Below are 57,671 nucleotides of genomic sequence, written 5' to 3'. Positions count from 1 at the left end.
GTGACATGGCTATGCTTATTTCAGGAGGAGAATTTTACATCAATGCTACTCAAAACGGACAACAATTAACACTCAATTGTAGTATGAACTTGAGAATTCCAGCTGATTTAACGGCAGCTGAACCAGACATGATATTATGGAATGGACAAATTGATGCAGACGGAAACTTAGAATGGAGAGAAGAAAATGACCCTGCTGGTGGTCAAGGTGGTGTATTTCTAGAACAAGGTGCCAATGGAGATGGTACTTATTATGCCTTCTTTAATAATTTTGGATGGACCAATGTGGATAAGTTTTACAATTTTACTGGCCCTAAAACACAAATTTTAGCCACTATCCCAACGGGCTATAATTTTGAAAATAGTGCCGTTTATTTACATTATGATGGAGAAGGAAATGCTTTAGCAAAATTAGATACTTATGATGCTGCAACAGGACAATTTTCTGAACACTATGGTCAAATTCCTGTTGGTTTAGCTTGTCATATTATTTTCGCCACCGAAGAAAACGGACAATGGAGATATGCTATTAAACCCGTTACTATTACAACTAACGCTATCTATAATTTCACTCTTGGAGAAACGGTTGTAGGAACAGAAGCACAATTAGTTGCTGCAATTAACGCTCTACCATAATTAGTTTAGTTTGTTTAGAAAAAGTGATGACTTGTTCGTCACTTTTTCTTATATTTAAACCTAAAAATTTAAAAATCATGTTAAAAAAAATAGTCCTTTTTCTTTTTCTTCTTGTTTTTGGTTTTGGACTTTCTCAAACTAAAATTCAAGATACTACTTCAAGGAAAGCTACTATTTTACCTAATCAAAATGGCAATACTTTTATTTTTGATTCTGAGAAACCAGTATTGAACCAAATTGCCGGTGCTCCTAAAGCATTTTATAGTTATTTTTGGGAACTTGGTGATGGAAATTTTAGCACAAAAGAAAAACCAAAACATACCTATAAAGAACCTGGTGAATATGAAGTAAGACTTTGGGCAACTAATAACTATGACACTGGAAAAACACCCACAACACGTCCTTCTAAAGTAAAAACCAATGAAACTGCTAGTATTTCTGACAATGAAATTCAACTGCTAAAAGACAATATTGAGCTAAGAAAAAATAGAGAACCATTACCTGATGAAGATTTCGTTATTGTTTTGAGTTATAAAAACGAAAAAGAATATGTGACCAATGGTACTATTTATTTTTATTATAATGAAAAAGAATTTAAAAACGATAATTTCGAATTACTTGAAATTAGAAATTATAATAATGAAAACATTATAGCATTAGGAAAAGATTTGGTGTATACCAATGATTATGATGATAATATTTCTTCTTATGCTTCAACAGAAAACATAATTTACAATTCTTATAAATTTCAAGATACTACAGAACGAAAAAACTTACCCTTATCTATTGAAGAAGCCAAACAGACTTTTAAAAATGGAAAAAAAATCACTTTTAAAAACCTCAATCCTAACGAACAACGTAATATCTTTTTCAGTTTGAAAACGACTCCTGAAATGATTAAAGACACTAGTGCGATTCTTAAAGTAAGAAGCATTTATGTGCCTGATGACAATTATGAAAATCATAAAATAAAAGACATGGAAATGGAAATTGTAACATCACATGATCCCAATAAAATGTCAACTAGCGGTTTGTTTATCAATTATCGATTGGTTCGTTTCAAACGCATAAAATTCAAAACGCGTTTTCAAAATGATGGAGAAGGACCAGCAAGAACTATTCGATTAGAAACAGATATTCCTGATATGTTTGACAAATCGACGCTTCAAATAGAAAGCATGTATCCAGAATGTCCCATTTGTCCTAAGAACGAAGAAGTACGTTACAGCTGTTTAGATACTTTAATCAAACAAAAACAAATCCTATTTACTTTTAAAAATATTTATTTGCCTGGAACCCAACAAAAAAATGTTACTGAAAAAGATTCTACTAAAGGATTTGTCAAATACAGTTTGAAATTTGGAGAAGACTTTCATAAAGTAGGTACTAAAAGCAGAACCAAAATTATTTTTGACAAAAACGAACCTATTATAACCAATTATTCTAGAACCCGATTTAATCCTGGAATTTCAATAGGTGTAAAAGCAGGATACAATTATTTTCCAAAATTGAATAATTCTAGAAGTTATTTCACCGGTTTCACTATTTCGCCTTTTAAATCCTATCGTTTTTATTGGCAAAGTGAATTTTATGCCAATAAACATGATTTTGAGAGTGAAAATACTAAAACGATTTCTGCAGAACCAGAGATAGTTGGCCCATTTGATACCGCAACTGGTACGGTTATAGATGCGGCTTTTGTAGGAAGAGAAAACAGTGTGGAAAAATCAAGAAAAATTATTGAAACCGTTCCTATTTCATTGCGTTATAACATCAATAATTACATAGGAGTTGGCTTTGGTCCGCAAATAACTACAATAATTGCATCAGAATCGACAAGAAATTCGACCATTCGTTATTATGAAATCACACAAGATCCTACTAGTCCTAATTCCTTGGTTTCTGGAAATGAATACAAGGAATTAGCAGAAAATAGTAGTCAAACCACTAATGAAAAAACACAAGTTCAGACCCAATTTTTCATAGACACTACTTTCGGATTTGCAAGAATTGGACCTAGCGTAGGTATTCGTTATTATAAAAATTTTAAAAACGATTTTGATTCGTGGCAATTTTATGCAATTTGGAAATTTTAAATTCTTCTGTTTCTTTTTTTTATTCACTATCGCTACATTTTCACAAAATTTAGAAGATACCATTTACGATGCTATAGATTCTTTTGTTGACAATCCAACTAAAAACGCATTATCAGAATTAAATCAAAAAGAAGCCGAATTTTCAAAATTAGCTACCTCTAAAGACGAACAACTTGCATTAGTCATTTTATACTGTAATAAAGGTTCGTTTGAAATGAAAAATAATTTTCAGAAAAATGCTATTGCTTCATACGAAAAAGCTTGGTTGTTGTTTTCAAATAATAATTTATCTAATTATGATATTACTGAATATTGTCTTAAACCTTTAGGTACTTTGTATACTAAGACTGGCAATTTTACTTTGGCAGAAAACATCATAAAAAAGTATATTTTTATGGCTGAAAAAGAGCACAATCAACCTACAATAATTTCTGGTTACATTAATTTATCGATTATTTACAAGACCATTGGCAATTATAAAACTGCCATTGAACTCCTTCAAAAAGTAGAAAAATATAAAAATAGCAGTATTCTTCAAAAAAAACGAATTCAAGAAGAATTGACATTGAATACAATTGGTTTACAAAAGAATAATAATTCTGTTGATATATTACAAAATGAAGTTGTCACCAATGCTATCCAGTCTTTGAAAACTAATGCTTTTTTGGCATTAAAGAATAATAATCCTGATGTAGCACTAAACTATTTCGAAAAAGCAAAAGTTGAATTTCTAAAAGGCAAATCCTTTGAAGCAAGAGAACTTGCTAAATTATATGCTGAAGAAGCTACTATTTATATTCATCTTAATGATACTGAAAAAGCTAAAAATTGTTTTACAAAAGCTCTAAAAACCTTGTTGCCTTTTGAGAAAAATTGGGTTGATCCAAAAAAAGCCAATTTATATCCAGAAAATACTTTTTTAATGATATTTGATGGCTTAGCATATCTTGAAAATGATACTACAAAAAAATTAAAATGGTATGACCTGAGTTTTTATGTGAGTGACTTAATAAGTGACCAACTTGTTTCACAAGAAGCTGAAATCCGGCATCAGATTGAAAACAGAAAACGAACTGAAAAATGTATGGATTTGTTATGGAACACCTATCAAAAAAATAAGGATTCCAATTACCTTGAGCTTGCTTTTCAATATGCTGAAAAAACAAAAAACACGGTTTTAAAAGAGCGAAACAATCAAAAAACATTGCTGGAACAATTTCCAAACAACAAAGACTTACAATTACAAAATCAATTATTAAGCAAGCAAGAATCGTTAATTAATGAATACATTCGATTACAAATCACTCAGGAAAATGGAACTCAATTGATCGAATTAAACAACGAATTGGCTTCACTTAGCATACAATTAAAAAATGCAAACAACAAAGTAAATCTTCAATTTGAAAACAAAACTGAAACTTCATTTTCATTAACTAGTTTGAAACAAAAATTAGAACAAGACAAAGCGCAATTGGTGTATTACTTTTGGACAAAAGAGAAGTGCTATTATTTTTATTTGAACACCAATCAAGTGACTTGGAATAAAATCGATTTAAACGAGAAAAATACATTTTTACTACAAAAATTCATTCACTTTTTTGATAATGCTAACAACATTAATGCTGATATTTTAGCATTCACTTCAACAGCAAACACTTTATACCAATTATTAGGCTTTGACCAATTCAAGAAAAATAAAAATCTAATCATCATTCCAGACGGATTACTTCATTTTGTAGCTTTTGATGCTTTGGTTACTCAAAAATCGACTTCTAAAAATTATAGTACTATTCCATTTTTGGTATACCAAAATAAAATTGCTTACCAAACCAATGCATCCTTTTATCTAAAAGGATTTAGACTTAAAAAAAATGATAAAATTGTTGGATTTTTTCCTGTTTTTAAAAACACCAATGCTTTTCTTGAATATTCTATTGCAGAATCTAAAGCTCTTGAGAAATACGAAGCCACTTTATTTATGAATGAAGCTGCTAATAGAACTAACTTCAAACAGAATGTGAGTCAATATGCTATAATACATTTATCTACTCATGGCACAAGTGGTTCTTTTAGTTCACCAGCAACTTTAGTTTTTTATGACGATGTGATGTTGGTAAACGAATTATATGGTTTGAAAAATTGCACACCCGATTTAGTAGTTTTAAGTGCCTGCGAGACTGGAATTGGTAAACTACAAAAAGGAGAAGGAGCTATTAGTATTGCTAGAGCTTTTCAATATGCAGGAGCCAAAAATGTATTGTTTAGTCTTTGGAAAATTAATGACTATGCTACTTCAGAAATTATGACTAATTTCTATGACAATTACACCTCTACACATTCGTTTTTTGAATCGAATTATCTTTCTAAAATAAATTATTTAGAGAATAAATCGATTACAAATGCTAAAAAATCGCCTTATTATTGGAGCGCATTTGTTTATTATGGGGCAATTGACGCTAATAAAACTGACTTTTTTTATTACTATGTATTTGGAATGCTTCTACTAATTATGCTATTTTTGACTTATGGAAGAATTGCAAGATTTCTTAAAAGAAAAAAAGTATAAAAAGATAAAATTCAGTGTTTTAAAAACGCAACATTTATTAATCAAAGCCACTTTAAATGATGTAAAAGGCACGTTTATTTTAGACACTGGAGCAAGTAATAGTTGTGTAGGCATTGAGGGAATTGAAAAATTTCAATTATTTGCAGAAATTTCAGAAACCAAAGCAGCTGGAGCTGGAGCTACTGGAATGGATACTCAATTATCTAAAAACAATCAATTAAAATTAAGCCATTGGAAAACTACCCATTTCAATGTCATCATTTTTGATATGAGTCATGTAAATGAAGCTTTAACTAGTTATAAAACCAAACCAGTTGATGGAATTATTGGTGCTGACATACTACTAAGTGGAAAAGCTATTATTGATTACTCGAATCATTATTTGTATTTGAAGTAGTATTTTGTTTTGAAAAAGCTATAAATTGTAAATAAAAGAAAACCCCAAACTCTTATACAAATTTTGGGGTTTTTATCTGAAATTTTTTATTTACTAAAGTTCCAAAGCTTTCTTAGGATTGTTGTCCATTAATAATTCTGCTGGATTTTCTAATGCTTCTTTAACAGCTACTAAGAATCCTACAGACTCACGACCATCAATAATTCTATGATCATAAGATAAAGCTACGAACATTACTGGAGCAATAACGATTTGTCCGTTTTTAACCACTGGTCTTTCCACGATGTTGTGCATTCCTAGAATACCAGATTGAGGAGGATTGATAATTGGTGTTGATAACATACTTCCAAAAACACCACCATTTGTAATAGTAAATGTTCCCCCTGTCATTTCGTCTACTGTAATTTGCCCATCACGAGCTCTAAGCGCTAATCTTTTTATTTCTGCTTCAACACCTCTAAAAGTAAGGTTTTCCGCATTACGCACTACAGGAACCATTAATCCTTTTGGTCCAGAAACTGCGATAGAAATATCAGCAAAATCGTACCCCACTTTATAATCACCATCCATCATTGAATTTACGTCTGGATATAATTCTAAAGCTCTTGTAACCGCTTTTGTAAAGAAAGACATGAATCCTAAACCAACACCATGTTTGTTTTTAAATTCATCTTTATATTGATTACGTAAATCATAAATAGCAGTCATGTCTACTTCATTAAAAGTAGTTAACATGGCTGTCTCATTTTTAGCAGCTACTAAACGCTCTGCTACTTTTCTACGCAACATAGATAGTTTTGTTCTTTCAGAACCTCTGTTTCCTCCTGTTGGAGTTCCCATAGAAGGCACAGCATTAGCAGCGTCCTCAGTAGTTATTCTTCCAGCTTTCCCTGTTCCTACAACATCAGATGGTTGTATGTTTTTTTCTTCTAATATTTTTCTAGCTGCTGGAGATGGAGTTCCTGAAGCATACGTTTTTTGAGTTTCAGCTGGAGCTTTAGGTGCAGAAGTTCCGGTATCTTGTTTCTTCTCTTCCACTTTAGCTTCAGTTTTAGGAGCATCTCCTTCTGGTTTTGCTGCACTAGTGTCGATTAAACAAACAACAGCTCCTACAGCCACTGCATCACCTTCTTCTGCTTTTAATGTAATTATTCCACTAGCTTCAGCTGGTAATTCTAAAGTAGCTTTATCTGAATCTACTTCAGCTATAGCTTGATCTTTTTCAACATAATCACCATCTTGTACTAACCAAGTTGCAATTTCTACTTCTGTAATTGATTCCCCTGGAGAAGGGACTTTCATTTCTAAAATCATATTCTTTTAGTTTAAAAGTTTACCCTTAGTCATTCCGAAAATTTGGAAAAGGGTTGACATTTGAATTTTTTTTATTGAACTATTGTTTTATCAAAAACCATTGCGATAGCTTTTGCTTGACGTTTTTTGGAACGTGCATAACTTCCTGCTGCTGGGGCACTATATGCTTTTGGCGAAGCCAATCTTAATTTTACTAAATCAAAATTCATTAACATATAACTATAAGCTCCCATATTTTTAGGCTCTTCTTGCGCCCAAACATAATCATCTACATTAGGATAGCTTGCTATAATTTCTTTGATTTGATTTACTGCTAATGGAAATAATTGTTCTAAACGAACAACAGCAACATCATTTCTTTCTAATTCTTCTCTTTCAGCAGTAATATCATAATAGACTTTTCCAGTACAGAAAACCAAAGATTTTATGGCTTTCTTATCCGTTATATTTGGATCATCTAAAATTTCTTGGAATTGACCGTTTGCCAATTCTTCTACTGTTGAAACTGCTAACGGATGACGCAATAAACTCTTTGGTGTAAACACAATTAATGGTTTACGGAATTTACTTTTCATCTGTCTTCTTAACAAATGGAAGAAACTGGCTGGTGTAGTACAATCTGCAACGTACATATTGTGTTTGGCACACATTTGTAAATAACGTTCCATTCTTGCAGAAGAGTGTTCTGCTCCTTGGTTTTCATAACCATGAGGTAATAACATTACCAATCCGTTTTGATTGTTCCATTTATCTTCACCTGCAGAAATATATTGATCAATCATAATTTGGGCTCCATTTGAAAAATCTCCAAATTGCGCTTCCCAAATGGTTAAAGTATTAGGAGAAGCTAAGGCATATCCATATTCAAAACCAACCACTCCATATTCTGAAAGCAGTGAGTTGTAAATATAAAAATCTCCTTTTCTGTCCTTAATATCATTTAATAAAACTACTTCTTCTTCTGAATCTTCTACTTTTATAACTGCATGACGATGGGAAAAAGTTCCTCTTTCTACATCTTGTCCAGAAATACGAACATCATAGCCTTCTTTTAATAAAGAACCATACGCTAATAATTCACCCATTGCCCAATCTAACTCATCTTTTACGAAATACATATTATTTCTATCCTTGATGATTTTTGTGATTTTGTTAATGAATTTCTTATCCGAAGGTAATTCACATATTGTTTTTGCAATTTCCGTTAAGCTATTTTTATCGAAAGAAGTATCTTGTTTTTTAAGCATCCCTTCATCAGAAACCTGCTCAAAACCAGTCCATACATTTTGCATGAAAGGCGTTATAACTGTTAAATCTTTCTTACGAGATTCTTCTAAATTTTCATCTAACTTCGCTTTGTATTTTTCTTCTAATTCTTTAACGTAATTAGCATCAATAATACCTTCACTTCTCAATTTTTCAGCATAAATATCTCTAGGATTTTTATGTTTAGAAATGGCTTTATATAAAATTGGTTGTGTAAACTTAGGTTCATCACCTTCATTATGTCCATATTTTCTATATCCTAGCAAATCAATAAAAACATCTCCACCAAATTCCATTCTATAATCTAAAGCAAATAACATTGCATGTACCACTGCTTCAGCATCATCTGCATTTACATGTAAAACTGGAGAAAGAGTAACTTTAGCCACATCCGTACAATAAGTTGATGATCTCGCGTCTAAATAATTGGTTGTAAAACCTACTTGATTATTAATCACAAGATGAATGGTTCCTCCAGTTTTATAGCCGTCTAGTTTTGCCATTTGAACAATCTCATACACTATTCCTTGACCAGCAACAGCTGCATCACCATGAAGCGCTATAGGCAACACTTTAGACGCATCATTAGGGTGATTTCTATCTTGTTTTGCTCTGGCTATACCTTCAATAACAGCTCCAACTGTTTCTAAGTGAGAAGGATTTGGTGCTAAGTTCAAATTTATTTTTTTTCCCGAATTCGTTTTTCTGTCTGATGTTAATCCCAAATGATATTTTACATCACCATCGAAATACATATCATCATCATAATCTTTTCCGTCAAATTCAGAGAAAATATTTTGTGTGTTTTTACCAAAAATATTAGCTAACACATTCAATCTTCCTCTATGAGCCATTCCCATTACAAATTGCTCCACTCCTTTTTCTGCTGCTGCTTCAATTAAAGCATCTAGAGCAGGAATTGCAGCTTCACAACCTTCTAAAGAAAAACGCTTTTGACCTACATATTTAGCATGCAAAAAAGTTTCAAAAGAAATAGCTTCATTTAATTTTCCCAAAATATTTTTCTTTTGATCTGCAGAAAAATTAGGTTGATTGTCATTAATGTCTAATCTGTTTTTAATCCATTCTTGCACTTTAGGATCTCGAATATACATGTACTCAACACCTATAGAAGAGCAATAAACACTTTCTAGGTGCTTAATTATATTTGCTAAAGTACTTGGCTGCATATTGACTATCTTGGCTGCATCGAAAACAGTATTTAAGTCTGATTGCGATAATCCAAAATTTTCAATAGCTAAAGTAGGTGAATATGTTCTTCTGTCTCTTACAGGATTTGTCTTAGTGAACAAATGTCCGCGAGTTCTATATCCTTCAATTAACTTTAGAACGTTGAACTCTTTAAGTATTTTCTCAGCATTTTCAGTAACTCCAACATTTCCATTTGCCATTGCTGACAGTTGTTCCACTGGATTTGCAAACTCATTTGCAAAATCAAACCCTTGGAAAAAACTCCTCCAGCTAGGTTCAACAGTATCTGGGTTTTGTAAATATTGATCGTATAAATCTGCGAAAAAAGCTGTATGAGCAGCATTTAAAAAGGAAAACCTATCCATATATCTTGTCTAATGACGATTTGGTTAAAAAATATTATGCAAAAGTAAAACATTTGCTATAATCTTTTAAAGAAAATTGTACTTTTATAACATAATTTTTTTAGAATCGATACTATGAAAAAGAAAAAACAAGTCTTTTTAACATTTTCTTTTATTTTAATGCTTTTTATAACCTCTTTAAGCAAAGTTAATGCGCAAGAAAACGAAACAGTTAAATCAAAAAGTATATTCTGGGAACGAGTGCAATTTGGAGGTGGTTTAGGACTTGGTTTTGGCAATGGTTATACTAACATAACTGTTGCTCCTAGTGCTATTTATAATTTTAATGAATATGTTGCTGCAGGAATAGGCACTCAGTATAGTTATGTCAACCAAAAGGGTTTTTATCAATCCAATATTTATGGAGGAAGTATTATAGCTTTATTTAATCCTATTGAAGTAATTCAGCTTTCTACTGAAATTGAACAATTACGAGTAAATACTTCTTATGACCCTTTTTATGGAGGAGATACAGATAATTTTTGGAATACTGCCTTATTTGTAGGAGCTGGATATAGAACTCAGAATGTAACACTTGGTATTCGTTATAATGTTTTATATAAAGAAAACCAAGGTGTTTATGCTGATGCTTTTATTCCTTTTATTCGAGTTTATTTTTAAAAAATGTTAAAACAATTATAGTTTTTCTGTAACACATTTAACTATGATTAACTTTTTTTTTCTACACCTAAGTCTATATTTGATACAAATAAATTTAAAACTTTAGATATGAAAAAATTAATTTTAGCTTTGACCCTATCGTTAATAGTTAACGGTCTTTATGCAGAAAATAAAAAAAAGGAAATCAAGAAAAAAGAAGTTGCTTCAGATTGCTGTACTGCAACATTAACTTACAATGGACAGTATGTTGACCATGAAACAGTATGTGGTTTTATAACTACTGGAGACAATTGTCAAGTTGCAAAAGACAAACTTCTTAAAAGACATCCAGAAGCAACATTAACTAAAGCTGAATAAAAGACTTTTATGTTAAAAATAAACCACTACAAAATAATTGTAGTGGTTTTTAATATTGTAAAAATGAAAAAAACACTTTTTTCCATACTCATATTATTAAGTTTAAAAACATTCTCTCAAACTTACGAAGTTGAATATAGTCTAGAGCAAACTGCTAAAAATATAAATCTTATTACTAATATTAAAGCCTACCTAAAAGGTAATGGCAAGTATTCTATATATGAAGAAGATTTTGAAAGGAGCAGAACAAATTCGGGAACTGATTCAGAAATCATTTCACTCAATAGAAATCCAATACTTTACAAAGAAATTTTAGAAAAAAAAATTTTCTTTAAAGACCAAATAAGATTTAATTTTTTTGATATTTTGGACTCTACTTCAGTTTTCAAGTGGGAAATTCAAAAAGATACCAAAACTATTTTAAACTACAAGTGTCAAAAAGCAGTTTGTGAATTCAGATCAAGAAAATATGAAGTATATTTCACAACTGAATTAACGTTTTCTGATGGACCATGGAAATTTTATGGCTTACCAGGATTAATACTAGAAGTTTACTCAAATGACAATGTCGCTACCTTTCATTTTATTGCGGAAAAAATAAAAATCAAGAATGAAACAGAAAATATTAAAAATCCATATATAAATAAAGAACTAATAACCTTTGATGATTATGTTAATATTTATCGAAAAAAATACGATGAATCTTTATACAGAGTAGTTAATGAAAATGGAGAAACAAGACCAATGAGTAAAGGATTTAGAGAATATTTTATACATGAATAAATATATATTTATAATATTATTTATAAATAGCATTTCATTTTCCCAAACCTTAAAAGGAACCGTAACTGACTCAGTAGGTGTTGTACCTTTCGTAAGTATACTTATTAAAGAAAAAAACAACTTAATTACTCAGTTTACTACAACTGATAATAATGGTAAATATCAAATACTATTAAAAAACAATAAAGACTCTTTATTTGTTGAAGTTTCTAATTTGTCTTATGAACCAAACATCATTTATTTAAAAGATTACACTGCTAATAATAATCAAATAACTGTAAATTTCAAACTAAATGCCAGAACAACTAAATTAAAAGAAGTTATTGTTGAAAAAAAAATACCAATTACTATTAAAAAGGATACTTTAACTTATAATCCAGAAAATTTTAAAGATGGTAGTGAAAAAGTGGTTGAAGATTTATTAAAAAAATTACCTGGTATAAAGGTAGAAGATAATGGAGAAATAAAATACAGAGGCAAAGCTATTAAAAAAATGCTTTTAGATGGTGATGATTTATTTGACTCTCAATACACTATAGGTAGCAAAAATATTAATGTTGAAATGATTGACAAAGTACAAGGAATAGAAAACTATGAAGAAAATTCTTTGTTAAAAGGAATTTCTAACTCAGACGATGTAGCTTTAAATCTTGTACTTAAAAAAGGGAAAACTGATTTTTCAGGCAATGCAAATTTAGGTTATGGTTATAAAAACATGTATAATTCCAACATTAATGGTTTAGCTATAAATAGCAAGATTAAAGGATTTGGTGTAAGCTCATTTAATAACGTAGGACAAAATAGTACCCCTTATAATTTTGATTCAGATATAATTTCAGTTGAAAACCAAAAAAATAAGAATTTAATTGCTAAAGAACTAATTAATCAAGGTAATTTCTACTCCTTTTTAGATGATAGTTTTCATAGATTAAACAACAATTTCTTCACTAGTTTAAATATACTTACAAAAGCTTATAGAAAATCTAATCTTAAAATAAATACTAGTTTCTACAGTGATAAACTGAAAAGAGTTAATGAAAATAATTCATCAATTACAACTAATAATGATGTTTTTTCAATAATTGAAAATAATAGTATTAAAAAAAAACCAACATTGTTTGATTTTAATTTTGCTTATTTAAACAATGAGAAAGAAATGTTTCATTGGAATTATATTGGTAAATTTTTCTATCAAAAAACAAATTATAATGATATTAGTTCAAACAATTCTTTTGTTCAAGAAAACACCGTCAACACAAAATCATTTTTAGTTAATCAAAATTTCAGCAGTACTTATAAAATTTCAGATAGTATAGCGTTAACATCAAATTTTACATATACAAGAAGTAAAGCTCCTCAAGATTTATATCTTACTCCAGGAACTATAATTGATTTAAACAACTCAATTATTAGTAAATTCCAAAACAGTACTTTCGATAAAGAAAATATAAATCTAAATTCATCTTTATTTTTAACTAATAAGAAAATAAAATTTGGGCTACATACATCTTTTTTTAAAACATCAACTTCCCTAATTTCTTCATTAAATGATGAATTTAACAACAGCATTGATAAAAATTATAAAAATGACAATAAATATGATTTATTACATTTTAAAATGAATCCAGTTTTTATTTTTAATAATAAGAAGTATTCATTTAAAATTGGACTTAATACTTTTTATAATAATATTTCTTTTAATAACTATATCAAAAAAACAAAAATTAACGAAGATGATCTATTAGTTTCACCTAGTTTAACTTTTATATATAGATTTAATAAAAAAAACAACACTTCTTTTAAATATTCATTCAATCAAATTTTGCCAGAGGAAGACAAACTTTTTGATGGGATTATCCAAAGAAATTATAGAAACTTTGCCTCTAACGATTTTTCACTTCAATATTTAAAAACTCATTCCTATCTAATAAATTATAATTTTAATGATTATTTTAATCTAAAACAATTCTCAATAAATTTAACTCATGATTACAGAGAAAATAATTATTTTTACAAAAGCATAATAAATCAAAACATTAGTATTTCGAATGCTTATTTTGCCAATATTGGAAATAAGGATTATGGAATAAATCTATCTGGAGAAACTTATCTCCATCCTTTAAGAACAACCATTCAAATGAGTAGCAACTATTCTTTATCTTTTGACAAGAATATCATTAATAATTCTGAATTAAGAGATATTCTTGGAAAAACATTTTATTCACAACTAACTGCAAGAACAGGTTTTAATTCAAAAATAAATTTTTCAAATAAAATTTCTTTTATAAATAACTCATTTGAAGTTAAAAAAACTGCAATAAAAAATAATTTCAATAGCTTAACCGATCAATTTAAGATAATGTATAGAAATAATGCTAAAAACTTTAAAGTGGATTTTATAAGTAATTTTATTTCTCCTGATTTAAATCAAAATAATAATTATGTCTTTCTTGAAACTGAAATAAGTCACACTCCAAAGAATAAAAAAATTAGTTACTCCTTAATTGGAAAAAATTTAACTAATAATAAAACATTTGAAACAAAAAGCGTTTCTGATTATTCAAGCTCTATCAGTTCACACAATTTAATATCGAGGTATTTAATGTTAAAAGTTACATTCGGTTTCTAAACCAAACCTTTTGCCATTCCCTTTTTAGAATAAGAAAGGTAACTTGTTCTGCAAGTTCAACTAAATCAGAACCGTCTAGTTTCATAATTTCGCTTTCAGAAACATCAATTATATAGAGTAAATTAAGATATTCGGCAAATTTATATTGAATCAGTTTGTATATTTTTTCATGAACCAATTCTTTAAACTGGAATGGAAAAATATCCAAAGGAATATCAACAGGTTCATTTGCCAAAGCAAAATCCTTGTTCGTTTGTTCAATCAGTTTAAAATACAAGTGATTTTCTTCTGACTGATTAATTAAGTCATCAATATTAACTGGTGGTTGGTACATACATTTTCTAGTTCAATTTCAATAACAATTTCACAAACCAAATTCAAAACTAAAATTGACTTTTGAAACTAAATTTACTATTCTACACATTTCTTTTCATTAGTTTTTCTCCAAAAGCTCTCAAAATATTCTTTTTATCATTGGAAACATCCATTTTATCTAATGTTTCAAATGCTTTCATGGTATAATTCTTAATTGCTTCTTGAGTAGCATTAGCTGCACCTGAACTCATAAAAATATCTTTTACTGAATCAATTTTATTTATGTTATCGTTAGGTTGAATAGAAAACAAATGCAATAGCTGTTCTTTATCTTCTTCTTCGCTAAATTCTAATGCTTTTAAATACAAATACGTTTTCTTATTCTCTATAATATCTCCTCCAACTTGTTTACCAAAAGTCTCTGGATCTCCAAAAGCATCTAAATAATCATCTTGTAATTGAAAGGCAATTCCTAAGTTTAATCCAAAATCATATATTAGATTAGCATTTTCATTTGAAGTTTCCGAAACTATTGCTCCCATCTTCATTGCTGCACCTACTAGAACAGCCGTTTTATATTCAATCATTTTTAAATATTCAGGAATAGTAACATCATCTCTTGTTTCAAAATCAACATCATACTGTTGTCCTTCACAAACTTCTAAAGCTGTTTTACTGAATAATTTTGCTAATTTCTGAAAAACAGTTGGTTCATAGCTTTCAAAAAATTGGTATGCCAATATTAACATAGCATCACCAGAAAGAATACCCGTATTTAAATCCCATTTTTCATGAACCGTTTGATTCCCTCTTCTTAGTGGTGCATCATCCATAATATCGTCATGAATTAATGAAAAGTTATGAAAAACCTCAACTGCTGTTGCTGCATTAATTGCTTTTTCATAGGAAGCATTAAAAATTTCTGCAGTCATTAAAGTTAAAACAGGTCGCATTCTTTTTCCTCCTAACGAAAGAATATAATCTATAGGCTCATATAAATTTTTTGGGTCTTTAATCGTTTTTAAATGGTCAAAATGATTGTTTATAATTTCTTGATATTGGCTAATTGTGTGCATTGTAAATAATAAAGATTCTTCTACAAAAGTAAGTTTTTTATTTTGAGAATTAATCATATTAATTAATAAGAATACGCTTCTTAAGTTAATGTTAAATTTATGTAAAAACTTAGGAAACTTTTTTTGTATTAAAAGTTTCCGTTCTATATTTGCACAGAATTTAAAGCAACATATTTAAAATGAATTTAAAAAACCTATGAAAGATCAAATTTTAGATAAAGCAACAGACATGTTCCTTACACTTGGATTCAAGAGTGTAACCATGGATGATATTGCTTCTGAAATGGGAATTTCTAAAAAAACCATCTATCAGCATTTTTCAAACAAAGATAGTTTAGTGAAAGCCTCCACAAGTAACTTATTTGAAAAAATTTCATGTGGAATTGATGATATAATTTTAGCTGACAAAAATCCAATAGAAGAACTTTTTGCTATTAAAGATTTTGTAGTACAGAATTTAAAAGATGAAAACACTTCACCTATTTATCAATTACAAAAGTATTATCCAAGAATTCACAAATCTTTAACGATAAAACAGTTCGAAAAAATGGGAAGTTGTGTAGTCGAAAATCTAGAAAAAGGCATCTCTTTAGGATTATTTAGGAAGGATATCGACAAGGAATTGATTAGTCGCTTCTATTTTGCAGGAATGACTAGTATTAAAGATGTAGAAATTTTCAACCCAAAAAACTTTAGGCCAAGAGAAGTACAATTAAAATACTTAGAATACCATTTAAGAGGTATTTGCACGCCAAAAGGAATAGACGTTTTAACAAATATAATAACCAATAACTAAAAAATGAAACATAAGATTGTAATACTCATATTACTTTTTGTAAGTTTTGTAAATGCTCAAGAAGAGAAGAAAGAATATTCTTTTACACTTCAAGAAGCAATAAATTATGCTATACAAAACAATTACAAAGCAATTAATGCAGGTAGAGACATAGAAGCTGCAAAACAAAAAAAATGGGAAACAACCGCTAGTGGTTTACCTCAAATCAATGGAACTGTAGGGTATCAAAATAATATTGTTATTCAAAAATCAGTAGTACCTGCTGAATTTTTTGGTGGAAACCCAGGTGAGTTTGCGGAAGTAGAATTCGGAACCAAACACAATATGAATGCAAGTGCTTCTTTGAGTCAATTAATATTTGATGGTTCATACATTGTGGCATTACAAGCCTCAAAAACATACTTACAATATTATCAGAATTACAAGGTTAAGACTGACAATGACATTAGAGAAATGGTTACTAACTATTATGGGAATGTTTTGTTAGCTAAAGAAAACATTGCTATTTTAGAAAAAAACAAAGCAACTCTAGAAAAAAACTTGTTTGACGCTCAAGAAACATATAAAAATGGTTTGATTGAGGAAGAAAGTGTTGAACAGCTTCAAATTACATTAGCTTCAATTAGTAGTAGCTTAAGTAACACCACTCGTTTAATTGACATTTCTACTAAAATGTTAAAGATTACGCTTGGTTTAGATATTGAAGATCAATTAACACTAACTGAAAACTTAGATGATTTGACTGCCAAAAAAGTAGACTTAACTTTTGGAAGCGATTCTTTTAATGTTCAAAATAATATTGAATATCAAATTGCTGAGAATTTTAAAGAACAAAGAAGATTAGAATACAAATTACAAAGAGCTGCTTATTTACCAACTCTTTCAGCTACTGCAAATTTTGGTTATAATACCTTTTCTAACGAGTTCACCTTCTTACAACAAGATCAAAAATGGTTTAATTTTTCAACTATAGGAGTAAATTTAAATGTTCCTATTTTTAGTAGTTTTGGAAAAAGAGCCAAAAGTCAACAAGCAAAAATCGCTTTAGAACAAGCTGAGACTCAATTAACAGAAGCTGAACAAATGCTTAAACTTCAATTCGAATCTGCAAAAAGCGATTATGAATATAGTATTGAACAATATGCTACTTCAAAATCAAATTTAAAATTGGCAGAGCGTATAGAAAACAAACAACAAATTAAATTTAAAGAAGGACTTTCTACAAGTTTTGAGTTTACTGAAGCACAACGTCAACTTTATTCTGCGCAACAAAGTTATCTTCAATCCATGATTGATGTAATTAATAAAAAAACAACTTTAGATAAAATAACAAACCAACAATAATACTTTCTTAAAATGAAAAATATATATATTACTCTAATCGTTTCACTTGTACTACTTTCTTGTGGTGGTGATAAAAAGAACTCAACTGCTGCTGTAATTGAAAAAGGAAACTTAGAACAATTAAGAGCAAAAAGAGGAGAATTAGTAGCTCAATCAGATGCTATTGTTAAAGAATTAGCTTTATTAGATGATGCTATTGGTAAACTAGACGAAAACCATAAATTAGCATTAATTACTACAATACCTGTAAAAGACACTATTTTCAATCACTATCTTGAACTTCAAGCAACTGTTCAAACAAAAGAAAACATTGTATTAAATGCAGAATTTGCTGGTGTTTTACAACAAGTATATGTTAAGGAAGGACAAAAAGTATCAAAAGGTCAAACATTAGCTAAAATAGATGATGGTGGGTTAAGTTCGCAATTAGCTCAAATGGAAACTCAAGCTGCTTTAGCAAAAACAACTTTTGAAAGACAACAAAATCTTTGGAATCAAAAAATAGGTTCTGAAATTCAATATCTACAAGCTAAAACAAACTATGAAGCACAATTGAAAGCAGTTTCTCAAATGAAGTCTCAAGTTGGAAAAACAATTGTTAGAGCTCCTTTTTCTGGAACTATAGACGATATTATTACTGACAAAGGGAGTGTAGTTAGCCCAGGAAGTCCTATTATGAGAATCGTAAACTTAGGCAATATGTATCTTGAAGCTGAAGTTCCTGAAAAAAACATAGCTACTGTTAAAAAAGGAACAGATGTAATTGTAGATTTTCCAATTTTAGGCGAAACTATTAATGCTAAAGTTACTCAAGCAAGCAACTATATTAATCCGGAGAATAGATCTTTTAATATCCAAATAAATATTCCTAGTAAAAACGGACAAATAAAACCCAATTTAACTTCGAAAGTTCAAATTAAAGATTATTCAAATCCTAAAACAATCATTGTACCTATTAGTATTATTTCTGAAAATGCTGATGGAGAACAATATCTTTATGTAGCTGAAAATGTAACCAAAGATGGTCAGGCTGTAGCCAAAAAAGTAATTGTAAAAACAGGATTGTCTCAAGGTAATTATATTGAAATAACTGAAGGAATTAAAGACGGAAACTTAGTCATTAGTGAAGGAGCTCGTAGTGTTAAAGACGGACAAAAAGTATCCATAATAAAATAAGTAAAGAATGAGTACTACAAACACCAATAAAGAATTTAAACTATCATCATGGGCCATCGAAAATAAGATGACCATATATGTAGCGATGGTAATGTTCTTATTTTTAGGTCTTTCGGCTTATTATAGTATGCCAAGAGAGGATTTTCCTGAAATTAAAGAAACAAAAATATACATTAGCACGGTTTATCCTGGAAATACGGCTGAAGATATCGAACGTCTTATTATTGATCCATTAGAAGACGAAATAAGAAATGTTAGTAATGTCGTTAAAGTATTATCTACTTCTCAAGAAGATTATGGGATAATTACAGTAGAATTTGACGAGAAAATCACCGTTGAAGCAGCTAAACAAAAAGTTAAAGACAAGATAGATACAAAAATTGGAGGAGAAGACTGGCCAACCTTTAATGGTGCTAAAGTCGAACCTAATGTTTTTGATTTAAATCTTTCGGAAGAAGTTCCTATCTTAAATATTAACATTCAAGGAGATTATCCTGTAGATAAATTAAAAGTTTTTGGAGAATATCTTGAAGATGAGATTGAAGCTTTAGATGAAATCAAACAAGTTGATATTCGTGGAGCTCAAGAAAAAGAAGTTGAAGTAGCCGTTGACATTTACAAAATGATGGCTTCTAAAGTGAGTTTTGATGATGTAATCAATGCTATTAGAAATGGAAATGTTACCATGTCTGCTGGAAACTTAATTGCTAATGGTCAAAGAAGAACGATTAGAATTTTGGGAGAAGTGGAACAGCCTAATGATTTAGAAAACTTTGTAGTAAAAACTCAAGGTGGTGCCGTCTATCTAAAAGATATTGCAAAAGTTACCTTCAAAGATGTTGACAAAACCACTTACGCAAGAGAATTTGGTAAAAGTGTTGTGATGCTAGACGTTAAAAAACGTGCTGGTAAAAACATGATTGAAGCCACTGAAAAAATTAGAGAAATTGTTAAAAAGGCTGAAGAAAACTATTTCCCAAAAGACTTAAAATTAACATTAGCGAACGACCAATCATCTAGAACCTTAAATCAAGTAGATGACTTAGTAAACAATATTATTTTTGGTATCATACTAGTGGTTGGTGTCTTGATGTTCTTCTTAGGTTTTAGAAATGCACTTTTCGTAGGTTTTGCAATTCCTATGTCTATGTTCATGTCATTTATGATTCTTAATTTAATGGGATACACCATGAATACCATGATTCTATTCGGATTGATTATGGGACTTGGAATGCTCGTTGATAATGGAATTGTAGTTGTAGAAAATGTATACCGACTCATGGAAGATGAAGGCATGAGCAGGATTGAAGCAGCTAAAAAAGGAATTGGTGAAATTGCATTACCAATTATAATTTCTACTGCTACAACAGTTGCTGCCTTTGTACCACTAGGTTTATGGCCAGGAGTAATGGGTCAATTTATGAAATATTTCCCGATAACTTTATCAGTTGTATTAGGTTCCTCTCTTTTTGTAGCTATCTTTTTTAACTCAGTATTAGTATCCCAATTTATGGATATTAATGAAAAAATATTGTCTAGAAAAGCATTAATTAGATTGAGTATTATACTTATCGGAATAGGGGTTTTTATTGTAATATTTGGTGGAGCTGTGAGAGCATTAGGTTCTGTAATGATTTTTACAGCTATTATGTTCTGGTTGTATAAATATGTAGTTAAAGGTTGGACAACGTCCTTTCAAAATAAAGTTTTAACAAAATGGGAAAACTGGTATGAAAGTGGTTTAAAATTCTTTTTATCTGGCAGAAAACCTTTCGTTGTTGTAATAGGAATGTTTATTATGTTCTTACTAGTTCTTGGATTATATTTTGGATGGAGTGTAGGAAGTGGTCGAACAAAAGTAGAGTTCTTTCCAGATAACACTCCTAATCAAATTATTGTTTATATTGAATACCCTCAGGGAACAGATATTAATAAAACAAATGAAATTACCACATCGATAGAAAAAAGAGTATATGCCGTTTTGAACGAAAAAATAGGAGAAGATGAAATTATCAATCCAGAAGACAAAACCAACTATTTAGTTGAAAGTGCTGTTTCTCAAGTAGGTGAAGGAGCTGGAAATCCTCAAACGGATGGAGGATCAACTGCAGAAATGCCTCACAAGGGAAAGATTACTATTTCCATGAGAGAATTCAAATTCAGAAACGGTTTAAATTCGGAAGATTTACGTAAAAAAGTACAAGCTGCTTTAAAAGACATCTATCCTGGTGTTTCGATTTCGGTCGAAAAAGATGCAGTAGGTCCACCCGCAGGATATCCTATCAATATAGAAATTAAAGGAAACGATTATACTGAATTAATTACTACTGCTGAAAGAATGAAAGACTTCTTAACGACAAAAAACATTCCTGGTGTAGATGAGTTAAAAGTAGATGTAAATAAAGGAAAACCTGCTATGAAAGTAGTTGTAGATAGAGCTAAAGCAGGAGAAATGGGTGTTTCAGCTGGACAAGTTGGAAATCAATTACGTCGTTCTATTTTTGGAGAGAAAGCAGGTATCTATAAAAACGATGGTGAAGATTATGATATTTATGTGCGTTTTAATGAAGAAAATAGATATAACAAAAGTGCTATTTTTAATCAAAATATAACTTTTAGAGATATGGCTTCTGGCCAAATTAAAGAAATTCCAGTTTCTACGGTAGCCTCTCAGAAGAACACTTCTTCTTTCAGTGCTATCAAACACAAACAATACGAACGAGTTGTTATTTTATATTCGGCATTATCACCAGGTTTTACTGATGCAGGAGCTGTTGTAGCTCAAATTCAAGCAGAAATGGGTAATTTTGATGCTCCTAAAACAGTAGAATTTGATTATACAGGACAATTAGAGGAACAAGGAAAACAAATGGCTTTCTTAATGGGAGCATTAGTAACAGGATTATTCTTAATCTTTTTAATATTAATTATTCAATTTAACTCTGTCTCAAGACCAGGAATTATTATGGTGGCAGTATTTTTAAGTTTCATTGGTGTATTTTTAGGATTAATGATAACTGGGTGGCCTTTCGTAATTATGATGACAATGATGGGAATTATTTCTTTGGCAGGAATTGTGGTAAATAATGGTGTGGTTTTACTCGATTATACCGATTTATTAATTGCTAGAAGAAAAGAAGAACTAGATCTTCCAAAAGAAGCTCAGTTAAGCAAAGAGGATATTTTTAATGCCATTGTTACTGGTGGAAAAGCACGTTTACGTCCAGTTTTATTAACAGCTATTACAACTGTATTAGGATTAATTCCTCTAGCAATTGGTTTCAACATCGATTTCTTTAGCCTATTTGCAACTGGAAATCCTCATATTTATATGGGTGGAGATAATGTTATTTTCTGGGGACCATTAGCATGGACAGTAATCTTTGGGTTAATCTTTGCTACTTTCCTTACTTTAATTGTGGTTCCTGTTTTATTCTATTTGGTTAACCTTTTAAAAATTTGGTTTAGAAACAGAAAACAACAGATTGAAGAAGTAATGGAATAATTTCCAATTTTATATACAAACAAAAATGCTCCGAATTAATTGGAGCATTTTTTTTATTTTATAGCTTATTTCTCACTAAACATCATCAAAATCTACAAAAACAGTTGCAGTCGTTGGGACTGCTTGACAAGCCAAAACTAACCCTTCTTCAATTTCTCCATCAGTCAAAATCGCATTTTTCTTCATTACTGCTTTTCCTTCAGTAACTCTACAAATACAACTACTACAAACACCTCCTTGACAAGAGTAAGGGGCATCTATACCTTGTTTTAAAGTGGCTTCTAAAATAGTTTGCTTCTGACTCATTTCAAATGAAGTTTCCTCATCATCTACAACCACAGTAATTTTTGTATGACCTTCTAGTTGTACTACATTTTCAGTAGAAGTTGTGGTAAACAATTCAAATTTTACATCTTTTTCAGCAACATTATTTTCTTTTAGAACAGACGACACTAAATTTATCATCTCCTCAGGACCACATAAATAGTATTTATCAAAAGTTTTTTCGCTATGCTTGTTTTTTATAACAAAGTTAACAGCCGATTTATCAATACGTCCAAATAATTCTCCATCCACATTAATCTTACTGTATACATAATGCACAAAGAAACGACCTACATATTGCAAATGTAATTCTTGCAATTGATCATGAAAAATAGCTTCTTCAATAGTTTTATTTCCATACACTAAAACAAAAGTGCTTTTTGGCTCTCCCTCTAAAACCGATTTAATAATTGATAAAATAGGTGTAATTCCACTTCCTGCAGCAAAAGCCACATAGTTTTTTAGTTTCTCTGGATTGGGCTCATATGTAAACTTACCTTCTGGAAGGCCCACCTCAATAAGATTTCCTGCGCTTAATTTTTCATTAGCAAACGAAGAAAAGAAACCATTTTTTACAGCTTTTACTGCTACTCTTAATTCACCGCTTTTTGGAGATGAACAAATAGAATAAGCTCTTCTCACCTCTTGTCCATCTAAAGTTACTTTTAGCGTTACATATTGTCCTGCAATAAACTGATAAAACGATTGTAATTCTTCTGGCACATTAAAAAGAATAGACACACAAGATGGTGTTTCTCTTTTTATTTCTTTTATAACTAATTTATAGAATGTTGACATTTCTTTTATATTTTATACAAAAATAAGAAACCTAAATAAGAAAAGTAAAAAAATATATACATAAGATTGTTATACATAAGAGTATTATGTATATATTTGCTATCATAAAATTAGCACTATGAAAAATTCACAACTATACAAAGGTAGTTTAAACACTATCATAATGAAGCTATTAGAAGAAAACGGCAGAATGTATGGCTATGAAATTACTCAAAAAGCAAAAGAGATTACAAAAGGTGAATTAAATATTACAGAAGGAGCTTTATATCCAGCTTTGCATAAATTAGAAGCCGAAGATTTGTTAGATGTAGAAGTTGAAAGAGTAGATAATCGCTTAAGAAAATACTATAAACTTACCGAAAAAGGCACAAAAGAAACCGTAAATAGGCTCTCTGAATTAGAAGAGTTTATTAAAAATATGCAAACTATTGTTAATCCAAAGTTGAGTTACTAAGATGACATTTTAAAACATCTACATAAAAACAAAGAAATATATGCCGTTGAATAATGATCAAATTGAACTAATAAATAGTTTTCTAGTAAAAAACGAAGTAGTTTTTGACGGTGTAAGACATGAAGTTATCGACCACATAGCTTCTGATATTGAACATAATTATGAGAATGTTGCATTCCACGAAGCAATAAAAATAGTTCTCCAAAAATGGCAGTCTCAAATTAAGCTTTCCGAAAGTATATGGGTATCCACTTGGTCAAGTTTTCCCGTCCTAATCTTGAAAAAATTAAAGAATCTTTTACAACCTTTCGGAATTCTTTTTATAAGTCTTTTAATAATATTGAGTTTGCTTTTATCATATTATCCAGCAATTACAGCAAAAATCAATAAAAACATATCATACGAAATAGGGTATTTAACTTGGGTTGCCATTTCAACAGGATTTGGACTAAACCTATTTTTTTCAAAAGGACATACTACTTATAAATATGTTTTTAAAAGAATTTTATATGTTATATTCATGAATTCTATTATAGTTTTTTCAGATTCAGCAAATAAAGATAACGTTTTAACGAGCATTCTTATAATTAATACTATTAGTAGTATTTTTCTAGTCAAATGCTACAAAGCTCATTTTAAGTTTTTAAAAGATAATTTATTAAACGCTTAAAACATGAAACTTTCTAAACAACAAATAGAGCATTTATATCAATTCACACGTCAACATTTTGTAGAATATTATGATTTACAAACGGAATTAGTAGATCATTTAGCAAACGCAATTGAAGCAAAGTGGAACGAAAGTCCTAATCTAAGCTTTGAAGATGCTTTACAAATGGAATTTAAAAAATTTGGAGTTTTTGGCTTTATGGATGTCGTTGAAAAAAGGCAAAAAGCATTAAGCAAAAGATATAATAAAATCGTTTGGCATCATTTTAAGACTTTTTTTTCAGTTCCTAAAATCTTACTAACAGTTAGTCTTGTTTTTGGCTTATTCTTTTTTATAAAAACATTTAATCCAAATGAAGTAATCATTATATTATTTGGTTTAATCTTAATTATTATACTTTTAGAGCTCTTTCAAAAAAACAAAGCCATAAAAAAACGTAAACAAAAAACAGGAAAAGTTTGGCTTTTTGAACAGATTATCTTTGGCTATGGCTCTTTTTCAGGAATTCTAATGCTACCCTTTCACATATTAAATTCAATTAGTAATTCTTCTATACAACAAAATGACTACATTTTATTTGGAATTTCTTTGCTATCTATCTCAATGATATTAACAACGTATATTATAGTTAAAATCATCCCTTCAAAGGCTGAGGATTACCTAAAAGAAACCTATCCAGAATATAGTTTGGTAAATTAATCGTAACATTTTTACAATTATCACTACCAATAAGAAACCAATAAAACTAAAATATGGTAAAACAATTTCTCAAATTAGAATGGAAGTCCTTCCTAAGATCTTCCGCTTTTTCTTCCAATTTAGCCTTGAAAATTCTAATGATTTTTGGAGCAATTTATTTTATAATTGTCTTTATTGGACTTGGAATAGGCTCATATTTTATAATGGAAGATGCTGGTTTAGAGCCATTCTCTACTATCAATAAATTCATTATTTACTATTTAGTATTTGATTTAATCATTCGGTTTTTCTTTCAAAAAATGCCGTCATTAACCATTAGACCCTTTCTAAATCAGAATATTAAAAAAAACAGCATAGTACATTATACATTAAGCAAAACCATTGTTTCTTTTTTTAATTTTATTCATTGGTTTTTCTTTATCCCTTTCACAATTGTTTTAATTTCTAAAGGATTTACATTAGAAGCAATATTTTGGTGTTTGAGTATTCTATTCTTCATTTATATTAATAATTTCTTATCGATTTTAATAGACAAAAAAGATGCAATATTTTATATTGTTGTAGGGATTTTTGCTGTATTTGGAGCACTTCAATATTATGCCATTTTTGATATTACTCAATATACCAATGGTTTTTTTGAAGCTTTTTATCATCATTCCTATTTGATTGTTATTCCTGCTGCATTATTAATTTCAATGTATTATGTCAATTTCAAATTTTTCAAGTCCAACTTGTATTTAGATGCTGGATTATCTATCAAACAAGATTTAGCTACTACTGAAAACTTCACATGGTTGGATCAATTAGGAAGCTTAGGAACTTTCTTAAAGAACGACATTCGTCTTTTAAAAAGAAATAAACGAGCCAAAACTACATTAATGATGAGTTTCTTATTTCTTTTTTATGGTTTGTTGTTTTTTACCAATTCAATTGAAGCCTATAAAAACCCTGTTTGGAAAATTTTTGCAGGAATATTCGTCTCAGGTGGTTTTTTATTAAACTTTGGTCAATTTGTACCTAGCTGGGATAGCTCCTATTATCCCTTAATGATGACTCAAAACATCACTTACAAAGATTATTTATCTTCAAAATGGTGGTTGATGGTTATTGCAACTAGCATCACAACCTTATTAGCCAGTTTTTATTTATTCTTTGGAATAGAATCTTATTTAGCTATATTAACAGGAGCTATTTTTAATATTGGTGTCAATTCTCATATCGTATTATTAGGAGGTGCTTATATAAAAACCCCAATAGATTTAACTTCAAATAAAAATGCCTTTGGAGATAAAAAATCATTTAACATAAAAACACTTTTAATCTCTTTACCAAAATTAGCTTTACCAATGGCTATTTATGCAATAGGATATTATACTTTGGGCTGGCAATATGGTTATTTATTTGTTGCCTTAACAGGAATTCTAGGATTTGCATTTAAAAACAAGGTTTTCCAAATGATTGAATCTGTTTACAAAAAAGAAAAGTATGCTACACTTGAAGCTTACAAGCAAAAAAAATAATTGGAGTTCAAAACACAAAGCATTAATTAACCTTGAAATAAAAATATCATGATACAAGTTTCAAACTTATCAAAAACATACAACGGAACTACCGTTTTAAACATAGAAAATTTAGAAATACCTAAAGGACAAAGTTTTGGTCTAGTAGGAAATAATGGAGCAGGAAAAACTACTTTTTTTAGTCTTTTATTGGATCTAATTCAACCTTCAAGTGGTAAAATAACTACAAATACAATTCAAATAAATACTGATGAATCTTGGAAAACTTTCACCAACTCTTTCATTGACGAAACTTTCTTAATTGGTTACCTTACACCAGAAGAATATTTTTACTTTATAGGAGAACTTAGAGGTTGGAACAAAGCAGATGTAGACGCATTTCTCAAAAACTATGAAGACTTTTTTAATGGAGAAATTTTAAACAATAAAAAATACTTGAGAGATTTATCCAAAGGAAATGCAAAAAAAGCTGGAATTGTAGGAGCTTTAATAGGAAAACCTGAAGTCATTATTTTAGACGAGCCTTTTGCTAATCTTGATCCGACCACTCAAATTAGATTAAAGAAAATCATCAAATCATTAGCAGAAGATAAAAACACAACCGTTTTAGTTTCTAGCCATGATTTACAACATACTGTTGAAGTATCTGATCGAATTGTTGTCCTTGAAAAAGGAAACGTAGTAAAAGACTTAGTTCCTACAACTGAAACCTTGAAAGAGCTAGAAGAATTCTTTTCTGCTTAAAGAGCTTGAGCTTATAACAATTAAAAAAAAGTCCGACTGCAAGTTCAACAATCGGACTTTTATATTTATGAAAATAAGGCTTTCAATTCGGTGGCTTCGCTAGGTTTCATTTTACCCGCTAAAACCAAACTCAATTGTTTCCTTCTTAAAGCTGCCTCATAACGCTCTTTTTCTAATGCCGTTTGAGGTTCTATTGGTGCTACTTGAATTGGCCTTCCGGTTTCATCAACTGCTACAAAAGTATAGATTGCTTCATTAGCTTTATTTTTTATTCCAGATTCTCTATCCTCAATCCAAACATCAATAAATATTTCCATGGAGGTATTAAAAGTTCGGGACACTTTCGACTCAACTGTTACTACACTTCCCAAAGGAATTGCTCTATTAAAAGCAACATGATTTACAGAAGCCGTAACACAGACTCTTCTAGAATGCCTTCTAGCAGTTATACTAGCAGCTCTATCCATGCGAGCTAATAATTCTCCACCAAAAAGATTATTTAAAGGGTTTGTTTCTCCTGGTAATACTAAATCAGTTAAAGTAGTAAGTGACTCTGATGGATATTTTACTTGCATTGCTTTTTTTATGCAAAGATAATAAGCTGAGACAATACAAAGCATAAAAAAATCCCAAAAAGGGATTTTTTTTAATCTATTAGAATCCAAGATTCTATACTATCTTCTTTAAAAAGTTTGGTTTTTAACAATTCTGCTTCTTCGGCCATCTTAAAACTTCCATAAGCAACAGGAATCAAACCATACTTGTTTTTTTCTAAAATAGTAGCTTGATATCCTTGTTCTATTAATAGTTTTTGTGCTTTTTCAGCATTATCTTCACTCCTAAAAGCTCCTGCCACTAAATGATAAGGTCTTTTTTCTTCTTTTACAGCTAACTCTACCGTTGTAATAGGATTATCTATAAAAAAAGTAGCTTGTTGTATTCTATTTTGAACTTCTCTTTGAACCTCTTTTTTAACCATCAAAGTATCAGTAGCAACTTGCTGATCATAATGTATTTTATATGCAGATAAACCTGCACCTAAAAATAAAGTAACAGCGGCAGCATACTTCAAATACCCATAATTTCTTTTCTTATTTGAAATTAAAACAACTGGTTCTTTAGCTTCAAAAACCTGAACCTCTTTTAATAATTTTTCTCGTTTCATTTCAGGTGAAACAAAACTATTTAATCCAAACGAAGAAACTAAATAATTAATTTCTGTATAGGGCTGGAATACCCAATTGTATTCTCCATTAACATATATCTCTCCAATATTTTCTAAAGTAACTTTATTTTTATTCTCTAATGCAGAAATCCATGAATTAACAACTGAAGCAATTTTAACTACAACATTTTCATAACTACTATTTTCTGAAAGAGCAATATGGTTTGCCAACAAACCATCATTATTTTTAATATTACTATTAAATAAAATAACTTTTCTAGGTGGCATAAAAGTACTAGCACTACCACTAACATTGGCAGACTGAACTTCGGTAACAAAAGCACCAAAGCCAGGAACAGTTACACATTGGTAACGATATAATAATTCGGATATATATTTATCTAATAACATAATTGCAAAGTTACTTAAACAATGCTTTTTTCAAAATTTTATTAACAAATTTTATTAACAATTATAACTCGTTTAAAATTAATCAATAACCATCTTAAAGCCTACCCTAGGTATGTTCTCAATTTTCACACTTGCTTCCTCTTTAAGAATTTTTCGAAGCCTTGAAATAAATACATCCAAACTTCTTCCAGAAAAATAATCATCATTTCCCCATAATGAAGTTAAAATTTTTTCTCTCTTTAAAACTGTATTTACATTATCTAAAAACAATTTTAACAATGAAGCTTCTCTTTCTGTTAATGTAATTTGTTTTTTATCGTTTTTTAAAGAATAATTTTCAAACTCAAATTCAAATGAACCTAATATATAAGTCATTTTAGATTTTTCAATATTCTTTTGACTTCTATTTAAGAATATCTCAATTTTAAGAATTAATTCTTCAATAGAGTACGGTTTTACCAAATAATCATCAGCCCCAAGTTTCAATCCTTTAATCCTATCTTCTTTCATCGTTTTAGCTGATAAAAAAATAATAGGTATCTCTTTGTTTCGTTTTCTAATTTCTGTAGCTATTTCAAAACCATCCATATCAGGCAACATAATATCGAGAACACATAAATCAAATACTTCCTTACAAAATAATTCAAATGCAGCTGAACCGTTGCTACAATGAACCACATCAAAGTATTGCTCTAGATTATCTGCGGTTAAAAAAGCCAAGGTTTCGTCATCCTCAACATATAGAATTCTTTTCTTATTCATGAATATCTGATTTTGGTATTTCAATTGAAACTCTTAAACCTGGATTCGCATTTTCTGCTTTTATTTTCCAACCGTGCAGTTGTCCAATTTTTTTAACATAGGCCAACCCTATCCCGAATCCTTCAATTTCTTTACTATCTTTTCTTTCTACTCTATAAAACTTATCAAAAATAAAAGGCAAATCCTTTTTAGGCACACCATTACCATTATCTAAAATAATTATTGAAATTGTTTTTTCATTTTCACGCATTGAAATCTTTACAATTGGTTTTTTAGAACCATATTTTACTGCATTTTCAATTATGTTGTAAAAAATATTGTAAAAATGAAATTCATCAGCTTTTATAATAAGTTTTTTAGAAAAATGAAATTCAAATACAATATCTTCTGGATATTTCAATAAAATATTCTCTTTTATAAGTTCCAAAACTTTCCTAAAATCTATTTCAGTCTTACTTAAATCAATATTATTACTATCCGTCTTAGCTAAAGATAAAATTTGTTCTATATGTTCATTTAACTTATTGCTTTGTTTAATAATAATTTGAATGTATTTTGACAACCTAGGGTTTTGTTTGATTTCTTTTTGATCATTAGCAAAATTAGAGGCTATCAATATAGAAGCCAATGGGGTTTTGAACTCATGAGTCATATTATTAATAAAATCATTTTGCAAAACAGTATATCTTTTTTGTTTTAACATTAACAAAACCGAATACACATAAACTATTAATACCAAAAACAAAACAATTGTATACAACCAATATTGTTTTAAACTAGTAAAATAACTTTGTTTTAATGTAGGAAATCGAACAGCAAAATAATAAATCAATTCATCATTTTTTGTAAAACAATCAATACATTTTTTACTAGGTTGACTGTTTGATGTTATGTAATTACCATAAACCATATTATTTGTACCGCAATCATAAATAGCATATTCGAAATCGAGATCTAATTTAACTTTTGCAAATTCTTTCTTTAGGTAAAATTCCAATATATTATTCTCAAATGCATCATTAACGTTTACTACATAATAATTATGGGCCACTCTTTTAATTTGATTTCCTACAATCAATTCAGAATTATTATCAACATAGATACGCTCTACAACGTCTAATAAAGCATAATAAATTTTATCTTCAACTTCCTTCTTCTCAAAAGAATAGGCTTGATTCAATAAAAAAAGTTGCATAATAACAACTCCCAAAATCGCAAGAAATCCAATTAAAATAACTATATTGAAACGAGTAAACTTCACTTTATTTTTTTTGTAATGGTACGAATTAAGTCCATTTGTTAAACGCCATTAACAAGTCATTAACAATCATTACACATTAGTTAACAACAAAGTTACTATTACTTTTTAAATTTGCGTATCAATTAATTACAAAAACACTTAATATGAAAACGCTTAAACTATCAATTGTTGCATTATTCATTTGTTCTCTATCTTTTGCACAAGCAGTAGAAGCAAAAAAAGCCATAAGCAAAGCTCCAAGCACAGTAGCTCCTGCTGCTGCTCAAACAAAAGCTTCTGCTATGAAATGGGAAACTGAAACTCACGAATTTGGTGAAATTGAAAAAGGAAAACCTGCTTCTTATGAATTTACATTTACAAATACAACAAAAGAAACAATATTAATTACAAACGTAAAACCATCATGTGGTTGTACAGCTGCAAATTACACAAAAACACCTATTAAACCAGGTGAAAAAGGAAGTATTACTGCTACTTATAACGCAGCATCTCCTGGAAATTTTACAAAAACAGTAACGGTTACTACTAGTGAAGAAGGAGCTGCACCTAAAGTGTTAATCATTAAAGGTAAAGTAAAAACTGAGGAGAAAAAAGAAGAGAAATCAGTTATGTTCAAATAAGAAAACAACAATTTTTTTATATCTTACTTACGAAAAACCATCTTTTAATAAGATGGTTTTTTTATATTTATACAATGCAAACAGTATTTATAAATACACCCTTAGGAACAGCTAAAATAAAAGGAGACGAAAATGGAATCTCATTAATATCTATTAATGAAGAAGGAGAAATATCAAAAAAGATACCTTTAGAATTAAAAGAAGCTGTAAATCAATTAAAAGAATATTTTGAAGGAAAAAGAAAGCAGTTTAATTTTGAATTAAACACTAAAGGAACAGATTTTCAGCAAAAAGTGTGGAAGGCACTTCTCGAAATCCCATACGGAAAAACAGTTTCATATTTAGAACTATCCAAAACTCTTGGAGATGTCAAAGCTATACGAGCTGTAGCTTCAGCAAATGGAAAAAATCCCCTTTGGATTGTAATCCCTTGTCATCGGGTAATAGGCTCAGATGGTTCGCTTACAGGTTACGCAGGGGGATTGTGGCGAAAAAAATGGTTATTAGATCATGAAAACCCAATAAAACAGCAAAGTCTATTTTAAAACCTAATAATTTCCATTACAAACTAATATGTTTGTTACTATATTGAATATTTCAATTCCACAAATTGACTAGCATCAGAACACTAACTTTAATCTCTGATTTTAAATATAATTTTAATCACGTTACTTTAAACTAATTATAAAGTACTTGATAATTATAAGAAATTCCTTCCATATACTAATAAAAGTAAAATATCCTTTTAAACAAATCCAATTCATACATTAGAATCATCGTAAATTTTTATTGTTTTTTTATTAAAAAAAATATTCTCTTTAAAATATTCATGACTATATAAAACAGAAAACAAAACAAAAACAGAATAGTAAATTTCTTCATATGAAACACTCTTTTTTTACATATGATTAATTTATCTAGAAAAGGTTGCTTCATAATTAAATTTTAAAAACATTTTTCCTTACTTTTATACTTATAATTCTATAAACTAAACATGAAATTCCTAACAAAATTCTTTAAATGGTTTACAATAATTCTTGTATCCATTATTATATTAATGTACATTTTTGATGTAGATTATCTTTTAAGAGCAGTAAGAACAATTTATTTTAGAGGGTATACAACAGCCTTTTTAGAAGATTATACTCATTTTCCGAATAGAGAAATAAAAAAAGGAATTGCACAACCTTGGAACATATCCAAAGATTACAACACTATACCTGCAACAGAAACGTTAGAAAACACTCATAGAGAACTAAAAACTGTCGCATTTTTAATCATTCAAAATGACAGTATAGTTCATGAAAGTTATTTTGATAACTATACTAAAGACTCCAAATCCAACTCGTTTTCAATGGCAAAAAGCGTTATCACCATGGCTTTAGGAAAAGCAATTATGGAAGGGAAAATAAAAAACCTAGATCAAAAAGTAATAGATTTTTTCCCTGAACTTAAAGGTGATTTTGCTAAAGAAGTTACTGTTGGTGATTTATCTTCAATGGCTTCTGGGTTAAGTTGGGATGAAAAATATTACAGTCCGTTTTCAATTGTTACTAGAGCCTATTTTGATAATAATCTAAAAAAAGTAATATTAGGCTTAGAAATTAATGAAAAACCAGGACAGTCTTTCAAATACTTAAGTGGCGCTACTCAATTATTAGCCATGTGTATTGAAAAAGCAACTGGTGAATATATTTCTGATTATGTTTCTAAAAACTTTTGGCAACCATTAGGCGCTGAGAATAATGCCTTATGGCAATTAGACCATGAACCTGATGGAATTGAAAAAGCATATTGTTGTATTGCAAGTAACGCAAGAGATTTTGCCCGTTTAGGTAAACTATATTTAAATAATGGAAAATGGGATGGTAATCAAATTTTAGATTCCACATTTGTGCAAAAATGTATTACTCCTCGCTTTCCAGAAAGTCCTGAATATGGCTATGGTTTTTGGATGCATACCATCAATAACAAAAAACTTTTTTATTTAAGAGGCCACTTGGGGCAATTTGTTATTGTCATTCCTGAAGACAACTTAATCATTGTTCGTTTAGGACATTTAAAAGGACTACAAACCACTACAGATCCTCATAGCAATGATTTATACACTTATGTTGAGGAATCCTATAAAATACTAGCCAAAAGAAAATAAATCTATGATTGAAAAAATAAACCTCAACAATATACTTTTCTTAGATATTGAAACTGTTCCAGAGTATGATAGTTATTTAGGAATGGATGAAGAAACTAAGAAACTTTGGGAAAATAAAACGCAATATCAAAGAAGAGATGAAGTTTCAGCGGAAGACTTTTATGAGAGAGCCGGTATTTGGGCTGAATTTGGTAAGATTATTACTATTTCAGTAGGGTATTTTACTAACAAAGCAGACATTAGAAATTTTAGAGTGACCAGCTTTTGGGGAGAAGAAAAGAAAATTCTTCAAGATTTTTCAAACTTACTAAACAATCATTTCAATCAACCACAACATGTCTTGTGTGGTCATAATGCTAAAGAATTCGACATCCCTTTTATGGCTCGCAGAATGATTATTAATCAAGTGGCATTACCTGATAAATTAAATTTATTTGGTAAAAAACCTTGGGAAGTCCCTCATCTTGATACCTTAGAATTATGGAAATTTGGAGATTACAAACATTTTACTTCTTTAAAACTACTAACCAAAGTTTTAAATGTACCTTCTCCGAAAGACGATATTGATGGTAGTGAAGTGGCTCATGTTTTTTACATTGAAAAAGACATCGATAGAATTATTACCTACTGCGAAAAAGATGTAATCGCTGTGGCACAAATATTTTTACGTTTTAGAAGAGAAGATTTGTTAATTGATGATGAAATTATTCATGTATAAAAAAGGAGTTAGTTTTTTAAACTAACTCCTTTTTTATTACTACTATAAATAAAAATTTATCTTTTTATAATTATTTTTTTAGTTGTTTTATCATTTCCATTTTTAATTGACAATAAATAAACTCCTTCAACTAAATTCTCAGTATTCAAACGAACCATAGAAGTTGTATCTTCTTTTTCAACTATTACTCTACCTCTTAAATCATACAAAGTATAATTTGTGTTACCTGATAAATTAGATTTTAATGAAATAGTGATACTTGTATTTGCAGGATTTGGATACACATTAATATTAGAAGAAAACTCATTAGTAGCATTACTTAATGATTGTTCTATATTACAAATTAACAACGTAACTCCATTTATAGAACCACCATCTCCATTAAAAGGATCAACAACTCTCAATATCCAAGTACCGTCAGCATTTAATCCGTTTAATGTACTTAGGTTTTCTAAAGGTTTCACAACTCCAGAAATAGCTGGAGCAATTGGATCACATATAAAATTACCACCTAAATCGTCTAGAGTACAATTTATATCGTCATTATCACCACAAGGTTGATCAAACAAAGTTACTATTGGGCTACCTATAGAGGCTGGTCCTTCTAAATAATAAGTTGCATCTTGAATATAAGTATGTGAAATATCTAAAACCACATTTATATCTCCTATAACTAAGCCACCTGTTACTTGAATAGGCACTAATCCTGTACTATTTGCAGTACTAGCAATGTTAGCATTTGAAAAGTCAGTTGCTGAAAATGAATAACCACAAGTTACAACACCCGTTCTAAAACTGAAAACTGTTGTACTCGCAGGAGTAATCGTACCACATCTATTAGTAGAAATAACTCTCCAATAATAAACAGTATCTTCTGACAAATTAGTTAAGTCATACTCTGAAGTTAAAATATTTGATTGGTTTACTATTAGAGTATTGAAATTTGAATCTGTAGCAACTTGCAAATTAAAAGATTCAACATTTACATCATCTTCCCAATCAAGAGTTACTGCTGTAGCAACTGGATTTTGATTATTAGCAGGAGATATTAATAAATTAGTTTGAAAAATAGTAGAATACAATTTTAATTGTTTTGTTCTTGTTTCAGATTCTAAACCATTATTCCCAACAATACTTACAGAATAATCTCCAGGTTGAGCATTTGTTAATCCAGTTACAGTCATTGTAACCGCTCCATCAGCACTTAAACTTGTTGGACTAAAGACTGCATTCGATCCTACTGGTAAACCAGTTGCAGAAAAAGTAGTTGTTCCAGATCCTATTTGTTTATAATCAAACTCATAAACAGCATTTTGATTATTACATACTACCAAATCATCCGATTTTGATATTAATGAAAAATCAGAACTCGCACCAGTCACAATAAATGAAAAGTCTTGATTTCCATTAGTCAAATTACCTTTGTGTGTAACTGTTATTAAATATTCACCTGCTGAAGGATTATCAATTTTTATTTGTTCTACATTATCTACATCATTATCATCTACCCTTGTTGCTAAACTATTTGGATCAGCTTGTAATCTCCATGGATAATAAGTTACACCATCTTTAGTAACTTTTATATCTAAGTTATTAACCAAAGCTGGAGTTGCTTCATTTTCTACAGCATTATTCTTTGCTAAACCAGGAACATCAGTCCATGTTATTGAAGCAATTAAAGGATTGTTTGAACCTCCATCAGAAACAAAACTCATAGTAAAAGTTTCACCTTGAGATAAATTTTCTTCTGAAACCCACGAATCAAGTCCGTTATTAGTTATTGTTTGTGCTGCTTTCTTTGCATTTAATAATCCCCAACCGAATTTAGCATCTGGACCAACATTACCTGCATCATCTGCTGTATGACAAGCTAAACCCTTTAAAGTAGCTGCTTTCATAAATCTATTGGTCACATTTTTATAATGTTGTTGTAATAAAAGTAAAGTACCTGCTACATTTGGACTTGCCATTGAAGTACCTGTCAAAATTGCCGTAGCAACATCAGACGAACTTGTTGTAGAAGTTAATGAAGTTCCGTTTCCAGTAATATCTGGTTTAATTCTTCTGTCATCAGTTGGACCTTGACTACTTGAAGAGTTTATACTTACATTTATTAAGGTTCCGTCACCTGTCACAACTGCATCTTGAGCATTAGCTACTATTAATGTATTCTTAGATGTTTTATCTCCTGTTAATTTATCAAAACCCGCTGCAATAGGATTAGAATTAGCATTACTATTTCCCTCATTTCCCGCAGACATAACAGTTAAATAATAGGGTGCCAAATAAGCAATTTCATCCCAGTCTCTTGCAGCACTTGTATAAGCACCAATATACCAAGCTGGTAAAACATCTCCCGTTTCGCTTGTAATTGGTACACCATAAGAATGATTTGAAATTAACATACCTCCTAAAACTTCACTAGTAGCTTCACTTTCATCATTTGTCCAGTTGAATGTTCTAGCTGTAGCTTGATAAGCCATACCTCTAGCAGTAGCTGAAGAGTTTGAAGCAATTACAGTTCCAGTTACATGAGTACCGTGTGAAGTATATGTTGTTCCTGAAGGATCGTCTACAGTAGTTACTCTTCCTTCAAATAAAGTATGGGAGCGTCTTACTGTTCCTCCATCCCAAACTCTAGCAACCATTCCTTGTCCATTCAAATTTAATCCTAAACTTCCCCCTGAATTTAAATGAACAGCTCTTGTAGATTTAGCTGCATTTGCATTAGTAGTAGAATAATAAATAGGAAAACCATCTGGAGTTAATTTCATCAATTCTTGAAAAGAACCATTTTCTCCATAAACAAAAATTGGCCATCCCATTTCATTTGCTTTCTTAATTGCAATTTCTTTTTCTTTTTTTTCTATGTTCTCAAAATAAGTAATCTTTTCCTTTATTTTTTGAATATCATAATTCTTTATGATCTTAGAAACATCTTCTTTATTTTGAGAAAAACAAGTACATGTTAACAAAATCAATAATGTGGTTTTTAGTAATTTTAATCTCATTATTTGATAATTTAATTTTGTAAAGTGAACAAATTTATGTTTTTTTTTATAATTAAATTAATATTAATCAATATTAACACTTATTACTCAATAAATAAAGTTAAAAAACAAAACATAAGAGCAAAACCAATAGTATATTTTACCAACTAAATGTTTTGAAAAACTTATTTCATAAATTGTATATTTACAAAAATTCAATTTTATGGTTTTAAGTAGATTTTGGTTAGCAATTTTCGTTTCTTCTATTGCATTTATTATAATTGGTTTATTTACTAACAATTATTACTCTATAGATTATGTTTTAAATGGTAAACAAGGAGAACCAATTTTAATATCAGAAAAATATTTAAAGGATATTCCCCAATTTGTACAAGATTCAATCACCACATCAAAAAACAATACATTTATAGTTAAGACAGCCAAAACGGCAACAGACACAATTTACATTTACAACAAACAAACTGTAAAAATTTACAGCGGCATTCAACAATCTGATGGATTGTTACCTATGGCAAAAAGTAGTTTATTAGACTTAATATTACCATTAATTGCTTATCTATCCTTCTTTTGTGGCATCATGGAGTTATTAATCATTTCAGGTGCCTCTGAAAAATTAGCTAAGAAATTAAGCCCCATGTTTGCAAAAGTATTTCCTTCACTTCCAAAAGATCATGAATCCATATCTTATATGACATTAAATTTTGCAGCTAATTTCTTAGGGCTAGATTCTGCAGCTACTCCTTTTGGTTTAAAAGCTATGCAAAGTTTGCAAGAATTAAATGAAGACAAGGACAAGGCCAGTGATGCTCAAATCATGTTCATGTGTTTGCATGCGGCAGGCTTGACATTGATTCCAACCTCTATTATTGGTTATCGCGCTGCTGAAAATGCAGCAAATCCAGCTGACGTCATGTTACCTTGTATTATCACTTCTTTTGTAGGCACAATTGCTGCCTTTTTATTAGTTGGAATGAAACAAAAAATCAATTTTAAAAGTGTTTCGCTTTTAGCCGTTTTAATGGGATTAATTGGAGCTATTATTGGTTTGTTGTTTTATGTTAACACTTTAGACTTAATAGGTAAAAATTATTTTACAGCTAATTTATCAGGTGTTTTATTATTAGCCATTATTGGGTTTACTTTAATTTTTTCTTTTATTCATGAGAAAAAATTTAACGAACAGAAAACGACTATGTTTGACACCTTTGTCGTAGGGGCAAATAACGGTTTAAAAACAGGAGTAATGATTTTTCCTTATGTAATGGGAATGCTTGTTGCAATTTCTTTACTACGAAACAGTGGTTTATTCGAAATTATCAGCTACGGAATCTCTTTTATCTTTTCGCATATGGGTGTAACAAAAGAAATAACAGATTCGCTACCAGTAGCTCTGTTAAGACCATTTAGCTCAGGTGGTTCAAGAGGATTTATGATTGATGCCATGAGAACTTTTGGTCCTGATTCTTTCGCAGGACGTTTAAGTTGTATTTTTCAATGTAGTGCAGAAACCACTTTTTATGTTATTGCAGTTTATTTTGGTTCAGTGAGTATTAAAAACACGCGTTATACACTTGGCATGATGCTTTTAGTGGATTTAATCTGTGTAATTACTGGAGTTTTGGTAGCAAGTTGGTTTTTTTAGTTAGATGAAAAACTATTACTACATATTTGTAATTTTTATTTTATTTTCTTGTAAAAAAGAAGAGAAGAATCCTTTGATAGGTAATTGGGCAGTAAAGGAAAAATTAAACGATGAATATAATGATTATGAAAACTTTGGTTTAAATATCTTAAACGATAGTATACTTGAATATAAGTTTGGATTTTATGAAGATGTTCCAACAATAATGAAAACATTGAATTTTGACCGAAGAAAAACAGATATGAAAATTACTGCTTTACGTTTTCTAGGCACAAAAACAAAGTATAAAGTAAAAAATTCAACATTACAATTTTGGGATCTAGCAGATTCCATTTGGATAAAATATCAAATCAAAACACTAAACAACAATAATTTAATCCTAGAAGATAAAAATCAAAATAAATACGACTTAGTCAAAGACACTATTATTTATAATGATTCAACTCTTTATGACGCCATAATTGTTGACAGAGATCATATTGGTCTAGGATTAACTGGTAGAAACACAACTTATATCAATAGAAACGGAACAATGTATTTTAAAGGGTTAGGTTTTAACACTAGTGAAGATGATTTCATAACTCAACTAAATTCAAATATTATTAAACCAATATTTGAAAAATTTAATGAAATTGATATATTGAAAATGAAAGACAATTATCGATGTACTGCTCCAGATTCACAAAACAACTCGATAACCTTTGTTAAAAATGGAAAAATTATTAAAACTATACAAGATTGCACTAGAAGAGCTCCTATAGATTTTTATGCAGCTTATAATGAATTAAGTTATTTATATCAAAAAGTGAAGAATAAAATTGATTATAATTTTATTCTTGACAATCGTCTTCATTTTCCTTCTTTTGAAAACAGTATAGTACAACATAAAATATATAATTCTGAATTCTTTTTACTAGAATTAGAATTACAAAAAGGTAAAGAAACAACTATACCTTTTGAAACAAAATATACTTTATACTTTTCTTATAGAAATGGGAATCAAGGTTTTCTTTTTAGTAAAATAGAAACCGACGGTCGTTACTATAAATTCTACTACAATGACACTACCACAAAAACAATTGATATTGGCTACAATTTTATAGAAGCAAACCCTATAATAAGTTCTGAAAGAAAATAAATCATTTTTAGTTGATTTTTTTTTTGACAAATTAGAATTTCTCAAATCCTTTCACTTTCCTTAACTTTACAACTCTAAAAAATAACACGCAATGGATTTTATATACCAAGACCCTTATCCAATTGAAAAGGACGATACCCAATACAAAAAAATAAGTTCAGATTACGTCAAAGTAGAAAAACTAGGAGATAGAGAAATTTTAACTGTTGACCCAAAAGCACTAGAATTACTTTCCGAAGTTGCCATGAATGACGTCTCATTTATGTTACGAACCAAGCATTTAAAAAGCTTAGAAAATATTTTAAATGATCCAGAAGCAACTGATAATGATCGATTTGTTGCTTATAATTTATTACAAAATGCTTCGGTTGCGGTTGATGGAGAATTACCTTCATGTCAAGATACAGGAACAGCAATTGTAATGGCAAAAAAAGGTGAGAATGTGTATACAGGTGCTGATGATGCTGAATGGTTATCAAAAGGTATTTTTAATACTTATGAGAAGAAAAATCTTCGTTATTCTCAAATTGTGCCAATAAGTATGTTTGAAGAAAAAAATTCAGGTTCTAATTTACCAGCACAAATTGATATTTACGCAAAAAAAGGAAGTTCATATGAGTTTTTATTTTTAGCAAAAGGTGGTGGTTCTGCTAATAAAACTTTTTTGTACCAACAAACGAAATCACTTTTGAATGAAAAATCATTAGAAACTTTCATTCAAACAAAGATTAAAGATTTAGGAACCTCAGCTTGTCCACCTTACCACTTGGCTTTAGTTATTGGTGGCACTTCAGCAGAAGCTAATTTGGCTACTGTCAAGAAAGCTTCCGCAGGCTATTTTGATAATTTACCTACTTCAGGAAATATGGCTGGTCAGGCTTTTCGAGATTTAGAATGGGAAAAAAGAGTACAAGAAATTTGCCAGGAGAGTGCCATTGGAGCACAATTTGGTGGAAAATACTTTACCCATGATGTTCGTGTAATTCGTTTACCAAGACATGCCGCTTCTTGTCCGGTTGGATTGGGTGTATCATGTTCTGCTGATAGAAATATTAAAGGTAAGATTACCAAAGAGGGAATTTTTGTAGAACAATTGGAAACTAATCCAAAACAATTTTTACCAGAAGTAGCTCCTCATTTGCAACCAGCAGTAGAAATTGATTTGAACAGACCAATGACTGAAATTTTAGCAGAATTAACAAAATACCCTATCAAAACACGTTTAAAATTAAACGGAACTGTTATTGTAGCTCGTGATATTGCTCATGCTAAGATAAAAGAGCTGTTAGAGGCCGGTAAGCCAATGCCAGATTATTTCAAAAATCACCCTGTTTATTATGCTGGACCAGCAAAAACACCAGACGGAATGCCCTCAGGTAGTTTTGGCCCTACAACGGCTGGTAGAATGGACGTATATGTAGATGAATTTCAAGCTGTGGGTGGAAGCATGATTATGTTAGCCAAAGGAAACCGTTCGCAACAAGTTACTGATGCTTGTGCGAAGCATAAAGGTTTTTATTTAGGTTCAATAGGTGGTCCAGCTGCAATTTTAGCTCAAGATAATATTTTAAAAGTAGAAGTAGTAGATTTCCCAGAATTAGGAATGGAAGCGGTTCGTAAAATTACTGTTAAAGATTTTCCTGCTTTCATTATTACAGACGACAAAGGAAACGATTTCTTTGCAAATCTATAATTTCATCAAATATAAAAATGAAAGAGGCTACAATGTATTGTAGCCTCTTTGCTTTAATATAACTAACTTAACCTAAATATTTATTCTTTTATAAATTTCTTAGTTATTTTTTCTTTGTAAGTATTTAGCTCTACCACATAAATACCTCCATTTAAAGATCCTATATTTATTTGATCATTTTTAATCTGACCTTGCAAAACCAATTGTCCCATTATATTATACACTTTATAATCTTTCATTCCGTCATTAGAAATAACATGTAAAATATCTCCTTTAACAGGATTTGGATACATTACAAAATCAATACCTTCACTTGTTTCAGTAATAGTAGAAATATTAGAGATCAAGCCCGAAGTTCCTACACAAAAATTAGTTGATTCACTTGACCCAAATGAACCTCCACTTGCTAAAGTACTACCATTTGAAGTAACAGAATAACTTCCATTACCATAAGAACAACAAATACCATCTCCATAACTATCGTTAATTTTAAAAGTATAGCAACCAGCAGCTAAACATTTAGTAATCGTTAAAGAAGAACCATCAGCCTGACTTCCATAAGTTCCTCCTGATTCTACTACTTGATTGCTTGAATTTAAGATTTGCCAGCTAGTTTCTTCAGGATAATTATCAAATACAAAATTAATATTTACATTGGTACACGTAGGAGGGTTTATTGTACCTGTAGACAACATCACATCATCCACAGCCATATCACCTTGATAGGTTGATCCTGTAGTTCCATGAAAACGTAATTGCACTGTTGAACCTGTATAAGAAGATAAACTTACAGATGCAGAAAGCCATGAATTACCTTGATTTCCTGATTTTGACCAAATATCAGTCCAAGTTGAACCATTTGTACTAGCTTGTAGTTTTAATGTTCCCATCGAAGATGCTCCATACATATGATATTTAAAAGTAAATGTAGCTTCTGTAGCTCCATTCAAATTATAACAAGGAGAGTTTAAAATTGTTGTTTTAGTTGGACTATTTGGCACCGACGCTTCTACATAAACGTAATAAGTACCTTCAGCAGCACTAGATGGTCCTGTACCGCTAGAAGGAGTTCCATTTGCATCTACAATCCAATCGAAATCATCACCAGAACCTTGAGACCATGCTCCTAATGTATTTTCAAAACCCTCAGAATATGGAAATGAAGTAATAGTTGTAGAACATGTAGTACCTCCACCTCCATCGGAGTATTCAGAACCAATTCCTACTGCATAAAAAGCATTTGTAGTTGCAATTACTTCCGCTGAACTTGCCCCATACAAATCTATTGCTGCTTGAATTCCATAAGTTCTTGCATTCGCAAATGTTGAATTAGATGACAAATATACACTCTCTAATCGATAAGCTATTTTTGCCGCTTTATCGATAGATATTCCTGTAACATTATAACTATTCCCTATATCATTTGTTCCAGATTTTCCAACTGACAAAATGTAAAACCAATGATTTAAAACCCCACTATTTCTATGTACTCCACAATAATCATTTGATTGTGTTGGAGTTCCACAATTTGGATTACTCCAATATGTTCCACCATAAGTATCAGGTTGTCCTTCACTATTAGGATCACTCATAGATCGAAGTGCTGCATGGCCAGAACGACGCTCAATATCTTCTCCTATTAACCATGGACTTTTATTTGGAGCTGCATAATATTCAACTGCTGCTCCCCAAATATCAGAAAATGCTTCATTTAATGCACCAGATTCTCTCTGATATGCAAGATTAGCTGTATATGTACAAACTGCATGACCAATCTCATGTGCAGCAACATCTAAAGCTGTTAAAATATCAAAATAAGTACCACTTCCATCTCCATAAGTCATTCTAGAACCATCCCAAAATGCATTATCATAGTTTGAACTGTAATGCACATAACTATTTATAGCTGCTCCTGAATTATTAAAACTATTTCTACTATGAACAGCGCTCCAATAATCATAAGTTTTTTCAGCACCCCAATGCGCATCTAAAGCTCCATTGTCTTTATTTGCACTATGTTCAGCTGTTGTCCAATTATTGTCATTATCTGTAAAGTTTACAGCTGACCCATAACTAGTACCTGTATTTAAATCATAAGTATTAACACCACTTCCTCTAGTGTTATCTTTTAAAATATAGCTTCCTCCACTAAGAGTTGTTTGAATACTTTGACTACCACTATATCTTGTTGCGGCAGTTCCAGCAACTAATGCTTCAAATGTTTTAGTGATTTTTTCAGCGTTTTTATTTTCTAAACAAGTATGACTTTCTCCAAATAGATGTGCTGAACCATGTCCAAAATTTGTAGCATGTTTTATTGTTGCATTGTAAAACAAAACTTTACCATTTTTTGCATCTATATATACATCAGCTCTACTTACAGGGTTAGTAGCATAAATATCAAATTTATATGCCAATAATAATTCTGGTTGTGTACCTTCTATATAAACATCTTTTAAGTCTGGTAATAAAACTAATTCTCCTTGAGGCTTAGAATATCCAATTAAAGAAGCTTCTTTTGTATTGTCCCACAAAAATGAGCTACTTGATGTAGTTCTTTTTGCTAATTCTAATGCTTTAGCAACACTAATGGTAGGATTAACATTAATTGTAGATGGGTTGTATACTTCACCATTCATAGAAACAACTCTACCGCCTTTAGAATTGATTGTATAAGTCGCAAATTCTACTTTAACATTATTGTAAAATAATTGAAATTTTTCATGAAGCAAACCAAGATTATCTGTTTCTTCTTTTATCTTCTGAAAGGAAAACCCACTCTTAAGCTTTAAATTTTCTTTCAAAATACTTTGAAAATTAGAAGAAGATAATTTTGATCCTTCATTAAAGATGATTAAAGTTGGTTGGCCTTTTTCATCAAAAAATTTTTCTTTAACATTTCTATCTACTTCCTGAGCCTGAGATAGAAATGAAAAAGAAGTAAGCAAAGACAGTGCTAATGCTTTTTGTAATTTGTTTTTCATAATTGTCTGATTGTTAATAATTAGTTAAAAAAACAAATGTAACTTTTTTTTAACTCACACAATTACAGTAAAAATATATTTATTGTTAAATTTTAATAAATAATCATTTTATATTGCTAAAAAAGTAATGAAATTTAAAAATTATTCAATAAAAAGCACTAATCCTTTTAAATAATGCCCTTCTGGATGATATATATTTGTCGGATGGTCTGGACCTTGACCTAGTTTATGTAATACTCTAATATTTCTCCCTGTTTCAATAGCTGCTGCTGCAACCGTATTGTAAAACAAAACGTCATCAATCACTTGTGAGCAAGAAAAAGTAAACAATATACCTTTAGGCGCTAACGCTTTTATACCAGCAATGTTTAATCTTTTATATGCTTGCGTAGCTGTATGCTTACTTTTAATATTTTTTGCAAAAGCAGGTGGATCTAAAACAATTACATCATATTGTTTAGAATGTTCTTTCATGAACTCAAACACATCTGAAGCAACAGCAGTATGGTTAGAATCTGGAAAATTTAATTCCATGTTTTTTTCCGCTAAATCTACTGCCTTTTGAGAGATATCTACTGATGTTACTAATTCTGCACCAGAATTCATGGCATAAATTGAAAAACCTCCTGTATAACAAAAAGTATTTAAAACCTTTTTGCCTTTCGAAAAATTACCTAATAATTTTCTATTTTCTCTTTGATCTAAGAAAAAACCCGTTTTTTGCCCTTCTACCCAATTCACATGAAATTGAATATTATTTTCTTTAGCAATTGTTTGAGTATTTCCTTCGTATAAGAAGAAATCTTTTCCTGTTTGCGGAAGTGTTCCACTGCTTTTACAATAAATGGTTTCGCAAAATCCTTGAAATGTACTTTTTATAGCTTCAGCTATCGTTTCAACTTGCAAGTATATCCCAGAAGAATGGGCTTGAATAACCCAATTTTTATTGTAATAATCAATAATTAATCCAGGAATACCATCTCCTTCACCATGAATTACTCGAAAAGCATTGGTTACATTTAAATCCAGTAATTTTAAACGCAATTCCCATGCTGACTTTAATTTATCTTGCCAAAAATTAGCATCATAAACTTCTTTTCCAAAAGTTAAAAGACGCACTACAATACTACCTCTGTTACTAAAAAAACCAGTTCCCAAATGTTTATTTATATTATCAACAACATCAACCATTTCTCCATCTTCAATTTCCCTACTAACTCCATAAACAGCTCCACTAAAAACCCAAGGGTGACGTCTTAAAATTGATTTTTCTTTACCTTGCTTTAAAATTACTTTTGGATAACTCATATTTTAAAAATTAGCCACAAGACACGAATAAATTTCAGTGAATTGTGGCTTTATTATTTATTAATTTTCTTTTTTTTAACCTATATTCATTTCAGGAATATTTCCTTCGATAATCAAATTACCTTCTGTAGCTCTTTGTATTTCTTCCACAGAAACTCCAGGAGCTCTTTCTAATAATTTAAACCCTTTCTCAGTTACTTCAAGCACAGCTAATTCAGTAACAATTTTTTTAACACAACCAACACCTGTTAAAGGCAACGAACATCTTTTCAAAAGTTTAGATTCACCTGCTTTATTTACATGCATCATCGCAACTATAATATTCTCAGCAGAAGCTACTAAATCCATTGCTCCACCCATTCCTTTTACCATCTTGCCAGGGATTTTCCAATTAGCAATATCTCCATTTTCAGCAACTTCCATAGCCCCTAAAATAGTTAAATCTACTTTTTGAGAACGAATCATTCCAAAACTAAAAGCCGAATCAAAAAAACTTGCACCTGGTAAAGTAGTAATAGTTTGTTTTCCTGCATTGATAATATCTGCATCTTCTTCTCCTTCAAAAGGAAAAGGACCCATTCCTAAAACACCATTTTCACTTTGAAATTCAACTGAAATATCTTCACGAACATAATTAGCAACCAAAGTAGGAATTCCTATTCCTAAATTAACATAATAACCATCTTTTACTTCTTTTGCAATTCGCTGCGCAATTTGATTTTTATCTAAAGCCATAATATTATTTTTGTCTTACAGTACGTTGTTCGATTCTTTTTTCAAATTTCTCTCCTTGAAAAATACGATTTACCATAATTCCTGGAATATGTATTTCATTTGGGTCTAACATTCCAGCTGGAACTAACTCTTCCACCTCTGCAATAGTAATCTTAGCAGCACCAGCCATTACTGCATTAAAATTTCTTGCTGTTCCTTTGAATATCAAATTACCCGCTTCATCTCCTTTCCAGGCTTTAACAATAGCAAAATCAGCTTTAAAAGCCAATTCCATTACATGCATCTTGTCATTAAACTCTCTAGTTTCTTTTCCTTCTGCTACTTCAGTTCCATATCCTGCAGGTGTAAAAAAAGCAGGTATTCCAGCTTGAGCAGCTCTACATTTTTCAGCTAAAGTTCCTTGAGGCGTTAATTCCACCTCTAATTCTCCAGAAAGCATTTGCCTTTCAAATTCAGCATTTTCTCCTACATAAGAGGAAATCATCTTTTTTATTTGACGATTTTGTAATAATAGCCCTAATCCAAAATCATCAACACCAGCATTATTAGAAATACAGGTAAGATTTGTTATTTTTTTATTTACTAATTCAGCAATACTATTTTCTGGAATTCCACAAAGGCCAAAACCACCTAACATAATTGTCATATCGCTTTCAATACCTTGTAAGGCTTCACTAACATTTTTTACTGTTCGCTTAATCATAATTACTTTCTTTTAATTCAAAAATCGAATTCCTTCATATCTACAGCCTCAACATCTGTTGAATCTACTATAGTTCCAACAGTTGTACAGTCAACCCTAATAGATATCTTATCAGGTTTTTCAAAAGCTTCTTTAGAAATTTTTAATTCTTTGTCTTTATAACATTTATCCATAAACAAACCCCATATAGGTAAAGACATACAAGCTCCTTGCCCATAAAGTGTTCTTCTAAAGTGAGCTGCTCTATCTTCATTTCCAACCCATATACCAGCAGACAAATTAGGCACCATACCTATAAACCATCCATCTGAATTATTTTGTGATGTTCCCGTTTTTCCTGCAATTGGATTACTAAATCTATACTTATAAGAAGTTAAACCACTAACATTTCCACCTCTTAAACGTGCTCCAGTTCCAGATTCTGTAACACCCTCCATTAACTTTACGATAGCATAAGCTACATCTCTGTTCATAACATCTTTTGATTGTGGAATAACTTGGTCTAAAATCACTCCATTTTTATCTTCTATTCTAGAAATAAAAGTTGGCTTGATATATACTCCTTGATTCGCAAAAGTACTAAAAGCACCTATCATTTGATTTACAGTAATATCTACAGCTCCTAAAGCTATGGCTGGTGTAACTGGTATTTCAGAGGTAACTCCTAAATCTCTCGCCATGTCTACTACAGCTTGAGGTCCTACCCTATCCATTAATTTAGCAGAAACTGGATTAAGAGAGTGAGCTAGAGCTGTTTTTAAAGTTACCATTCCTTTATACTTCCCATCAGAATTAGTAGGTGACCATGCTTTTGAGATACCCCATTTCCCCTTTGGCATAGTAAATGGTCCATCAATAATTGAATCACATGGAGACATTCCTAATTGTTCTATAGCAGTTGAATACACGAATGGCTTAAAAGTAGAACCTACTTGCCTTGCTCCTTGAGCTACATGATCATATTGAAAATACTTGTGATTTATTCCTCCAACCCATACTTTAATGTGTCCTGTTTGAGGCTCCATAGCCATCATACCTGTTTGTAAAAAATGCTTATAATATCGTATTGAGTCTCTTGGTGTCATAATGGTGTCTTTTTCACCTTTCCAAGAAAATATTTTCATTTTTGTTTTTACTTCAAAAGATTTTAAAATCTCATCATCTGATTTTCCGTCCTCTTTTAAGATCCTCCATCTTTCCGAATTTTTCATTGCACTTTTAATGATTCTTTCTGTTTCTTCTTCATTAATTTTAATGAAAGGTGCATTTTTTTCTTTCTTGGCTAACTCAAAAAATTTTGCTTGTAAGATAGTTAGATGTTCTTCTACAGCTTCCTCAGCATATTTTTGCATACGTGAATCAATAGTAGTATAAATTTTTAAACCATCTCTATAAATATCATATTCAGAACCATCTTCTTTTTTGTGATTTTTAACCCAGTCTTTCATATATCCTTTTAGATATTCCCTAAAATAAGTAGCGATACCTTCATTATGACTTTCAGGTTTAAAATCTAAAACAACTGGCTTTTTTTGTAACTCTTCTTTTTTTGCCGTTTTCAAGAAACCACTTCTTTCCATTTGTCCAAGAACTGTATTTCTTCTATCTAATACTATTTTTTTTCTAGTATCACGATTAGGGTTATACAAAGATGGATTCTTCAACATCCCGACAAATACAGCAGCTTCTTCTGTGGTCAAATCTTTTGGTTCTTTGTTAAAATAAATTTTGGAAGCTGAACGAATTCCTATGGCCCCATTAACAAAATCAACTTGATTAAGATACATAGCAATTATTTCTTTCTTAGTGTATTGACGTTCTAAACGAGTTGCTATAATCCATTCTTTTATTTTTTGGATAATTCTAAGAACAATATTTTTAGATCCATCACTACCATGAAATAAATTCTTGGCTAACTGCTGACTAATGGTACTTGCTCCACCGCCTCTACCAAGCATTACTACAGCTCTTAAAGTACCTCTAGCATCAATTCCTGAATGTTCATAAAAACGCTCATCCTCAGTGGCTACTAAAGCATTTACCAAATCTTTAGGTAAGTCTTCAAAAGTTACTGGAACTCTATTTTGAGCATAAAATTTTCCCAAAACCACACCGTCTGCAGACATAATTTCAGTAGCTATATTAGAATCTGGATTTTCTAATGCTTCAAATGTTGGCATGGCTCCAAAAAAACCCCATGAAGCAAATAGAAATAGCAATACAATAAAACCTAATCCAAATAAAAAGGTTTTCCAAAAAAATTTTATATACTTTGAAAAGTTATTTTTCTCTGTTCTTTTTGTAGCCATATATTATTTTGTTTTTTCAATTCTAAATCCTACGTCAGTAACTCCATTTAATTCTTCAACACCTAAAACACTCCCTGTTTCTCTTAATGCCTGTTGAATTTCAATGGTATAATTTCCTTTTTGTTTAAACACAAAATTTTCTTGATACCACAATTTACTTTCTTTAATATCTGAAAAACCTTCACCCATAAGAGAACCATCAGGATTTGCCATAGCATATTCTAAGGTATCTATTTTAACCAAACTATCGGGTTGTTTCAGCGTAACTGTTACAAATAAATTATTAAAAGGATATTCGTTATTATTTCTAATACTTAAAAATAAATTATAGGGATTAATAGTGTCATTCTGATCAAATGTAAATCGAATCACATCTTCTTTTTTCCATTTACCATTTAAAGCTTTATACTCATCAAATACTCTTTCTTCATCACATGAAATAAAGAGTATTATAACTACCAGAAAAAGCCATACTACTTTACTCCTTTTTAGGACCATTTTTAAAATTTGTTGGTTTACGACGTTTTTTATTTTTATTGTTGTTTTTCTTCTTAGCCTTTTGATCAAAACGTGTCAAACTATCCTGACCAACCACATTTTGAAAATTCTTTTCTATTTCTTTTGTAGTTTCTACTACAAAATCTTCAATAGCAGAAACTCTAATTTTTTGCTTGTTTTGAGATAAAATTTCTCTTACATCTGCAACTGATAAAACATGCCAATGTGCAGGTTGGTTTTCATAAGAAAACCACATTAATTCTTTAAAAATATCTACTTTTTGACAGTTTGCATTTCCTTTTTCAGTATACAGTTTAGTATCTAAATCTGGAAACTCTTTTAACGCATCTAAATACGTATCTAATTCATAATTCAAACAACATTTTAACTTACCACATTGACCTGCTAATTTTTGTGGATTAAGAGATAATTGTTGGTAACGAGCTGCTGAAGTATTTACACTTCTAAAATCAGTTAACCAAGTTGAGCAACACAATTCTCTTCCACAAGAGCCTATTCCCCCTAAACGAGAAGCTTCCTGACGAAAACCGACTTGCTTCATTTCAATTCGAATGCTAAATTCTCTTGCAAAATCTTTTATTAACTGACGAAAATCGACTCTATCACTGGCCGTGTAATAAAAAGTAGCTTTAGAACCATCTCCTTGAAATTCCACATCAGAAATCTTCATTTCAAGATTTAGAGAAATAGCTATTTCTCTAGCTCTCATTCTTACTTTTTCTTCTTTATTTCTAGCTTCACTCCAAATATCAATATCTTTTTGAGAGGCTTTTCTATAAATTTTTGGAAGTTCACTATCAATTCCTACATTTTTCTTTTTCATTTGAATTTTTACTAATTCTCCTGCTAAAGAAACTATCCCTACATCGTGTCCTGGAGAAGCTTCTGTTGCCACAATATCTCCCATAGACAACGTTAATTTTTCAGGATTTCTAAAAAATTCTTTTCGTCCGTTTTTAAATCTTATTTCTACACAATTAAAAGGTTCTTGGCCTTGAGGTAAAGTCATATTGGATAACCAATCAAAAACTGTTAATTTATTGCAGCTGCCTGTGCCACATGATCCTTTATTGCCACATCCTTTAGGAATTCCATCTTTTGTGGTTCCTGTCGAACAGTTATTACATGCCATAATTTGAATATATATTGATTGCGCTTAAACAGCACTACTTGTCTAAAACGTATTTTGAGTGTAAAGATAATACAAATTTAGTTATCCTTTGGAACTGAAAATTAGCATTAAAACAAAAAACCCATTTACATTTTAACGTAAATAGGTTTTATAAAGTGTACTAATTCTATTTTTTATACTACTTTAATTGAAATAATTTTAACGGGACAGGCTTTTACTGCCAGTTCACCATTTTCAACAATTGTATGATTGGGTGATTTTAATGTATAAAAACCTTTAGAATCAATAGCGTTTAACAATACTGTTTTTCCATCCTTTTTTGACATTTGAAATAAATTAGGTGCCATTTCTACACAATAATTACACCCAATACACTTTTCTCTTTGTAAAGTAACAATGACCATTAATTCTCCACTATTTTATATATTTTATCAGACAAACGAATCCTGAAAGGTATTTTTATGGTACAATTATCTCCCTTCATTGCTTTTTCTGTATTTATATCATTTACATACATTTCCTCTAAAACTAACTCTTGTGTTCCTGTACTTGGTCCTGTAATTAAAATTTTATCTCCTATTTTAATATCATAGGCTTCAATTTTAAATTCTGCAATACTTGCTTTTGGAAAATAATGCATTCCTTTTCCAACATAAACCTTCTTCTGTGTAGCACTAGAACCTGGATTATCTGACCATTCTCCTAATTTTTGCCCTAAATAATAACCACTCCAAAATCCACGATTATAAACTGTTGCAAGATTTTTCATCCATGCATTAATCTTTTCTTTTGTAAAAGTTTCTTCATAGTAGGAATCGATTGCTTCTCTGTATGTTCTAATAACTGTTGCTACATAATCAGCAGCTCTTCCTCTACCTTCTACTTTCAAAACCTTAATCCCCGAATCAATTACCTGATCTAAGAAATCTAGTGTACATAAATCTTTAGGAGACATCATATATTCATTATCAATCTCTATTTCAAAACCACTTTCTTGATCAATAACAGTATATTTTTTTCTGCAATTTTGCTTACAAGCCCCTCTATTTGCTGATGAATTATGTGAGTGTAAACTTAAATAACATTTTCCTGAAACAGCCATACATAGAGCTCCATGACCAAAGATTTCAATTTCTACCAAATTTCCACTTGGCCCTTTGATTTGTTCTTTTTCTATATCATCTGTAATCTTTTTTACTTGGCGTAAACTTAACTCTCTTGATAATACAATAGTGTCAGCAAACATTGCATAAAATTTTACTGTTTCAATATTTGTAACGTTCAATTGGGTTGAAATATGCACTTCAATCTCCATTGTTTTTGCTATCATTATCACTGCTTGGTCCGAAGCTATAACAGCTGTAATCCCAGCTTCTTTTGCTTTTGCTAACAATGTTTTTACAATTGATAAATCGTGGTCGTAAATAATAGTATTTAAAGTTAGATAGGTTCTCACCTTCTTTTCATTACATCTCCTAGCAATTTCTGGTAAATCGTCTAAAGCAAAATTTACAGTTGCACGAGCTCTCATATTTAATTGATCTATTCCAAAATAAACGGAATCACAACCATTATCTAAAGATGCCTGTAATGATTCAAAATTACCAGCAGGAGCCATCAACTCTATTCTTCCAGAAGTAGTCATTAGCTTATTCTTTTAAATAATTTATCTGATAAGCGTACTCTAAACGGCACTTCAAAAGTAACTTTATCTCCTGGTTTAGCGTCAGTGATTTCTTTTCCGTTTACCAACATTTTTTCTAATATTAATTCTTGATTTCCTGTAGTTGGTCCAGAAATAAGAATTTTATCACCTATATTCAATTCGTGATTTTCAATTAAAAACTGAGCTACTTTTGCTTTTACAAAATAATGTTCGGCTTTACCTAACAAAACTTTTTTAATTTTTACGTGTTCGCGAATGGGTTTTGCTTTTGGAACTACATCTAAAGCTACGTCAGATAATTCTCCAGAATGTTTGAACTTTAAATTTTCTGATTTTCCTTTTCTAAACACTTTATTTCCTACTTGCTTACCTTTTCTTAGCTTTACTTGCTCTACTAAAGGTAAATGTGTAATTTCTAAACATTCGGTAGAACAACAGTTTTCCATAGTTGCTTTACAATCGTCACATTGAATAAACAATAAATGACATCCATCATTAGCGCAATTAGTGTGATTATCACAGGGTTTTCCACATTGATGACATTGAGACACAATATCATCTGTAATTCTTTCTCCTAATCTATTATCAAAAACGAAATTTTTACCTATAAACTTACTTTCTAAACCTTCATCCTTGACTTGTTTGGCATAATTAATAATACCTCCTTCTAATTGGTACACATTTTTAAACCCTTGATGTTTGTAATAAGCAGAAGCTTTTTCACAACGAATACCACCTGTGCAATACATCACAAGGTTTTTGGTCTCTTTAAAGTCTTTAAGCTGTTCATTAATAATAGGTAAACTTTCTCTAAAGGTTTCTACATCTGGAGTAATGGCTCCCTTAAAGTGACCTACTTCACTTTCATAATGATTTCTAAAATCAACTACAATAGTATTTGGATCTTCAAGGATTTCGTTAAACTCTTTGGCTTTTAAATGGACTCCTTTTTTGGTAACATCAAATGTTTCATCATTTAAGCCATCGGCTACAATTTTATGACGCACTTTGATAGTTAGTTTTAAGAACGAATGATCGTCTTGTTCCACAGCCACATTCAAACGAATGTCTTTCATAAAATCATACGCTTCGAGAGTCTCTCTAAAAGCTTCAAAATAATCAGCAGGAACACTCATTTGTGCATTAATTCCTTCATAAGCTACATAGATTCTCCCAAGAGCATCTAAAGGATTCCAAGCAAGAAATAAATCGTTACGAAATTGTTGTGGGTCTTTAATTTTGGCATACGCATAGAAAGACAATGTAAGACGTTGTTTGCCAGCTTGATCAATAAGCTCTGCTCTTTCTTCTGCGCTTAAGGTGTTATACAGTTGCATGCTATAAACGTTTTAAGAGGCGTAACAGATTACGCCTGTACAGATTATTATTTTAACGAACTCTAAATGGAAGAATTCGTGACAAAGATAACACTTATTTTAAAATGGGTCAAGCCCAAAAATAAATACGCAATACACATTGCAACATACTAAAACTTCTAGAAAAGCAAATCGTTTTTCGCTGCAATCGCTTTAAATGAGTTCGCATAGTAAGATTGTTTCTTTCAATTTGGTTAGTGCCAAAACGTTTTACTTTGTGAACTACTGTTTCCAATAAAGATTTATAATGTACCAAACCATCTGTATAAATGGCTTTTGGAGTTGAAAGTAATAATGAATTAGTTATATACTGGATGGTTCTTTTGGTTCTCCTTCCTAGACTGAAACTAACCACACGTTTCGTTTTTCTTTCCAAAGCATATACGATCCATATGGGTTTGTCTTTTCGCTTTAAATAACAACGCATTTCATCTACTTCATAGATCTTATTCTTATAAAAAATAGGATTAGGAATCTTTTTTGCAATGGCAATAATTCTTTTTAAAACGGTAGTCGTTGCAATTTGTAACACTCTTGCTGTGCTTCTTATTCCTAAACCTTCTTTTATAAATTGAATTATTTTAGCATTTGTATTTAGTTTATAGGCTTTGTAACAATAAAAATCGATACTTCTTTTATAGCAATTTTTACAATAAAACTGTTGCTTTTTATTTTTGGTAAAGCCATTTTTGATTAAGTTTTTAGTGTTACAATGAGGGCAAATATCAGTATCACTAATTCTAATACACGAGATTGACTTTTTTATCATTTTCTTTGTTTTAAGAACTTTAAACATAAAAAAAGATGAACTATATAGCTCATCTTTTTTACAATTATTTTTAATTTTTATTGATTATCAATCTGTTAGATAACTAAAAAACATGTTTCACTAACTCTGAAACATTACCGCATAACTATCTGCCTCTACACTAGCCTCAACATCCCATTCCTTTGTTTCCTTATTTTGTGTATAATATTTGCCATTATTATATCTATATGTATTCCCTCCATCATTAATGTCAATCCACATACCATCAGGGTCAATAAAGTAAACAGGATTGTTCATTGCGTAAGTGTACGGAGACCATCTACGTCCTTTTTCAGCTAAAGGGTCAATGTTCATCCATCTACCTAGTGCAGGATCATAATTCCTAGCCCCATAGTCATACATATTCAATCCCAGCTCCGTTTGCAGTTCTTTACCGTTGTATTTATACTGGTAATTAGGCAATTTTAATAGTAAAAACACTTATCTTTTGCTCCATTCTTCAAAACTAAAAACAACTTTTTATTTTTAATAACATATTGCTCAAAACCATTATAAACTGTATATTTTGTATTAGGCAAAATTGAATCAGTTTGAATATTAAAGCCTTCATTATTAATAAAAAAATCAGATTTTAAAGTCAATTTATTTTTTGACAAAAACCATTTCCCTTCAATTGTATCATTCATGTAAGAAATAAGTCTAAACTTATCATCTTTTTCTATAAAAAGTGTATATTCTGGCTTACCATATAAAATACAATTTGATACATAACTCTTTTTTAAAGTTGTTTTACATGAAACAAAAACAAAAAAAATTAAAATAATATTTCTCATCTTACCTATTGTTTATCTTTTTTCCATAATAATATGTTTGACCATTCACTCTAAAAGCTTGAATATATCCTCTAGCAATTTTTTGTAGCTCTGAAGGATTATTTATTTTACTATTTATTAAAGATGTATTTCTAAAATCGTAAGGGCCATTAGGTAATCTATCGTAAGCACTATTTAGAGTACCATTAAAACTTTCACCAAAAAGAGCGCCTCTATTATAAGCAATTATCTCATCTTGTTTGTCGTAAAATAAATTTGTGTAAAGTACATTTGGTATTCTCTTTCCTACGCTAAACTCACCTTTTTCAAATTGATAAGCATGCTTTAATTCATGTGCAAATAATCCTATACTAGTTCCTGAAGAGATCGAAATCTCGACATTTCCATTAGCAAAATTAAATGTTGTATAATTTTTTGTTGAACTCGTACCTGTTGCAAAGTCTCTTTGTGTTCCCCCAGAGTCATATACTAAATCATAAACTTGAGTTGAATTTTCTAATTCAGTTATTTCTTTACTAACTGTATTTAACTCTTCGTTTTGTTTACTAAGCCTTTTTATTTTCTTGGTTAATGATTTTTCACTTTGAAGCCATCCATACTTACCAGAAGCAATTGTTTTTTTTGCATTTTCAATTGACTCATTATTAGAATCTTGCATTGAGTTTATTTTAGCTGTTAACTTATCAATCCACTCTTGCATTGCCTCAGTAAATTCGTTACCATCGACATCTATATTACTAACAGGATTATTACCAGCGTAATGATAAGGAGAATAAGTAATAAATTTTTCGGCTAAATTATCAATATTCATCCATCTACCTAAAGCAGGGTCATAATTCCTAGCTCCGTAATCGTACATATTCAGTCCTAGTTCCGTTTGCAGTTCTTTACCGTTGTATTTATAATTGTAATTAGGTTGTGAGTTATTAGCATTATACCCACTATGCTTTAGTCCAAAAGGATAATAATGGTTTTCTTCTAAAATAGGACTGGTATAATAGTCATTACAAAATGTTTGAGGACTTCCATCTCTTCCTATTTGTGTGAAACATTCTTGCATATG

Annotated in this window: 47 protein-coding genes and 1 pseudogene (1 of these 48 running past the window's edge); 24 read left to right on the top strand and 24 right to left on the bottom strand. The window is 30.3% G+C overall.

Going from position 1 to position 57,671, the window contains the following annotated elements; translation table 11 throughout:
• The 4 genes from FIA58_RS14965 to FIA58_RS14950 all read left to right on the top strand — a co-directional run.
• Positions 1 to 635: the 3' portion of a hypothetical protein gene (locus FIA58_RS14965; RefSeq protein ID WP_243754685.1), read on the top strand. Its footprint begins 391 nt before the window's first position; 635 of the gene's 1,026 nt are visible here — the last part of the coding sequence; the start codon falls outside the window, past its left edge; the stop codon is at positions 633 to 635.
• 77 nt (positions 636 to 712) lie between these two features.
• On the top strand, positions 713 to 2,731 hold the full coding sequence (locus tag FIA58_RS14960; protein ID WP_140963300.1) for a PKD domain-containing protein: 2,019 nt from the start codon (positions 713 to 715) through the stop codon (positions 2,729 to 2,731).
• Positions 2,712 to 5,297 carry a CHAT domain-containing protein gene (locus FIA58_RS14955; protein WP_140963299.1) on the top strand — a complete coding sequence of 862 codons (2,586 nt, stop codon included), beginning with the start codon at positions 2,712 to 2,714 and terminating at the stop codon, positions 5,295 to 5,297. Before FIA58_RS14960 ends, FIA58_RS14955 begins: the two co-directional genes overlap by 20 nt.
• The gene (locus tag FIA58_RS14950) at positions 5,257 to 5,694 is read left to right on the top strand and encodes a retropepsin-like aspartic protease (protein WP_140963298.1); all 438 of its coding nucleotides are present in this window, start codon (positions 5,257 to 5,259) and stop codon (positions 5,692 to 5,694) included. Before FIA58_RS14955 ends, FIA58_RS14950 begins: the two co-directional genes overlap by 41 nt.
• 93 nt (positions 5,695 to 5,787) lie before the next feature.
• Here the strand turns inward: FIA58_RS14950 and odhB are convergent, their stop codons facing one another.
• Together odhB and FIA58_RS14940 are read right to left on the bottom strand one after the other, a co-directional pair.
• Positions 5,788 to 7,008, bottom strand: a complete 1,221-nt coding sequence (gene odhB / locus FIA58_RS14945) for a 2-oxoglutarate dehydrogenase complex dihydrolipoyllysine-residue succinyltransferase (RefSeq protein WP_140963297.1) — start codon at positions 7,006 to 7,008, stop codon at positions 5,788 to 5,790.
• 71 nt (positions 7,009 to 7,079) lie between these two features.
• The gene (locus FIA58_RS14940) at positions 7,080 to 9,851 is read right to left on the bottom strand and encodes a 2-oxoglutarate dehydrogenase E1 component (protein WP_140963296.1); all 2,772 of its coding nucleotides are present in this window, start codon (positions 9,849 to 9,851) and stop codon (positions 7,080 to 7,082) included.
• 114 nt (positions 9,852 to 9,965) lie between these two features.
• On the opposite strand from FIA58_RS14940, the gene FIA58_RS14935 reads away from it, so the two are divergent.
• The 4 genes from FIA58_RS14935 to FIA58_RS14920 all read left to right on the top strand — a co-directional run bounded on the left by FIA58_RS14935 (position 9,966) and on the right by FIA58_RS14920 (position 14,280).
• Positions 9,966 to 10,511: a hypothetical protein gene (locus FIA58_RS14935; RefSeq protein WP_140963295.1), complete on the top strand. Its 546-nt coding sequence runs from the start codon at positions 9,966 to 9,968 to the stop codon at positions 10,509 to 10,511.
• Positions 10,512 to 10,619: 108 nt separating this feature from the next.
• Positions 10,620 to 10,868, top strand: coding sequence for a hypothetical protein (locus FIA58_RS14930; RefSeq protein ID WP_140963294.1), 249 nt, complete (start codon positions 10,620 to 10,622; stop codon positions 10,866 to 10,868).
• Positions 10,869 to 10,931: 63 nt separating this feature from the next.
• Positions 10,932 to 11,651: a GLPGLI family protein gene (locus FIA58_RS14925; RefSeq protein WP_208022818.1), complete on the top strand. Its 720-nt coding sequence runs from the start codon at positions 10,932 to 10,934 to the stop codon at positions 11,649 to 11,651.
• Positions 11,644 to 14,280 (top strand): carboxypeptidase-like regulatory domain-containing protein, encoded by a 2,637-nt coding sequence (locus tag FIA58_RS14920; protein ID WP_140963292.1) that lies wholly within the window; start codon positions 11,644 to 11,646, stop codon positions 14,278 to 14,280. The genes FIA58_RS14925 and FIA58_RS14920 overlap by 8 nt, the downstream gene beginning before the upstream one ends.
• On the opposite strand, the gene FIA58_RS14915 is transcribed toward FIA58_RS14920, so the two are convergent.
• Positions 14,264 to 14,614 carry a hypothetical protein gene (locus FIA58_RS14915; protein WP_140963291.1) on the bottom strand — a complete coding sequence of 117 codons (351 nt, stop codon included), beginning with the start codon at positions 14,612 to 14,614 and terminating at the stop codon, positions 14,264 to 14,266. The genes FIA58_RS14920 and FIA58_RS14915 overlap by 17 nt on opposite strands.
• Before the next feature lie 82 nt (positions 14,615 to 14,696).
• Positions 14,697 to 15,671: a polyprenyl synthetase family protein gene (locus FIA58_RS14910; RefSeq protein ID WP_140963385.1), complete on the bottom strand. Its 975-nt coding sequence runs from the start codon at positions 15,669 to 15,671 to the stop codon at positions 14,697 to 14,699.
• A gap of 196 nt (positions 15,672 to 15,867) precedes the next feature.
• On the opposite strand from FIA58_RS14910, the gene FIA58_RS14905 reads away from it, so the two are divergent.
• Genes FIA58_RS14905 through FIA58_RS14890 form a run of 4 tightly spaced genes read left to right on the top strand, consistent with a single transcriptional unit; the run spans position 15,868 to position 22,492 of the window.
• On the top strand, positions 15,868 to 16,467 hold the full coding sequence (locus tag FIA58_RS14905; RefSeq protein ID WP_140963290.1) for a TetR/AcrR family transcriptional regulator: 600 nt from the start codon (positions 15,868 to 15,870) through the stop codon (positions 16,465 to 16,467).
• 3 nt (positions 16,468 to 16,470) lie between these two features.
• Complete coding sequence (locus FIA58_RS14900; protein ID WP_140963289.1) at positions 16,471 to 17,811, top strand: TolC family protein; 1,341 nt, start codon at positions 16,471 to 16,473, stop codon at positions 17,809 to 17,811.
• 12 nt (positions 17,812 to 17,823) lie between these two features.
• Positions 17,824 to 18,987, top strand: coding sequence for an efflux RND transporter periplasmic adaptor subunit (locus tag FIA58_RS14895; RefSeq protein ID WP_140963288.1), 1,164 nt, complete (start codon positions 17,824 to 17,826; stop codon positions 18,985 to 18,987).
• Positions 18,988 to 18,994: 7 nt separating this feature from the next.
• A complete protein-coding gene (locus FIA58_RS14890) occupies positions 18,995 to 22,492 on the top strand; it encodes an efflux RND transporter permease subunit (protein WP_140963287.1) in 3,498 nt (1,165 codons plus the stop codon).
• Positions 22,493 to 22,567: 75 nt separating this feature from the next.
• Here the strand turns inward: FIA58_RS14890 and FIA58_RS14885 are convergent, their stop codons facing one another.
• Positions 22,568 to 23,614 carry a ferredoxin--NADP reductase gene (locus FIA58_RS14885; RefSeq protein WP_140963286.1) on the bottom strand — a complete coding sequence of 349 codons (1,047 nt, stop codon included), beginning with the start codon at positions 23,612 to 23,614 and terminating at the stop codon, positions 22,568 to 22,570.
• Between the two features lie 118 nt (positions 23,615 to 23,732).
• Here FIA58_RS14885 and FIA58_RS14880 point away from each other — a divergent pair, with 118 nt between their 5' ends.
• From FIA58_RS14880 to FIA58_RS14860, 5 genes are read left to right on the top strand one after another with little or no spacing between them, the layout of a single operon-like run.
• Positions 23,733 to 24,068 carry a PadR family transcriptional regulator gene (locus FIA58_RS14880; protein ID WP_140963285.1) on the top strand — a complete coding sequence of 112 codons (336 nt, stop codon included), beginning with the start codon at positions 23,733 to 23,735 and terminating at the stop codon, positions 24,066 to 24,068.
• A 40-nt stretch (positions 24,069 to 24,108) separates the two neighbouring features.
• Entirely contained in the window at positions 24,109 to 24,738 is a 630-nt protein-coding gene (locus FIA58_RS14875) for a hypothetical protein (protein ID WP_140963284.1), read from the top strand.
• A gap of 3 nt (positions 24,739 to 24,741) precedes the next feature.
• Positions 24,742 to 25,437 carry a hypothetical protein gene (locus FIA58_RS14870; protein WP_140963283.1) on the top strand — a complete coding sequence of 232 codons (696 nt, stop codon included), beginning with the start codon at positions 24,742 to 24,744 and terminating at the stop codon, positions 25,435 to 25,437.
• 53 nt (positions 25,438 to 25,490) lie between these two features.
• Entirely contained in the window at positions 25,491 to 26,957 is a 1,467-nt protein-coding gene (locus tag FIA58_RS14865; protein ID WP_140963282.1) for a DUF5687 family protein, read from the top strand.
• Between the two features lie 48 nt (positions 26,958 to 27,005).
• Complete coding sequence (locus tag FIA58_RS14860) at positions 27,006 to 27,701, top strand: ABC transporter ATP-binding protein (RefSeq protein ID WP_140963281.1); 696 nt, start codon at positions 27,006 to 27,008, stop codon at positions 27,699 to 27,701.
• A 65-nt stretch (positions 27,702 to 27,766) separates the two neighbouring features.
• Here the strand turns inward: FIA58_RS14860 and FIA58_RS14855 are convergent, their stop codons facing one another.
• The 4 genes from FIA58_RS14855 to FIA58_RS14840 all read right to left on the bottom strand — a co-directional run bounded on the left by FIA58_RS14855 (position 27,767) and on the right by FIA58_RS14840 (position 31,300).
• Positions 27,767 to 28,276, bottom strand: a complete 510-nt coding sequence (locus FIA58_RS14855) for an acyl-CoA thioesterase (RefSeq protein ID WP_140963280.1) — start codon at positions 28,274 to 28,276, stop codon at positions 27,767 to 27,769.
• 71 nt (positions 28,277 to 28,347) lie between these two features.
• Positions 28,348 to 29,277 (bottom strand): HU domain-containing protein, encoded by a 930-nt coding sequence (locus FIA58_RS14850; protein WP_140963279.1) that lies wholly within the window; start codon positions 29,275 to 29,277, stop codon positions 28,348 to 28,350.
• Positions 29,278 to 29,355: 78 nt separating this feature from the next.
• Complete coding sequence (locus FIA58_RS14845) at positions 29,356 to 30,039, bottom strand: response regulator transcription factor (RefSeq protein ID WP_140963278.1); 684 nt, start codon at positions 30,037 to 30,039, stop codon at positions 29,356 to 29,358.
• Positions 30,032 to 31,300: a sensor histidine kinase gene (locus tag FIA58_RS14840; RefSeq protein ID WP_140963277.1), complete on the bottom strand. Its 1,269-nt coding sequence runs from the start codon at positions 31,298 to 31,300 to the stop codon at positions 30,032 to 30,034. Before FIA58_RS14840 ends, FIA58_RS14845 begins: the two co-directional genes overlap by 8 nt.
• A 143-nt stretch (positions 31,301 to 31,443) precedes the next feature.
• Between FIA58_RS14840 and FIA58_RS14835 the strand changes: the two genes are divergently transcribed.
• The 4 genes from FIA58_RS14835 (at position 31,444) to FIA58_RS14820 (ending at position 34,790) form a co-directional block, all read left to right on the top strand.
• On the top strand, positions 31,444 to 31,920 hold the full coding sequence (locus FIA58_RS14835) for a DUF1573 domain-containing protein (RefSeq protein ID WP_140963276.1): 477 nt from the start codon (positions 31,444 to 31,446) through the stop codon (positions 31,918 to 31,920).
• A 74-nt stretch (positions 31,921 to 31,994) separates the two neighbouring features.
• Positions 31,995 to 32,465 (top strand): methylated-DNA--[protein]-cysteine S-methyltransferase, encoded by a 471-nt coding sequence (locus tag FIA58_RS14830; protein ID WP_140963275.1) that lies wholly within the window; start codon positions 31,995 to 31,997, stop codon positions 32,463 to 32,465.
• 449 nt (positions 32,466 to 32,914) lie between these two features.
• On the top strand, positions 32,915 to 34,072 hold the full coding sequence (locus FIA58_RS14825) for a serine hydrolase domain-containing protein (RefSeq protein WP_140963274.1): 1,158 nt from the start codon (positions 32,915 to 32,917) through the stop codon (positions 34,070 to 34,072).
• A 4-nt stretch (positions 34,073 to 34,076) separates the two neighbouring features.
• Positions 34,077 to 34,790 (top strand): 3'-5' exonuclease, encoded by a 714-nt coding sequence (locus FIA58_RS14820; protein ID WP_140963273.1) that lies wholly within the window; start codon positions 34,077 to 34,079, stop codon positions 34,788 to 34,790.
• 56 nt (positions 34,791 to 34,846) lie between these two features.
• Here FIA58_RS14820 and FIA58_RS14815 read toward each other — a convergent pair whose 3' ends face one another.
• Positions 34,847 to 37,801 (bottom strand): S8 family serine peptidase, encoded by a 2,955-nt coding sequence (locus FIA58_RS14815; protein WP_140963272.1) that lies wholly within the window; start codon positions 37,799 to 37,801, stop codon positions 34,847 to 34,849.
• Between the two features lie 202 nt (positions 37,802 to 38,003).
• Between FIA58_RS14815 and FIA58_RS14810 the strand changes: the two genes are divergently transcribed.
• The 3 genes from FIA58_RS14810 to FIA58_RS14800 all read left to right on the top strand — a co-directional run bounded on the left by FIA58_RS14810 (position 38,004) and on the right by FIA58_RS14800 (position 42,274).
• Positions 38,004 to 39,443, top strand: a complete 1,440-nt coding sequence (locus FIA58_RS14810) for a nucleoside recognition domain-containing protein (RefSeq protein WP_140963271.1) — start codon at positions 38,004 to 38,006, stop codon at positions 39,441 to 39,443.
• A 4-nt stretch (positions 39,444 to 39,447) separates the two neighbouring features.
• Positions 39,448 to 40,581, top strand: a complete 1,134-nt coding sequence (locus FIA58_RS14805) for a DUF6438 domain-containing protein (protein ID WP_140963270.1) — start codon at positions 39,448 to 39,450, stop codon at positions 40,579 to 40,581.
• A 91-nt stretch (positions 40,582 to 40,672) separates the two neighbouring features.
• Positions 40,673 to 42,274 carry a fumarate hydratase gene (locus FIA58_RS14800; protein WP_140963269.1) on the top strand — a complete coding sequence of 534 codons (1,602 nt, stop codon included), beginning with the start codon at positions 40,673 to 40,675 and terminating at the stop codon, positions 42,272 to 42,274.
• Between the two features lie 80 nt (positions 42,275 to 42,354).
• Here FIA58_RS14800 and FIA58_RS14795 read toward each other — a convergent pair whose 3' ends face one another.
• The 14 genes and pseudogenes from FIA58_RS14795 to FIA58_RS14730 all read right to left on the bottom strand — a co-directional run.
• Complete coding sequence (locus FIA58_RS14795) at positions 42,355 to 45,258, bottom strand: M4 family metallopeptidase (RefSeq protein WP_140963268.1); 2,904 nt, start codon at positions 45,256 to 45,258, stop codon at positions 42,355 to 42,357.
• A 141-nt stretch (positions 45,259 to 45,399) separates the two neighbouring features.
• Positions 45,400 to 46,566 carry a class I SAM-dependent rRNA methyltransferase gene (locus FIA58_RS14790; RefSeq protein WP_140963267.1) on the bottom strand — a complete coding sequence of 389 codons (1,167 nt, stop codon included), beginning with the start codon at positions 46,564 to 46,566 and terminating at the stop codon, positions 45,400 to 45,402.
• Positions 46,567 to 46,641: 75 nt separating this feature from the next.
• Positions 46,642 to 47,301, bottom strand: a complete 660-nt coding sequence (locus FIA58_RS14785; protein ID WP_140963266.1) for a CoA transferase subunit B — start codon at positions 47,299 to 47,301, stop codon at positions 46,642 to 46,644.
• A gap of 4 nt (positions 47,302 to 47,305) precedes the next feature.
• Positions 47,306 to 48,004 carry a CoA transferase subunit A gene (locus FIA58_RS14780; protein WP_140963265.1) on the bottom strand — a complete coding sequence of 233 codons (699 nt, stop codon included), beginning with the start codon at positions 48,002 to 48,004 and terminating at the stop codon, positions 47,306 to 47,308.
• Between the two features lie 17 nt (positions 48,005 to 48,021).
• Complete coding sequence (locus FIA58_RS14775) at positions 48,022 to 50,313, bottom strand: transglycosylase domain-containing protein (RefSeq protein ID WP_140963264.1); 2,292 nt, start codon at positions 50,311 to 50,313, stop codon at positions 48,022 to 48,024.
• Positions 50,314 to 50,316: 3 nt separating this feature from the next.
• Positions 50,317 to 50,811, bottom strand: coding sequence for a gliding motility lipoprotein GldH (locus FIA58_RS14770; protein WP_140963263.1), 495 nt, complete (start codon positions 50,809 to 50,811; stop codon positions 50,317 to 50,319).
• Complete coding sequence (locus FIA58_RS14765) at positions 50,792 to 51,964, bottom strand: PSP1 domain-containing protein (RefSeq protein WP_140963262.1); 1,173 nt, start codon at positions 51,962 to 51,964, stop codon at positions 50,792 to 50,794. Before FIA58_RS14765 ends, FIA58_RS14770 begins: the two co-directional genes overlap by 20 nt.
• A 173-nt stretch (positions 51,965 to 52,137) precedes the next feature.
• On the bottom strand, positions 52,138 to 52,368 hold the full coding sequence (locus tag FIA58_RS14760) for a ferredoxin (protein WP_140963261.1): 231 nt from the start codon (positions 52,366 to 52,368) through the stop codon (positions 52,138 to 52,140).
• Positions 52,368 to 53,609: a peptidase U32 family protein gene (locus FIA58_RS14755; RefSeq protein WP_140963260.1), complete on the bottom strand. Its 1,242-nt coding sequence runs from the start codon at positions 53,607 to 53,609 to the stop codon at positions 52,368 to 52,370. The genes FIA58_RS14760 and FIA58_RS14755 overlap by 1 nt, the downstream gene beginning before the upstream one ends.
• Positions 53,609 to 54,967, bottom strand: a complete 1,359-nt coding sequence (gene trhO, locus FIA58_RS14750) for an oxygen-dependent tRNA uridine(34) hydroxylase TrhO (RefSeq protein ID WP_140963259.1) — start codon at positions 54,965 to 54,967, stop codon at positions 53,609 to 53,611. The genes FIA58_RS14755 and trhO overlap by 1 nt, the downstream gene beginning before the upstream one ends.
• Before the next feature lie 109 nt (positions 54,968 to 55,076).
• Positions 55,077 to 55,775, bottom strand: a complete 699-nt coding sequence (locus tag FIA58_RS14745) for an IS1 family transposase (protein ID WP_140963258.1) — start codon at positions 55,773 to 55,775, stop codon at positions 55,077 to 55,079.
• Positions 55,776 to 56,033: 258 nt separating this feature from the next.
• Positions 56,034 to 56,228 (bottom strand): annotated as a pseudogene (locus tag FIA58_RS14740) (RHS repeat-associated core domain-containing protein); the annotation flags it as partial.
• An 11-nt stretch (positions 56,229 to 56,239) separates the two neighbouring features.
• Positions 56,240 to 56,608: a hypothetical protein gene (locus FIA58_RS14735; RefSeq protein WP_140963257.1), complete on the bottom strand. Its 369-nt coding sequence runs from the start codon at positions 56,606 to 56,608 to the stop codon at positions 56,240 to 56,242.
• A 1-nt stretch (position 56,609) separates the two neighbouring features.
• Positions 56,610 to 57,671: RHS repeat domain-containing protein (locus tag FIA58_RS14730; protein WP_140963256.1), on the bottom strand; the 1,062-nt coding region annotated here is incomplete at its 5' end.

This window comes from Flavobacterium jejuense, assembly GCF_006491595.2.
Classification (GTDB): domain Bacteria; phylum Bacteroidota; class Bacteroidia; order Flavobacteriales; family Flavobacteriaceae; genus Flavobacterium; species Flavobacterium jejuense.
The sequence above is the reverse complement of the archived record's forward strand: the minus strand, read 5'-3'. Positions and strand labels throughout refer to the sequence as shown.

Coding starts and splice junctions, on each gene's coding strand:
- FIA58_RS14895 (WP_140963288.1), top strand. CDS start 17,824: ATGAAAAATATATATATTACTCTAATCGTTTCACTTGTACTACTTTCT.
- FIA58_RS14820 (WP_140963273.1), top strand. CDS start 34,077: ATGATTGAAAAAATAAACCTCAACAATATACTTTTCTTAGATATTGAA.
- FIA58_RS14780 (WP_140963265.1), bottom strand. CDS start 48,004: ATGATTAAGCGAACAGTAAAAAATGTTAGTGAAGCCTTACAAGGTATT.
- FIA58_RS14905 (WP_140963290.1), top strand. CDS start 15,868: ATGAAAGATCAAATTTTAGATAAAGCAACAGACATGTTCCTTACACTT.
- FIA58_RS14915 (WP_140963291.1), bottom strand. CDS start 14,614: ATGTACCAACCACCAGTTAATATTGATGACTTAATTAATCAGTCAGAA.
- FIA58_RS14875 (WP_140963284.1), top strand. CDS start 24,109: ATGCCGTTGAATAATGATCAAATTGAACTAATAAATAGTTTTCTAGTA.
- FIA58_RS14825 (WP_140963274.1), top strand. CDS start 32,915: ATGAAATTCCTAACAAAATTCTTTAAATGGTTTACAATAATTCTTGTA.
- FIA58_RS14925 (WP_208022818.1), top strand. CDS start 10,932: ATGAAAAAAACACTTTTTTCCATACTCATATTATTAAGTTTAAAAACA.
- FIA58_RS14910 (WP_140963385.1), bottom strand. CDS start 15,671: ATGCACACAATTAGCCAATATCAAGAAATTATAAACAATCATTTTGAC.
- FIA58_RS14815 (WP_140963272.1), bottom strand. CDS start 37,801: ATGAGATTAAAATTACTAAAAACCACATTATTGATTTTGTTAACATGT.
- FIA58_RS14765 (WP_140963262.1), bottom strand. CDS start 51,964: ATGGCATGTAATAACTGTTCGACAGGAACCACAAAAGATGGAATTCCT.
- FIA58_RS14940 (WP_140963296.1), bottom strand. CDS start 9,851: ATGGATAGGTTTTCCTTTTTAAATGCTGCTCATACAGCTTTTTTCGCA.
- FIA58_RS14850 (WP_140963279.1), bottom strand. CDS start 29,277: ATGTTATTAGATAAATATATATCCGAATTATTATATCGTTACCAATGT.
- FIA58_RS14810 (WP_140963271.1), top strand. CDS start 38,004: ATGGTTTTAAGTAGATTTTGGTTAGCAATTTTCGTTTCTTCTATTGCA.
- FIA58_RS14930 (WP_140963294.1), top strand. CDS start 10,620: ATGAAAAAATTAATTTTAGCTTTGACCCTATCGTTAATAGTTAACGGT.
- FIA58_RS14770 (WP_140963263.1), bottom strand. CDS start 50,811: ATGGTCCTAAAAAGGAGTAAAGTAGTATGGCTTTTTCTGGTAGTTATA.
- FIA58_RS14735 (WP_140963257.1), bottom strand. CDS start 56,608: ATGAGAAATATTATTTTAATTTTTTTTGTTTTTGTTTCATGTAAAACA.
- FIA58_RS14845 (WP_140963278.1), bottom strand. CDS start 30,039: ATGAATAAGAAAAGAATTCTATATGTTGAGGATGACGAAACCTTGGCT.
- FIA58_RS14835 (WP_140963276.1), top strand. CDS start 31,444: ATGAAAACGCTTAAACTATCAATTGTTGCATTATTCATTTGTTCTCTA.
- FIA58_RS14800 (WP_140963269.1), top strand. CDS start 40,673: ATGGATTTTATATACCAAGACCCTTATCCAATTGAAAAGGACGATACC.
- FIA58_RS14960 (WP_140963300.1), top strand. CDS start 713: ATGTTAAAAAAAATAGTCCTTTTTCTTTTTCTTCTTGTTTTTGGTTTT.
- FIA58_RS14790 (WP_140963267.1), bottom strand. CDS start 46,566: ATGAGTTATCCAAAAGTAATTTTAAAGCAAGGTAAAGAAAAATCAATT.
- FIA58_RS14830 (WP_140963275.1), top strand. CDS start 31,995: ATGCAAACAGTATTTATAAATACACCCTTAGGAACAGCTAAAATAAAA.
- FIA58_RS14920 (WP_140963292.1), top strand. CDS start 11,644: ATGAATAAATATATATTTATAATATTATTTATAAATAGCATTTCATTT.
- FIA58_RS14885 (WP_140963286.1), bottom strand. CDS start 23,614: ATGTCAACATTCTATAAATTAGTTATAAAAGAAATAAAAAGAGAAACA.
- FIA58_RS14890 (WP_140963287.1), top strand. CDS start 18,995: ATGAGTACTACAAACACCAATAAAGAATTTAAACTATCATCATGGGCC.
- FIA58_RS14785 (WP_140963266.1), bottom strand. CDS start 47,301: ATGGCTTTAGATAAAAATCAAATTGCGCAGCGAATTGCAAAAGAAGTA.
- FIA58_RS14855 (WP_140963280.1), bottom strand. CDS start 28,276: ATGCAAGTAAAATATCCATCAGAGTCACTTACTACTTTAACTGATTTA.
- trhO (WP_140963259.1), bottom strand. CDS start 54,967: ATGCAACTGTATAACACCTTAAGCGCAGAAGAAAGAGCAGAGCTTATT.
- FIA58_RS14760 (WP_140963261.1), bottom strand. CDS start 52,368: ATGGTCATTGTTACTTTACAAAGAGAAAAGTGTATTGGGTGTAATTAT.
- FIA58_RS14935 (WP_140963295.1), top strand. CDS start 9,966: ATGAAAAAGAAAAAACAAGTCTTTTTAACATTTTCTTTTATTTTAATG.
- FIA58_RS14755 (WP_140963260.1), bottom strand. CDS start 53,609: ATGACTACTTCTGGAAGAATAGAGTTGATGGCTCCTGCTGGTAATTTT.
- FIA58_RS14900 (WP_140963289.1), top strand. CDS start 16,471: ATGAAACATAAGATTGTAATACTCATATTACTTTTTGTAAGTTTTGTA.
- FIA58_RS14880 (WP_140963285.1), top strand. CDS start 23,733: ATGAAAAATTCACAACTATACAAAGGTAGTTTAAACACTATCATAATG.
- FIA58_RS14860 (WP_140963281.1), top strand. CDS start 27,006: ATGATACAAGTTTCAAACTTATCAAAAACATACAACGGAACTACCGTT.
- FIA58_RS14955 (WP_140963299.1), top strand. CDS start 2,712: ATGCAATTTGGAAATTTTAAATTCTTCTGTTTCTTTTTTTTATTCACT.
- FIA58_RS14870 (WP_140963283.1), top strand. CDS start 24,742: ATGAAACTTTCTAAACAACAAATAGAGCATTTATATCAATTCACACGT.
- odhB (WP_140963297.1), bottom strand. CDS start 7,008: ATGATTTTAGAAATGAAAGTCCCTTCTCCAGGGGAATCAATTACAGAA.
- FIA58_RS14805 (WP_140963270.1), top strand. CDS start 39,448: ATGAAAAACTATTACTACATATTTGTAATTTTTATTTTATTTTCTTGT.
- FIA58_RS14745 (WP_140963258.1), bottom strand. CDS start 55,775: ATGATAAAAAAGTCAATCTCGTGTATTAGAATTAGTGATACTGATATT.
- FIA58_RS14775 (WP_140963264.1), bottom strand. CDS start 50,313: ATGGCTACAAAAAGAACAGAGAAAAATAACTTTTCAAAGTATATAAAA.
- FIA58_RS14950 (WP_140963298.1), top strand. CDS start 5,257: ATGGAAGAATTGCAAGATTTCTTAAAAGAAAAAAAGTATAAAAAGATA.
- FIA58_RS14865 (WP_140963282.1), top strand. CDS start 25,491: ATGGTAAAACAATTTCTCAAATTAGAATGGAAGTCCTTCCTAAGATCT.
- FIA58_RS14795 (WP_140963268.1), bottom strand. CDS start 45,258: ATGAAAAACAAATTACAAAAAGCATTAGCACTGTCTTTGCTTACTTCT.